This is a genomic window from Mesorhizobium sp. WSM4836 (assembly GCF_055811815.1).
This window is the reverse complement of sequence record NZ_JBVVQF010000031.1, coordinates 1-57,671: the sequence shown is the minus strand read 5'-3', so window position 1 is coordinate 57,671 and position 57,671 is coordinate 1. Positions and strand designations below refer to the sequence as shown.

The 57,671-nt window shown below is 59.4% G+C and carries 43 protein-coding genes and 7 pseudogenes (1 of these 50 running past the window's edge); 26 read left to right on the top strand and 24 right to left on the bottom strand.

Translation table 11 applies throughout. The features are described from left to right. Together AC0L2P_RS28290 and AC0L2P_RS28285 are read right to left on the bottom strand one after the other, a co-directional pair. Nucleotides 1–412 carry the 5' portion of a serine hydroxymethyltransferase gene (locus AC0L2P_RS28290; RefSeq protein ID WP_473506060.1) on the bottom strand. 926 nt of this gene lie to the left of the window's left edge, so 412 of the gene's 1,338 nt are visible here — the first part of the coding sequence; it begins with the start codon at nucleotides 410–412; the stop codon falls past the left edge of the window. A 38-nt stretch (nucleotides 413–450) separates the two neighbouring features. Then, the gene (locus AC0L2P_RS28285; RefSeq protein WP_473506058.1) at nucleotides 451–771 is read right to left on the bottom strand and encodes an ArsR/SmtB family transcription factor; all 321 of its coding nucleotides are present in this window, start codon (nucleotides 769–771) and stop codon (nucleotides 451–453) included. Between the two features lie 973 nt (nucleotides 772–1,744). Between AC0L2P_RS28285 and AC0L2P_RS28280 the strand changes: the two genes are divergently transcribed. From AC0L2P_RS28280 to AC0L2P_RS28265, 4 genes and pseudogenes are all read left to right on the top strand, one after another. Next, nucleotides 1,745–2,065 (top strand): HesB/IscA family protein, encoded by a 321-nt coding sequence (locus AC0L2P_RS28280; protein WP_473506034.1) that lies wholly within the window; start codon nucleotides 1,745–1,747, stop codon nucleotides 2,063–2,065. A gap of 488 nt (nucleotides 2,066–2,553) precedes the next feature. Next, entirely contained in the window at nucleotides 2,554–4,056 is a 1,503-nt protein-coding gene (locus AC0L2P_RS28275; RefSeq protein WP_473506032.1) for a M16 family metallopeptidase, read from the top strand. A 4-nt stretch (nucleotides 4,057–4,060) separates the two neighbouring features. Beyond that, complete coding sequence (locus AC0L2P_RS28270; protein WP_473506030.1) at nucleotides 4,061–5,449, top strand: M16 family metallopeptidase; 1,389 nt, start codon at nucleotides 4,061–4,063, stop codon at nucleotides 5,447–5,449. 106 nt (nucleotides 5,450–5,555) lie between these two features. Then, nucleotides 5,556–6,981 (top strand): annotated as a pseudogene (locus tag AC0L2P_RS28265) (type II toxin-antitoxin system HipA family toxin); the annotation flags it as partial. 851 nt (nucleotides 6,982–7,832) lie between these two features. On the opposite strand, the gene AC0L2P_RS28260 reads toward AC0L2P_RS28265, so the two are convergent. Then, nucleotides 7,833–9,188, bottom strand: coding sequence for an aspartate aminotransferase family protein (locus tag AC0L2P_RS28260; protein WP_473506029.1), 1,356 nt, complete (start codon nucleotides 9,186–9,188; stop codon nucleotides 7,833–7,835). Between the two features lie 1,035 nt (nucleotides 9,189–10,223). Between AC0L2P_RS28260 and AC0L2P_RS28255 the strand changes: the two genes are divergently transcribed. The 5 genes from AC0L2P_RS28255 to AC0L2P_RS28235 all read left to right on the top strand — a co-directional run bounded on the left by AC0L2P_RS28255 (nucleotide 10,224) and on the right by AC0L2P_RS28235 (nucleotide 13,336). After that, complete coding sequence (locus AC0L2P_RS28255; RefSeq protein ID WP_473506056.1) at nucleotides 10,224–10,436, top strand: TatD family hydrolase; 213 nt, start codon at nucleotides 10,224–10,226, stop codon at nucleotides 10,434–10,436. Continuing rightward, nucleotides 10,384–10,560: a TatD family hydrolase gene (locus AC0L2P_RS28250; RefSeq protein WP_473506027.1), complete on the top strand. Its 177-nt coding sequence runs from the start codon at nucleotides 10,384–10,386 to the stop codon at nucleotides 10,558–10,560. Before AC0L2P_RS28255 ends, AC0L2P_RS28250 begins: the two co-directional genes overlap by 53 nt. Before the next feature lie 73 nt (nucleotides 10,561–10,633). Next, nucleotides 10,634–10,969, top strand: coding sequence for a helix-turn-helix domain-containing protein (locus AC0L2P_RS28245; protein WP_126848722.1), 336 nt, complete (start codon nucleotides 10,634–10,636; stop codon nucleotides 10,967–10,969). Further along, nucleotides 10,962–12,215 carry a type II toxin-antitoxin system HipA family toxin gene (locus AC0L2P_RS28240; protein WP_473506025.1) on the top strand — a complete coding sequence of 418 codons (1,254 nt, stop codon included), beginning with the start codon at nucleotides 10,962–10,964 and terminating at the stop codon, nucleotides 12,213–12,215. Before AC0L2P_RS28245 ends, AC0L2P_RS28240 begins: the two co-directional genes overlap by 8 nt. Nucleotides 12,216–12,373: 158 nt before the next feature. Further along, a complete protein-coding gene (locus AC0L2P_RS28235) occupies nucleotides 12,374–13,336 on the top strand; it encodes a hypothetical protein (RefSeq protein ID WP_473506023.1) in 963 nt (320 codons plus the stop codon). Nucleotides 13,337–14,174: 838 nt separating this feature from the next. Here the strand turns inward: AC0L2P_RS28235 and AC0L2P_RS28230 are convergent. After that, nucleotides 14,175–15,032, bottom strand: a complete 858-nt coding sequence (locus AC0L2P_RS28230) for a hypothetical protein (protein ID WP_473506021.1) — start codon at nucleotides 15,030–15,032, stop codon at nucleotides 14,175–14,177. A 512-nt stretch (nucleotides 15,033–15,544) separates the two neighbouring features. On the opposite strand from AC0L2P_RS28230, the gene AC0L2P_RS28225 reads away from it, so the two are divergent. From AC0L2P_RS28225 to AC0L2P_RS28215, 3 genes are all read left to right on the top strand, one after another. Beyond that, nucleotides 15,545–17,020 carry an NAD-dependent succinate-semialdehyde dehydrogenase gene (locus tag AC0L2P_RS28225; RefSeq protein ID WP_473506019.1) on the top strand — a complete coding sequence of 492 codons (1,476 nt, stop codon included), beginning with the start codon at nucleotides 15,545–15,547 and terminating at the stop codon, nucleotides 17,018–17,020. 1,262 nt (nucleotides 17,021–18,282) lie between these two features. After that, on the top strand, nucleotides 18,283–19,056 hold the full coding sequence (locus AC0L2P_RS28220; RefSeq protein ID WP_473506017.1) for an HAD-IIA family hydrolase: 774 nt from the start codon (nucleotides 18,283–18,285) through the stop codon (nucleotides 19,054–19,056). Nucleotides 19,057–19,126: 70 nt separating this feature from the next. Continuing rightward, on the top strand, nucleotides 19,127–19,570 hold the full coding sequence (locus AC0L2P_RS28215) for an aminotransferase class V-fold PLP-dependent enzyme (protein ID WP_473506054.1): 444 nt from the start codon (nucleotides 19,127–19,129) through the stop codon (nucleotides 19,568–19,570). A gap of 633 nt (nucleotides 19,571–20,203) precedes the next feature. On the opposite strand, the gene AC0L2P_RS28210 is transcribed toward AC0L2P_RS28215, so the two are convergent. Both AC0L2P_RS28210 and AC0L2P_RS28205 read right to left on the bottom strand, forming a co-directional pair. Continuing rightward, complete coding sequence (locus tag AC0L2P_RS28210) at nucleotides 20,204–20,719, bottom strand: DUF2285 domain-containing protein (protein ID WP_473506015.1); 516 nt, start codon at nucleotides 20,717–20,719, stop codon at nucleotides 20,204–20,206. A 115-nt stretch (nucleotides 20,720–20,834) separates the two neighbouring features. Beyond that, nucleotides 20,835–20,996: pseudogene (locus tag AC0L2P_RS28205) on the bottom strand (transcriptional regulator domain-containing protein); the annotation flags it as partial. 1,370 nt (nucleotides 20,997–22,366) lie between these two features. Between AC0L2P_RS28205 and AC0L2P_RS28200 the strand changes: the two are divergent. The 4 genes and pseudogenes from AC0L2P_RS28200 (at nucleotide 22,367) to AC0L2P_RS28185 (ending at nucleotide 28,300) form a co-directional block, all read left to right on the top strand. Then, the gene (locus AC0L2P_RS28200) at nucleotides 22,367–24,457 is read left to right on the top strand and encodes a prolyl oligopeptidase family serine peptidase (protein ID WP_473506013.1); all 2,091 of its coding nucleotides are present in this window, start codon (nucleotides 22,367–22,369) and stop codon (nucleotides 24,455–24,457) included. 173 nt (nucleotides 24,458–24,630) lie between these two features. After that, a pseudogene (locus AC0L2P_RS28195) lies at nucleotides 24,631–25,349 on the top strand (OmpW/AlkL family protein). A 394-nt stretch (nucleotides 25,350–25,743) separates the two neighbouring features. Next, nucleotides 25,744–26,001: a hypothetical protein gene (locus AC0L2P_RS28190; RefSeq protein ID WP_473506011.1), complete on the top strand. Its 258-nt coding sequence runs from the start codon at nucleotides 25,744–25,746 to the stop codon at nucleotides 25,999–26,001. After that, a complete protein-coding gene (locus tag AC0L2P_RS28185; protein WP_473506009.1) occupies nucleotides 25,961–28,300 on the top strand; it encodes a S9 family peptidase in 2,340 nt (779 codons plus the stop codon). Before AC0L2P_RS28190 ends, AC0L2P_RS28185 begins: the two co-directional genes overlap by 41 nt. A gap of 559 nt (nucleotides 28,301–28,859) precedes the next feature. Here the strand turns inward: AC0L2P_RS28185 and AC0L2P_RS28180 are convergent. Beyond that, nucleotides 28,860–29,093 (bottom strand): helix-turn-helix domain-containing protein, encoded by a 234-nt coding sequence (locus tag AC0L2P_RS28180; RefSeq protein WP_473506008.1) that lies wholly within the window; start codon nucleotides 29,091–29,093, stop codon nucleotides 28,860–28,862. A 115-nt stretch (nucleotides 29,094–29,208) separates the two neighbouring features. On the opposite strand from AC0L2P_RS28180, the gene AC0L2P_RS28175 reads away from it, so the two are divergent. Next, nucleotides 29,209–29,490 (top strand): DNA -binding domain-containing protein, encoded by a 282-nt coding sequence (locus tag AC0L2P_RS28175; protein WP_473506006.1) that lies wholly within the window; start codon nucleotides 29,209–29,211, stop codon nucleotides 29,488–29,490. A 314-nt stretch (nucleotides 29,491–29,804) separates the two neighbouring features. On the opposite strand, the gene AC0L2P_RS28170 is transcribed toward AC0L2P_RS28175, so the two are convergent. The 9 genes from AC0L2P_RS28170 to AC0L2P_RS28130 all read right to left on the bottom strand — a co-directional run bounded on the left by AC0L2P_RS28170 (nucleotide 29,805) and on the right by AC0L2P_RS28130 (nucleotide 39,389). Then, nucleotides 29,805–30,533, bottom strand: a complete 729-nt coding sequence (locus AC0L2P_RS28170) for a LuxR family transcriptional regulator (RefSeq protein WP_473506004.1) — start codon at nucleotides 30,531–30,533, stop codon at nucleotides 29,805–29,807. A gap of 269 nt (nucleotides 30,534–30,802) precedes the next feature. Beyond that, the gene (locus tag AC0L2P_RS28165) at nucleotides 30,803–31,327 is read right to left on the bottom strand and encodes a Mov34/MPN/PAD-1 family protein (RefSeq protein ID WP_473506002.1); all 525 of its coding nucleotides are present in this window, start codon (nucleotides 31,325–31,327) and stop codon (nucleotides 30,803–30,805) included. Continuing rightward, nucleotides 31,315–33,093 (bottom strand): ThiF family adenylyltransferase, encoded by a 1,779-nt coding sequence (locus AC0L2P_RS28160; protein WP_473506000.1) that lies wholly within the window; start codon nucleotides 33,091–33,093, stop codon nucleotides 31,315–31,317. Before AC0L2P_RS28160 ends, AC0L2P_RS28165 begins: the two co-directional genes overlap by 13 nt. A 214-nt stretch (nucleotides 33,094–33,307) precedes the next feature. Next, complete coding sequence (purU, locus tag AC0L2P_RS28155; protein ID WP_473505998.1) at nucleotides 33,308–34,162, bottom strand: formyltetrahydrofolate deformylase; 855 nt, start codon at nucleotides 34,160–34,162, stop codon at nucleotides 33,308–33,310. Nucleotides 34,163–34,210: 48 nt separating this feature from the next. Further along, complete coding sequence (locus tag AC0L2P_RS28150; protein WP_473505996.1) at nucleotides 34,211–34,843, bottom strand: adenine nucleotide alpha hydrolase family protein; 633 nt, start codon at nucleotides 34,841–34,843, stop codon at nucleotides 34,211–34,213. A 99-nt stretch (nucleotides 34,844–34,942) separates the two neighbouring features. Beyond that, nucleotides 34,943–36,280 carry an NAD(P)/FAD-dependent oxidoreductase gene (locus AC0L2P_RS28145; protein WP_473505994.1) on the bottom strand — a complete coding sequence of 446 codons (1,338 nt, stop codon included), beginning with the start codon at nucleotides 36,278–36,280 and terminating at the stop codon, nucleotides 34,943–34,945. Beyond that, entirely contained in the window at nucleotides 36,280–37,167 is an 888-nt protein-coding gene (locus AC0L2P_RS28140; RefSeq protein ID WP_473505992.1) for a dihydrodipicolinate synthase family protein, read from the bottom strand. The genes AC0L2P_RS28145 and AC0L2P_RS28140 overlap by 1 nt, the downstream gene beginning before the upstream one ends. Before the next feature lies 1 nt (nucleotide 37,168). Beyond that, nucleotides 37,169–38,656, bottom strand: a complete 1,488-nt coding sequence (locus AC0L2P_RS28135; RefSeq protein WP_473505990.1) for an aldehyde dehydrogenase — start codon at nucleotides 38,654–38,656, stop codon at nucleotides 37,169–37,171. 28 nt (nucleotides 38,657–38,684) lie between these two features. Then, entirely contained in the window at nucleotides 38,685–39,389 is a 705-nt protein-coding gene (locus tag AC0L2P_RS28130) for a GntR family transcriptional regulator (RefSeq protein WP_473505988.1), read from the bottom strand. 227 nt (nucleotides 39,390–39,616) lie between these two features. Between AC0L2P_RS28130 and AC0L2P_RS28125 the strand changes: the two genes are divergently transcribed. The 7 genes from AC0L2P_RS28125 (at nucleotide 39,617) to AC0L2P_RS28095 (ending at nucleotide 48,266) form a co-directional block, all read left to right on the top strand. Next, entirely contained in the window at nucleotides 39,617–40,528 is a 912-nt protein-coding gene (locus tag AC0L2P_RS28125) for a GlxA family transcriptional regulator (RefSeq protein WP_473506052.1), read from the top strand. A 348-nt stretch (nucleotides 40,529–40,876) separates the two neighbouring features. Continuing rightward, nucleotides 40,877–41,881: a LysR substrate-binding domain-containing protein gene (locus tag AC0L2P_RS28120; protein WP_473505987.1), complete on the top strand. Its 1,005-nt coding sequence runs from the start codon at nucleotides 40,877–40,879 to the stop codon at nucleotides 41,879–41,881. A gap of 298 nt (nucleotides 41,882–42,179) precedes the next feature. Further along, entirely contained in the window at nucleotides 42,180–43,184 is a 1,005-nt protein-coding gene (locus tag AC0L2P_RS28115) for an ABC transporter permease (protein WP_473505985.1), read from the top strand. Further along, a complete protein-coding gene (gene proX, locus AC0L2P_RS28110; protein ID WP_473505983.1) occupies nucleotides 43,181–44,212 on the top strand; it encodes a glycine betaine/L-proline ABC transporter substrate-binding protein ProX in 1,032 nt (343 codons plus the stop codon). The genes AC0L2P_RS28115 and proX overlap by 4 nt, the downstream gene beginning before the upstream one ends. Before the next feature lie 77 nt (nucleotides 44,213–44,289). Next, nucleotides 44,290–45,342: a quaternary amine ABC transporter ATP-binding protein gene (locus AC0L2P_RS28105; protein WP_473506050.1), complete on the top strand. Its 1,053-nt coding sequence runs from the start codon at nucleotides 44,290–44,292 to the stop codon at nucleotides 45,340–45,342. A gap of 108 nt (nucleotides 45,343–45,450) precedes the next feature. Continuing rightward, complete coding sequence (locus tag AC0L2P_RS28100) at nucleotides 45,451–46,971, top strand: trimethylamine methyltransferase family protein (RefSeq protein ID WP_473505981.1); 1,521 nt, start codon at nucleotides 45,451–45,453, stop codon at nucleotides 46,969–46,971. Nucleotides 46,972–47,210: 239 nt separating this feature from the next. After that, nucleotides 47,211–48,266, top strand: a complete 1,056-nt coding sequence (locus AC0L2P_RS28095; RefSeq protein WP_473505979.1) for a GlxA family transcriptional regulator — start codon at nucleotides 47,211–47,213, stop codon at nucleotides 48,264–48,266. A gap of 657 nt (nucleotides 48,267–48,923) precedes the next feature. On the opposite strand, the pseudogene AC0L2P_RS28090 reads toward AC0L2P_RS28095, so the two are convergent. Continuing rightward, a pseudogene (locus AC0L2P_RS28090) lies at nucleotides 48,924–49,936 on the bottom strand (IS110 family RNA-guided transposase). A gap of 175 nt (nucleotides 49,937–50,111) precedes the next feature. Between AC0L2P_RS28090 and AC0L2P_RS28085 the strand changes: the two are divergent. After that, a pseudogene (locus tag AC0L2P_RS28085) lies at nucleotides 50,112–51,220 on the top strand (IS110 family RNA-guided transposase). A gap of 279 nt (nucleotides 51,221–51,499) precedes the next feature. Here the strand turns inward: AC0L2P_RS28085 and AC0L2P_RS28080 are convergent. Together AC0L2P_RS28080 and AC0L2P_RS28075 are read right to left on the bottom strand one after the other, a co-directional pair. Then, nucleotides 51,500–51,643, bottom strand: a pseudogene (locus tag AC0L2P_RS28080) (transposase domain-containing protein); the annotation flags it as partial. Between the two features lie 114 nt (nucleotides 51,644–51,757). Next, nucleotides 51,758–52,754 (bottom strand): annotated as a pseudogene (locus tag AC0L2P_RS28075) (tyrosine-type recombinase/integrase). Between the two features lie 141 nt (nucleotides 52,755–52,895). Between AC0L2P_RS28075 and AC0L2P_RS28070 the strand changes: the two are divergent. After that, nucleotides 52,896–53,054: a hypothetical protein gene (locus AC0L2P_RS28070; protein WP_473505977.1), complete on the top strand. Its 159-nt coding sequence runs from the start codon at nucleotides 52,896–52,898 to the stop codon at nucleotides 53,052–53,054. Between the two features lie 20 nt (nucleotides 53,055–53,074). Here the strand turns inward: AC0L2P_RS28070 and AC0L2P_RS28065 are convergent, their stop codons facing one another. The 5 genes from AC0L2P_RS28065 to AC0L2P_RS28045 all read right to left on the bottom strand — a co-directional run bounded on the left by AC0L2P_RS28065 (nucleotide 53,075) and on the right by AC0L2P_RS28045 (nucleotide 57,290). Beyond that, nucleotides 53,075–53,719, bottom strand: a complete 645-nt coding sequence (locus AC0L2P_RS28065) for a tyrosine-type recombinase/integrase (RefSeq protein WP_473505975.1) — start codon at nucleotides 53,717–53,719, stop codon at nucleotides 53,075–53,077. Further along, nucleotides 53,716–54,675 carry a site-specific integrase gene (locus AC0L2P_RS28060; protein ID WP_473505973.1) on the bottom strand — a complete coding sequence of 320 codons (960 nt, stop codon included), beginning with the start codon at nucleotides 54,673–54,675 and terminating at the stop codon, nucleotides 53,716–53,718. Before AC0L2P_RS28060 ends, AC0L2P_RS28065 begins: the two co-directional genes overlap by 4 nt. A gap of 516 nt (nucleotides 54,676–55,191) precedes the next feature. Further along, nucleotides 55,192–55,332 carry a hypothetical protein gene (locus AC0L2P_RS28055; protein ID WP_473505971.1) on the bottom strand — a complete coding sequence of 47 codons (141 nt, stop codon included), beginning with the start codon at nucleotides 55,330–55,332 and terminating at the stop codon, nucleotides 55,192–55,194. Between the two features lie 374 nt (nucleotides 55,333–55,706). Next, nucleotides 55,707–56,519 carry an SDR family NAD(P)-dependent oxidoreductase gene (locus tag AC0L2P_RS28050; protein ID WP_473505969.1) on the bottom strand — a complete coding sequence of 271 codons (813 nt, stop codon included), beginning with the start codon at nucleotides 56,517–56,519 and terminating at the stop codon, nucleotides 55,707–55,709. Nucleotides 56,520–56,528: 9 nt separating this feature from the next. Then, complete coding sequence (locus AC0L2P_RS28045; RefSeq protein ID WP_473505967.1) at nucleotides 56,529–57,290, bottom strand: SDR family NAD(P)-dependent oxidoreductase; 762 nt, start codon at nucleotides 57,288–57,290, stop codon at nucleotides 56,529–56,531. Nucleotides 57,291–57,671: the final 381 nt, after the last annotated feature.

Genomic DNA, 57,671 nt, shown 5'->3' with positions numbered 1-57,671 from the left:
GGCCGCCCTCGGAGAGAGGCAAGCCCATCACTTTGTCTCCCGGACTCAACAGTGCTCGATAGATGGCCTGATTGGCCGGCGAGCCGGAGTAAGGCTGGACGTTGGCGTGTTCACTGCCAAACAGCGATTTCAAGCGCCCTATCGCGAGGGTCTCAAGCTCATCGAGGATCTCGTTTCCCTCGTAATCGCGCTCACCCGGGTACCCCTGGGCGTACTTGTTCGTGAAGATCGAGCCGGTCGCTTCCAGCACGGCTGAGGAGGCAAAGTTCTCAGATGCGATGAGTTTGAGCGTCGTCCGCTCCTGCCGCCTCTGTCGTAGAAGCAGTTCGTGAACGTGACAATCGACGTGGACCAAGGAAGACGATCCGTATGCGCCGGGGTCTACGATGGCTGCGTCAGCGGAGTTCTTCATGGTAGTTTCGCGCTCCCATCTGGGCAGATCTTTCAAGATCAAGCAGCAGTCCCCTTCGCCCAGGCGTCTTGCACCGCCTCGAGCCGCTCCAGGTCCCGCTTATGATACCCATCGTCGTGGGGCAGGAGATCGACCAAGAATTGAACCAACCCTCCGTCCTTGCCCTCTGCATTGAGATGATATGAGGACCAAGGACGTTGTCCGTTGCCGCAAAGAAAGTCGGCTCTGGCGAGCATCCGGACGTGTCGCGCAACGCGCTCCCGACGAAGATCGAGAATCTCCGCTAGTTCGCAGACAGTCAGGTCGGCATGCGCGCAAAGGCCCAGGATCCGAAGGCGATCAAGGTGTGCTGCTGTCATTAGACGATCGACCAGTATCATCATTGGTCAGAACGACGCCAAATAGAAGAACCGAACCCTCGTCCTGCTGGCTTGATCATTTCGCGCTCTTCGCAAATGCTGTTCGGCAGCGGACCATAAAACGACACCAGATTTCTGCCGCCACTGAACTCGAAGTTGTGGTGAGCGTAGTACCATCGACAGCGATTTGCGGTCGCAAAGATCCCGTGAATTTCCTTGAAGGATCTGTTGCAACGCCTAAACAAGAACGCAACGAGATTGGCGAGGCTGGTAAGACGGCAAGCTGGCGAACTGCTTGGGCAAGAGGGGGCGATCGGCGGCACCTTTCCTAGGGGACAGTTCTAACCTGCATGGTGCACCTGATCCGCCGTTTACTTGATTCCGTGTCACGGAAGGACCGCAAAGCCGTCGTGCCGACGCTCAGCGCCAACGAGCTTGCGAAACAGGAGCCCCACCGCGTCAGATCGAGCGACGCGCTGTTCCATAGGCGGCGCGTTGGCCCACCTTCCTGGCTTCACGGCATCTACAATGCCTCAGTCGGCCCTCGCGAGGTGGCGGACCGCCCGGCAGGCCATGGGCCGAGCAGGCGAGTGGCGTTCGGCACCTACGAGCCGACGCAGAATCGACGGCACCTGCTTTGAGAAGGCGCGATCGATGCGGCTGTCGACCACGCGGTGTTCGCCCTCGCACCGTGTGGGGACGGCGGCGCGGCTTTTGGAGCGCAGCACGAGTTAAGTGTTCCGACCCTTACAGTGGTCAACATTCATATGACCGAAAACGCTGGCTCAGGCGACGACACCGGCGATTTGTCCGATGCCGCTTCTGTACGCAAGGTTTCACTCTGTCCGACATCCGACAATTGTTGGATGTCAGACTGGGGGCCAAATCCGCTAAACCGTTGTTTTATGGATTTGTCCTCTCTGGCACGTTCTGTGCAGCGTGGCTTGCGAACGCATCAGCAGAAAATAATCCCATGATCACACTCACTGAAGACGCCGTCGCCGCCATCAAGACCGCGCTTTCCCGCGCCGACGAACCGGCGGAAGGCTTTCGCATCATGGTCGAGGCGGGCGGCTGCGCCGGCTTCAAATACCTGATGGGGCTGGAAAGCGTCTTGCGCGAGGGGGATGCCGTCATGGAGACGGACGGGATCAAGGTGTTCGTCGACGCAAGCTCCCAGCCCCATCTCACCGGCACGACCGTTGACTTCGTCACGGACCTGAAGTCCTCGGGCTTTGTTTTCGACAATCCCAACGTGCGGCACAAATGCTCCTGCGGCAAGTCCTTCGGCTAGCCGCCATCAGAACAAAGATCGGCGCCATGCGGAACGACACCGACAAGGTCTACATCATCAGCGACAAGGTATATTGCATCAACGAAGTAGATCTATGGCGGTTGCTGCGGGTCCTGATTTGACCGCAGCAGCACATTCAGCTGGAAGGCGAAGCTGACAAAAGGGGGGGGCGTTTCTGCGCTTTCTCGCCGCAATTTCGCTCATGCTGCCGGCGGTCACCGCCCATCCGGCGATGACGGGGAAGATATCGTGTTAAGCGGCACGCGCTTCCCATTCGGCGATCTCCGATGTCCGACAATGTCGGATACGCAACATAGCAGACTGCGGATAATCACATTGCCGAGACGAGTTTCTCGTTTGGCACGGTATGTGCGCGATTCCGCAACGCCTCACAAACTAAGGAGAAGTCATCCGATGATCATCCACCAAAGAATGCCCCTCACCTTGATTCACTCAAAGATGACGCTCGAGTCAGGCCTCGCAACGTGATGGCTCATCTGGCTCGGGGCTGTCCACCGCCCCACTCTCTCCCACTACTAAGTGGGACGAGCACGCAGCACCCTCAACATAGGAGACAACTCACTTTGCCTCGAACTTTGCCCACCGCCCGATCACCACAAGCTAAGCCATCGCTGAACCTTCGGTCCGGCTGGCTGCGCGGGACGCTTTTTGCGACCGCGCTAACGTTTGTGAGCACCGCTCCGGTCCTAGCGACCACCGATGACATCAAGGCGACGACTTTCCTGCTCGACAACGGCATGGAAGTGGTCGTCATCCCCGATCACCGCGCGCCGATCGTCACCCATATGGTGTGGTACAAGATCGGCAGTGCCGACGAGCCGCCAGGCAAGTCCGGCATTGCCCATTTCTTCGAGCATCTGATGTTCAAGGCGACCAGCAACCATGCCGCCGGCGAGTTGAACCGCGCGGTGGCCGAGATCGGCGGCTCGCACAACGCCTTCACTTCCTATGACTTTACTGCCTACTACCAAAGAGTGGCGCCCTCGGCCCTGGAGCAGATGATGAGCTTCGAGGCTGACCGCATGCGCAATCTCACCCTCACGGATGATGTTATCAACACCGAGCGGGATGTGATCCTGGAGGAGCGCCGCTTGAGGATCGACAACGTTCCGGAATCGATTCTCGATGAGGAAGTCGCCACCGCATTGTGGCAGAACCAGCCCTACCGCATTCCGGTCATCGGCTGGATGCAGGAGATGGAGAAGCTGAACCGCACCGACGCGATAGCCTTCTACAACAAATATTATACGCCCAATAACGCCGTGCTGGTGGTGGCCGGCGATGTCGAACCGGAAACGGTCAAGGCGCTGGCCGAAAAGACCTATGGCAAGATCGCGCGCGGCCCGGATCTGCCGCCGCGCATCCGCCCCGTCGAGCCCGAGCAGAACACCAGGCGTACGGTGACGCTGACCGACGGGCGCGTCAGCGTGCCGAGCTTCACCACGCAATGGGTGGTTCCGTCCTATCACACGGCAAAGCCAGGCGAAGCCGAAGCGCTCGACGTGCTGTCCGAAATCCTCGGCGGCGGCAACCGCAGCCGGCTCTACCAGGAGCTTGTCGTCAGGCAAGGCATTGCCGCGGAAGCCGGCGCGTTCTTCCAGGGCACCATGCTCGACGACACCAATTTCACCGTCTATGGCGCGCCGCGCGGCGACGCCAAGTTTGCCGACGTCCAAGCAGCGGTCGACGCCGAGATCGCCCGCATCGCGAAAGAGGGCGTTACCAGCGACGAGCTGGAAAAAGCCAAGGACCGTTTCGTCCGCTCGATGATCTTTGCCCGCGACGAGCAGGAGGACATGGCCAGCATCTACGGCTCGACGCTCGCCACCGGCGGCAACGTCCAGGACGTTCAGCAATGGCCGGACCGCATCCGCAAGGTCACCGCCGACCAAGTCAAGGCGGTCGCTGCTCGCTATCTCAATCTCGACCATTCGACCACCGGCTATCTCTTGCCCAAGACGGAGAATTGATGTGATGACGAACCAACATCGCGGCGTCGTTGCACGCGCCCTATCCTCTCTCTTTGAAAAAGGGAGGGTCTCGCGCCTCGCTACTCTGCTTGCCATGCTTCCCCTTGCCATTTTCTTCCTCATGCAGCCGCCCATCGCCCGTGCGGCGATGACGATCCAGGAGGTGACGTCTGAAAAGGGCATCAACGCCTGGCTGGTGGAGGACCATACAGTGCCGATCATTTCCATCCGCTTCGTCTTCGATGGCGGCGCGACGCAGGATCCGCCCGGCAAGGAAGGGCTTGCCAATCTGATGAGCGGCCTGTTCGACGAAGGCGCCGGCGACCTCGACAGCGAGGCCTTCCAGATCAAGCTTGACGATGTCGGCGCCGAGATGAGCTTCGAGGCGCAGCGCGACGGCACCTATGGCTCGATGCGCATGCTGGCCGAGCAGCGCGACGGCGCCTTCGACCTGCTTCGCGTGGCGGTCAACCAGCCGCGCTTCGACCAGGCGCCGATCGACCGCATCCGCGCTCAGATCCTGTCCGGCATCATCGCCAACGAGCGCGATCCCGACACGCTCGCCCAACGCAAATGGCTGCGCGCGATCTATGGCTCGCATCCCTATTCGAGGCCGGGCGAAGGTACCAAAGAGAGCCTCGCTGGCATCACGCCGGCCGATCTCAGCGCCTTTCACAAGGGGAATTTCGCCCGCGACGGCCTGCATGTCGCGGTGGTCGGTGACATCGATGCGAAGACACTGAATGGAAAGCTCGACCAGCTGTTCGGCGATTTGCCTGAGAAGCAGACCCTCGCCCCAGTCGCCGATGTTAATCCCAAGCTCGGCCAGCAGGTAGAGGTGAACTATAACCTGCCGCAGACGTCGCTGCAGCTGGCCTGGCCTGGCGTCAAGCGCAGCGCGCCGGACTTCTACGCCGCGGTCTTGATGAACCAAATTCTCGGCGGCTCGCCCTTCACGTCGCGTCTGTGGGAGGAGGTGCGCGAAAAGCGCGGCCTCACCTACGGTGTCGACTCCGCTCTGGTCGACCACCAGCATTCCAACGCGCTCGTCGTCACTACGGCAACGCGCGCCGACAGGGCGGCCGAGACGCTCAGCCTGATGCGCAAGGTGGTGAAGCAAATGGCGGAAGAGGGTCCGACCGAGGCCGAGCTCGAGGCGAGCAAGAAAGATCTCACCGGCGCCTATGCCATAAACAATCTGGGTTCCTCCAGCTCGATTGCAGCCACGCTCGTCCAGTTGCAGCTCGACAAGCTCGGTATAGACTACATCGAGCGCCGCCCGGCCCTCATCGAGCAGGTGACACTCGAACAGGTCAGGGCAGCGGCGAAGAGGCTGCTTTCCGCCGAGCCCGCCATTATGAGCGTTGGCCCGCGGCTCACGGGCGTCCCGTGACGACGAATAATCTCGCGCTCAACAATAGCTGAAGGACTCCGCCGACCTACATGTGGCGGATCCGACTATGGTGTGGCAGAATGAACGCCTCGACTTCTGCCTGCTCGCCCTCGCAGAGACGATGCGCGAGGCAATTGCGAACCGCCTCATAGAAGAATACGGCGTCGCCCAAGGCGCTGCCGACGCAACATGGGCGCTTGCCCGCGCAAACCAGTGGTATCGCGAAGGCGAGCACGCGGAGCGCTTCCTCCTCCGCCGTCCACTGACGGCGGAGCCTGCGCGCAACGAAGCCGCGCTCGATCTGATAGTAGCGTGGCACGGCGCTCCACTCGGCAATCTTACACATGATGGTTTTGAGTGGCGCTGGAATCCAGACGATCAGGATGGCCCGCCACTTGTTCGCCAGACCACGCCGGGGAAGCTGCCTCCTTTCATCCTGTCGCTGTTGCCTGAAGGCTGGCTTGAATCAGTGTTGAACTACCGCGACGAGCGCGCGATGCTGCGCTCGGGCAAACGCTACATGTCGAACATCAACATCGTCGAGCATGCGAGCGATCTCTCCGCCCTGCCGCCCGACATCCTGCTAACCCGGCTCAATGGATTTACTAGGAACTCTGTCTTCACTGGCCAGTATGCAGGGCCGGGTCGCGGCGATTTAGAGCAGAGTTTCGAACGCAATCTGGCGCAGATTTTCGAGCGTACCGATACGCCCCGTTTATCGGGCATTCAGATCAAAGCGCCGATGTTCCTCAATACCGACGGTACTCTCTCCCCCAGTACCGGCAAACCGTTCACCCACATCATCAAGCCTGCCGGTACAGGTGGATTCGAGGGCCCTGCCAGTGATCGAATGGCAGTCGCTCGCTTTGGGCAGCGCGGCCGGTTTCAAGACGCCCGCGACAGCGCTCGTCCCCATGCCTGACGGGATGCCTCCGGCGCTCCTCGTCGAGCGGTTCGACATCAGAACGAGCCTTGACGACAAGCGTCTTTTGGCGCTTGAGGATTTTTGCTCAGTGCTCGGTGTGCCCACGGAAGCAAAATACGACGGCACAATGGAGCGAATCGCGCGGGCACTAAGACCGCTATCGACCTCCCCCGAAGACGACGTCCTGCTTGTCCTCAAGCGATCCTTATTCGCCTGGCTGATCGCCGATGGGGACATGCACCTGAAGAACATGGCACTGCTGAAAATCGCAGAGCCGGGCAACGCGCAGTTCAGCTCAGTCCGCATGGCTCCGCTCTACGACGCGGTCACGACTCGCGTGTTTCCGCATCTCGAAAAAGACCGGATGGCCCTCAAGCTGAATGGCAAAGACGATCGTCTGCGGCGCGCCGACTTCAAGGCTTTCGCGAGCACGGCTGGTCTTAAGGCAGCCGATGCGGATACCAGCATCGACGATCTTGTTGCAGCCCTCTCACGCGCTCTCAACCACCTCGAATTGCCGCCGCCTCTATCAGACGGCTCTCAAGGCGCGAAGATGGCAGAGCAAATGCGCGCGGTTGTCCACGAACGCATCGAAGAGTTTGCGTAGATGCTCGATCTACTGATACGCCGGTGTCCGCTCGCAGACCCAAACACCTTATTGGCTGAACCGCCTAGCCATATAGCGTTCGAGCTTGAGCTTGCGCTTTCCCCAATCCGGCCTCCCATCCGCGTCCAATTTTTTGACGCCTCATGGACTGTGAGACGGTCAGCGTTCGCCCGGGCGGAGCTGGTCAAGGTTGCGCAGCCCGGGCGGGCGCGGATCGCGCTTGGCAGCTAAAGGGTCATCAGGCGCGGTTCTTGAAACGCCAGGACTCGTGTGGTGACAAATCGTTGATGCTGCGGACTTGCATGTTTTTTCTGTCGTGAGAGGACAAGTTTGGTGCAGGAACCTAGCTCCCACCAAAAACAACTCACACTGGATAGAAGGACTCGGAAACGCCGCAACCAACCCTGCAAAATCTCAGAAAACGACAGGAATGCTGGAGGTTGGGTAAAAAACGAACGCAAACCTCTTCACTGCAGTCAAACCGCGAAGCCGATGGCGCGTCTTTGCGCGCGGCCCTCGTTGGCGCGTGTCCACGGGCAGGCAAGCTGACAATTACCGCTCGATCCCGGACCAGCCGCGGCAGGCGCTGGCATACTGCGGCACGCGCAATTAGCAGCTACCGGTCGAATCTAATTGTCGAACCGGGTGCGAGCGGCACCCATGACCGCCCCCTGGAATCGCAGCGTGTTCTCGACGTGGCGACGATCGTCGGTGGGCCGTTCGACGTTTTGTCGTGCATTCCTTTCCCGCTTCGCTCCCGATCACGTCGCGCTCGAATATCCAGTGACAGAAATCGGCGAAGCCGCCGACGCGAGCGCTGCCGCGAAACTGCGCTTTCCACCATTGCTCGATCAGTCCCACGGAGATTGTTTCCAAGTTTCATGAACGGCATCCACGAGCGCTGCGGCCAGATCATGGACATCGGTCTCGCTCATCGGGGTCGAGAGCGCGCCAGAGCAATTCGTCGTCATTAGAAAACGCCGTTCCAGCATTGCAAGGTGCACCTTTGCGAGCGCCGCCTTCTGCAACGCGCTCGGGAACGAGGTCCGGTAGTTTCGGATCACTTCAGTCTTCAGGTGGAGCCGAAAGAGGGAGCTCGCGCCGGTAACGTGCGCGGGGAGTTCGCGCCTTCTGAGTTGCTCCATGATTTCACTACGAAGCGTTTCGCCCATCTGGTTAAGACGGGCCACGGCATCCTGTGTGTATGATTGCAGTGCCACCAGCCCAGCTGTCATGCTGAGCGGGTTTGCGCTGAACGTGCCGCCGTGGGACACGGCTGGCTTGCCCCTGGTGTGATCGAAGACCGCCATGTACGACGCAGGCCCCGCTACGGCTCCAACGGGCAAACCTCCGCCGATGATCTTTCCCAAAGCGACCAGATCCGGCTGAAAGCCGAAGATGTCATGGGCGCCACGGAAACCGACGCGGTAAGAAACGACCTCGTCGACCACAAGCAGGATGCCGTAGCGGTTACAGCAATCCTGGATGACCTCCCGCAAATCTGCCTCTATCGGAACCATGCCCACGCGGGGAGCAACTGGATCGAGAAGGATCGCGGCGAGGCGCTCATGGTGTGCACGGATGAGCTTTCTGCACGACTTGGGCTCGTTGTAAGGAAGGACAAGGACATCCGCGGCGGTGGAGGCGGGAGTTCCAGTGGCATAGAGCACACTGTTAGGCGACGAATCGCCCCAGTTGTCTGGTGCAGAATCAAGGCTCACTTCCACATAGTCATAGGCGCCGTGATATGCGCCCTCGAACTTGGCAATCATCGGGCGCCCTGTAATAGCGCGAGCGGCCTTGACAGCGAACATAACAGCCTCGGTGCCGGAGCTTGTAAAGCGGACCTGCTCAAGCTTCGGCGAACGCGTCGTGATTGCTTCCGCGAGCCTGGTCTCGCTTGTGGTCGGAAGCCCGAATGCGGTGCCGTCGTCCAGGACCTTGTGCAGCGCCTCGATCACCGGCGGAAAGGCATGGCCGTGAATGAGCGAGAAGGAGTTGTTTGCGCAGTCGAAGACCTTGCTGCCGTCCACGTCAGTGATCCAGCTGCCCGCTCCTGCCACAGCATAGGGCGGGTGGGGAGCGAAGAACTGCGCAGCACGCATGCTGCCGCCGGGTGTGATCTTTAGCGCTCGTTGAAACTCCTCGAGAGATTTTGGCCCAACGACCTCTCCCCGGTTGTGGCCCAGCCCTGAAATGCGCTGCATGTCCGAACTCCTTGACTACCTTTGTCGAGATGGCGAGGCGCTACGAAACTTTGATGCCATTTTGGCGCGGGCAGCGAGTTCTGATGGAGACTTACACCATCAACACGGATCGAGAATGCTGCCTACTTTCGTGTCGGAATCGCAGCTCGCCGGCACTCTCGGTGCCGCAACGATCACGCGAACCTTCGGCGTCGGCACGCCGGCTTCGCGGGCTAGTCTCTTGGCGATGACCTTATCGAGCGCTAGCCCATGCCGGGGCGGGCCGGATTCGGTGTACGGGATGCCCGCCGGGCATGGCGGGAACGTGGGTGAGACCGCTTCTCGCCCTGAATCCCGTACGCATGTTGGAGGCGATTCCCGTGGGCCGTCCTGCGGATGGGCGGCATAAACCGCACTAGCGAAGCGAGCAGTTCTTTATCGCCGTCGCACCGCGGCGTCTGGTGGCCGCCCTCTCGCAGTACCGCCGTCATGTTTTCGACCTCGCCGGGTTGTCGACCTCCGGGCGCGGCTGTCCGAACCGATTGATCATGCCGGTGTGATCATGGATCTATACGACGACTACTCGCATCAGCTACTCCCTCAGTTTGCGCACCGTCACGTTCCGCGCGCAGTTGGTTGATCGAGAGGAACAACTCTCTGGGCCCCGGCGGTTAACTGTCACCGTGCAAGTGACGTGCCACCGACGAGCGCGATCAAAAGGAGAAAACCACGTTTCATGCCACGCGGGCGGGATGCCACCGCGTCAGTTGTGTCGGGTTAAGAACCTAAGACATCTTCAATCGGACCCGGCCGGATACAAGAACATGGAAGTCGTCTCCTGGTCTTCAAGGATGGAGGGCCGAGCTCGAGACAACCAAGAAACATGCGATCGGCGCCTATGCTATCTACAAACTGGATCCCTCCAGCTCGATTGCAGCCCCGCTCGTCGAATCGCAGCTCGAGAAGCTCGGCATCGACAACACTCAGCGATGCGCAGAAGCCGGTGCCAAGATTCTCACTGTCCAAAGTGTGAGGAGCGTTCCAGCGGTGCTCGAGATGATCGAACAATATCTCCCGGAGGATCGCGGCACCGTCGTGCTTCACTGGTTCACTGGAAGCAAAAGCGAGGCTCGACGTGCGGCGACGCTCGGCTGCTATTTCTCCGTCAATGCCGAGATGACCCGTTCGGATCGCGGCCGCCTCTCTCGTCTCCGACTTGCCCATCGATCGGGTACTGACGGAGACAGACGGCCCTTTCACTCAGGTTGACGGTCGTCCCAGCGAGCCCGCTGACGTGAAAACCACGGTCGCCGCGATCGCCGACGTCCGGAGGGTCCCGGTCGATGCCGTCACGACAGTGGTAAGATCGAACCTTCGTTCTCTACTGGGATGAGGCCCTAAAGGGCTAGATAAATTGTAATCTTGGTGCTACATAATCGGTCAATCTGTAGTGCGAAGGTGTCATAATGCCCACTCCACACAACCCTCCTGCTGCGGTGCGGCGCGCGCTGCGCAAGCTTGGGGCGGACATCCATGATGCCCGTCGACGCCGACGGCTGCCGATGGCGGTCGTGGCCGAGCGCGCCTTCACGTCTCGCTCGACGCTGCAAAGGGTCGAAGCCGGGGACACCAACGTCAGCGTCGGTATTTATGCCGGCGTCCTGCAGGCGCTCGGCCTCCTCGACGGCCTGAGCCAGGTCGCCGACATCAGCAACGACAGCGTCGGTCAGGCGCTCGCCAGCGCCGACCTGCCCAAGCATGTCCACCTCAAGCGGCCAACCGGATCGTCCCGCGATGGCTGACTTCGAGGTCCATATCGACCTGGACGGCCGCACACGCCCGATCGGACTGGCGAGGAGCAATCGCGTCCGGGGCACCGAGACCATCCTTTTCGAGTATGACGGCGCATGGCTTGAGGATCCGGACCGCTTCTCGCTGGAGCCAGCTCTTGCTCTGACCCGCGGAGCCTTCGCCCCTCCTGCCGGTCTTGCGACTTTCGGCTCCATTGGCGACTCAGCGCCGGATACCTGGGGCCGGCGCCTCATGCAGCGCGCCGAACGCCGTCTCGCCGATCGAGAAGGCCGCGCGGTTCGCACGCTTGTAGAAAGCGACTACCTGCTCGGCGTCGCCGACGAGACGCGGCTTGGCGCGCTCCGCTTCCGCTGGGTCGGCGAAGAGATTTTCCAAGCGCCGATCCGCGCGGGCGTTCCTGCCCTAATCGAGCTTGGCCGGTTGCTCCAGATCACCGAACGGATTCTCCGGGACGAGGAAACGGATGAAGACCTGCAGCTCATCTTTGCCCCAGGCTCCTCCCTTGGCGGTACCCGACCGAAGGCGTCCGTCATCGACCAACATGGTCACCTCTCCATAGCGAAATTCGCGAAGGAGACCGACGACTACAGTATGGAGACCTGGGAAGAGATCGCGCTGCGGCTAGCCGGCCAGGCAGGTATTGCCACGCCTCAACACGAGCTGATCGACGTCGCCGGCAAGGCGGTCATGTTGTCGCGACGCTTCGATCGTGACGGTGCGATCCGCATCCCGTTCCTGTCGGCGATGGCGATGATGGGCGCCAAGGACGGCGAGCGCGGCAGCTATCCGGAGATCGTCGATGCCCTTGCTCAACACGGCGCTCAGGGAAAGACGGACGCCCATGCCCTCTATCGGCGGGTCGTCTTCAATGTGCTGATTTCCAATGTCGACGACCACCTCCGCAATCACGGTTTCCTGTGGCTGGGAAAGGCGGGTTGGTCTCTCTCGCCGGCATACGACCTCAATCCCGTTCCGACCGATCTCAAGGCCCGGGTGCTGACGACGAACATCGATCTCGATGAGGGCACCTGTTCGCTCGATCTGCTGGAAGCCGCGTCGGAGTTTTTCGCGCTCACCCTGGCGCAGGCCCGCGCGATTATCAAAGAGGTCGCGACCGTGACCGCGACCTGGCGCGATACAGCCAGGGCGGTCGGCGCTCGACCGGCGGAGATCAGCCGCATGGCCAGCGCTTTCGAGCATGAGGATCTCAGGCGGGCGCGGGCGCTGGCGCTATGACGAGGACCTTCCTCCACAGTTTCGATCCGCCAGCATTCAGCCCTGTCACGGGCGCGACCGTCGACCTCGACGTCTCGGAGATCGAGGACGCCGGGATTCGCGAAGTGTTGCAGACGCCAGGGGCTGGATATGGCGCGTGGTCCATCCTGGATGCGCTGTTGACGCCAACCGGCGCGGGTACGCCCTTCATCTTCCGGGAACCACTTGGACAAGCCCGCGAGGTGAAGGTCGCGCTATCTGGCTTGTTCGGCCGCTTCGTTGCCCGCGCCTATCTGGAACGCCACTTCAACCTTTCGATCTTCGCGCATCTCGGCAGCCGCATCATCGACCTCGATCGCCGCCGGCAGGTCAAAGTCACGCGCTTGTCCCGCGGCGATCTGCCCGACTGGATCGCCTGCGCGTCCGACCTGTCCTCCTTGACCGTGGCCGAAGCGAAGGGTTGCCATGATAATGGCGGCCCGGCCAAAGCATTGAACCGCGCCTGGGCTCAGGCCGGACGGATAGATATTACCGCCGGAGGCCGCAAGGTCACAGTGAAGCGCATTGCCATCGCGACCCGCTGGGGGATGGCGGCGCCAAATCCGACGGACGCCCACCTCTCAGTCCGCGATCCGATCGATGAAGGCGAACCGATCAAGCCGGAGGAGAAAGACGCGCTCTTCATCGGGCTTCTCCGCCTCCATATCGCCAATCTCATCAAGTCGCTCGGGCACGCTGAGCTAGCCAGTGCGCTTCGCGGCCTCACCCACGTGCCCTTCGCGCGAAGACTCCAAGGGAATCTCCAACGCGCCCGAGCGCTGCTGGATGCCACGTTGGTGAGAGAGGTGGAAAAGGCCACCGCCATGGGCGGACTGATCGGAGGGATCGTCACCCGTGCCGGACCTGTCGCTGACACCGACGTTGCGCCCGCCGATCAGGAGGCGCTCGCTCGCCTCAATCTCCGGCCGGTCTTCGTCGGCATCGAGCGCGATCTCATCCGTGCCGCTATCGACGCGGAGCTGCAAACCGTTCGCATCCGCCTGACGAAGATAGTGGGTCCGGATGATTTTGCTCGGCCGGATCGCGCCGGCGGCTGGATCATCCCGGTCGGTGAGGAGCGACGCATCAGAGGAGGCACCTGATCCGGTGACCGCCGAACACAAGCATCATGGGGAAACGGCCGGCGACAGGAGACACGGCACGATTACGGGGCAGAAAGATGGGAACGCAGGAGACCGATCTCTCGAATGAGGCAGCGGCGCTGGATTACATCCAGCGGCGCCCGGCCCTCATCGAGGAGGTGACGATCGACCCAGGTCAGGGCGGCGGCGAAGAAGCTGCTTTCGGCCGAGCCCGCCATTATGGGCGTTGGCCCGCGGCTTGCCGGTGTCCCGTGACGAAGAACAGTCCCGCGCTCTAGAATAGTTGCTGAACGACTCCTGCTGCGTAGAGGTGTACAGAGTACAATTGGGCCCGACGCTGGCGTCGACATCGTCAACAATAGCTGGGGGGATCGGCCTCTCGTTGGCCGTCATCTACCGCGAGGCCCGTTCGCAATTCCGGGACCGAGGCGATACGCGTGATCCTGGCGGCGCCATCAAGGCGACGCGCAGCGGCATCATCCTTGAGTCCTCGGCTGGCAACGACAGCTGGATGGCAATAGCAGGGCTTGCTAGCTTCTATGCACGATCCGTCGGATCGGCCCCGTGCGACGCAAAGACCTTTAGCAGTCGCGAAAGCGCCTCGCAAAATGATTCGCTCCCGCGGCAGAACGATGTGATGTGGCCAGAAGCAGCGCCTCGGTCAAGGCAATGCGGACGTACTCTCAGAGAACGATCTGCACCAATTAAGTGAGGTCCTCCGCCAAGCTCAAACCTTCGCGTCCAGAGGGTCCGGGCAATGGCTAGTCAGGCGTCGGCCACCGAAGCAGCAATCATTGCCGTCGACTCGGTGAACGTCGGATTTCGCCGGGCGGATCTGTTAGGTCCGCTTCAGCGGTGCCTGATAGTGTCGGATGTCGTGTTGTCTTAGGAGTGCCGCGATCTCGCCTGGGAGCTTCAACTCAGTGACCAGAATAGCCTCAATCGGCATGTTGGTGCGAACGTCCATGGCCGCCTTAACAGCTCGATATTTGATGCATTGGTAGGCTCCCCGTCGCAGATCGACCAGATTCGAGATACGCGACTTAACCTCCAAGACGACCGTCCTCTCGGGCAGATGGTACACGGCATCGATTCGGTCGCCTGAATCCAAACAGAACTCTGTGTCAGCGCGAGCCCGAGCGAAGGCGTTTCTGATCATGTGCGGGTTGGCTGTGACCCAGAGGCGAAGGGACTTGTGATGCGCACTCTCTCCGCCAGCACCGTACTTCCCCTTGCCTGAACCGAAGTCATCTTCATTCCCATCCTGGCGCTTCTCACGCTCGAATTCGATTTTGTTGATCGAAAGATCACTTCCGAAGACCCGCCGGTAGAGATGCGCCCATTGCTCTGGCTCGTATGAGTAAACTTCGGCGGCAGCGCGCTCGAAATAGGACTGCCAATTGGTTGGATGCCGTTGCTTGTAGCTTTCGGACCTCAGGCGAGGATTGCCAAATCGACTTGCCATAAAGGCGCCAGCGCCCTTGCTCGGTTGCCTGTCCGCTTGATTGACGACGAGGACGTTCAGGAGAGGTGCATCAGGCTCAACCTGCTGGATCTTATTCATCATCTCGCCGGCAACAAGTCCGATCCTTGTTGCGAAAATGGTTGACAAACTCACTTCACGCTCTCGCCGTTGCTTCACCTCACCATACGTCATAGTCGAACCGTCCAACGCCGTCGCGATTAGCCATTTCATGGTTGGCGCAAGGGCATGCTGGATTAGGTTGTGGTTCGTGGCAGCGTACTGCGCAGACATCTTAGTCAACTTTACCCCCGCTCAGAATTGTGGCTTTCTAGACCGCGAATGTTTGTCCCGCGGTCTCTCTCTCCTGATGGAGCTTGCCTCATTTCAGCGCGTATAGCTACGCCGCCGTAATCCGAAGAAGTCGGTGTTTCCCAACTACGTCCTGCCCTGGAAGATGGCCGCAAGTTCACACTCACGAAGAGACTACCGGCGCAAGTGGAACGTCCCCAAGGGCGGTGATCGCTGAGGAGTACCCGCGGTTGGGAGGCCGATGTCTATTGTTCAGTTTGCACATGGTGAGAACCGCAAGCCATCGACCAGAAGAGTTCAATTCTCCCTTTCAAGCTGAGTGAAATGGTCTACCAGCCGTCTGGTCGAGGCCCTATAAGGAACCCGCAGGTGCGGAGTACGCACCGACGCCCTGTCGACATACATATCGGCCGCGTATGAGAAGGAATCCGGTATTGCCCCTGTGCCTGCCGCTGATCCGCCACCTGAAATCCTCGGACCTGTTTGGCGCCATCGATCGCCTGCCGGGGCTCGGCACGCCGGTTGGTGAGCGGACATTCGAGGTCCTCAACCCATCGAGCGGCGAAGTGCTGGCAGTAGTTCCCGATATGGGTGCGGCGGAGACACGCGCTGCGATCGATAAGGCCTACGTAGCGCAGCCTGGATGGGCGGCGCTGACCGCCCGAGAACGCAGTGACGTTCTGTGGCGATGGCATCAGCTGATCATTGACCACGCCAGTGATCTTGCCGCCATACTCACTGCCGAGATGGGCAAGCCGTTTGCCGAAGCCAAGTCGGAGGTTTCGCATGCGGCCGCGTATCTGCAATGGTACGCCGAAGAAGCCAATCGCATCTATGGCGAGACGATCCCCGCACCCTCGACAGACCGTCGAATGCTGGTGATCAAGCAGCCGATCGGTGTCGTCGGCACGATTACGCCATGGAATTTCCCAGCGTCGATGGTGGCGCGGAAGATCTCGCCGGCCTTGGCGGCGGGCTGCGCGATCGTGCTGAAACCTGCTGAACAGACGCCGCTCGTGGCAGGTGCAATGTTTGCCCTCGCGCATCAAGCCGGCTTTCCCGACGGCGTCGTCAACCTAGTCTATGCGTCCGAAGGTGGTGGCGTTGGACGCGAACTCTGCTCCAACCCCAAGGTCCGAAAGATCAGCTTCACAGGCTCGACCGAGGTTGGCCGACTGCTCATGCGGCAGTGCTCGGACCAGATCAAGAAGGTCAGCCTCGAGCTCGGCGGCAATGCCCCTTTCATTGTCTTTGATGACGCCGATATCGACGCTGCGGTTGACGGCGCGATCCAGGCGAAATTCCGCAACGCCGGCCAGACTTGCGTTTCAGCGAACCGCCTTTACGTCCAATCGAGCGTTCACGATGAGTTCGTCGAGAAGTTCGTGGAGAAAGTCCGGTACTTGTCGGTTGGCGACGGCTTCGCCCCCGGAGTGGACGTCGGACCGCTCATCGACTTGCATGCTTTGGCCAAGATCGAGTTCCACATCGCAGACGCCGTTTCCAAGGGTGGGACAATTCGATGCGGGGCCGAACGTATCGGCAAGGCTGGCACCTTCTTCAAACCCACAGTCCTCACTGAAATCTCGAGCATCATGGCGGTTGCGCAAGAGGAGACTTTCGGGCCGCTGGCGCCGATCATTCGCTTCCACGAGGCGGATCAGGTTGTGCGTGAGGCCAACGACACGATCTACGGCCTCGCCGCCTATTTCTATGCCTCGAACCTGAAGCGTGTCTGGCGCGTGGCCGAGGCATTGGAATATGGCATGGTTGGCATCAACACGGGGCGTATGTCTTCGGAAGCGGCGCCCTTTGGCGGGATGAAGCAGTCCGGCATCGGGCGGGAGGGTTCCCGCCACGGGCTCGAAGACTACCTCGAAATGAAATATCTCTGCATAGGCGGAATCTGATCTCTATGTGGATGGACGCCTCAGGCGCAGAATGAACCAAAGGGATGATTGAGCGCTTTGGCGAACCTTCTTGCGGCTGATTCTGGTCGTCTATCGCGACCCCGGCCTGCGCCCCTTAAGGTGCATCTAAGCGTCCAGCTACGTTGAACCGCCTCTACGGCGACCAGCCAAGCGCCGGTACCGGACGGTACGTTGCTCATCCTGTCCAAGCTCGGCAAGCATCTCATCTGTGCGGGGCGACAGCATCGAGAAGTGCTCGGAGATCCACGCCGCCGACAGCTCACCCCCTTACATGGATATCTATGATAGGTTCGGCCGCGATCGCTCGTTTGGGCCTGATAAATTGTGCACTCGTAAACGACGTATAGCTTCTTCGGAACGGGCAGGTCCCGATCGCCGTTCGGCGCCCCAACGCCTCATTTAGCAATTTTGTCCGATCACTTTCAGGTAGGTTGAGTGGCATTTTCCAACCCACTTTTTCGGCTCGCTGTCGTGAAATTCAAACACGGGATGAGCGCCCTTTCCGACGTGATTGAATCGATGCGTAGCGCCGCCCTGTTGCCTTTCCCTTCTTTGCAACGCCGGCCGCTGCCATTTTTTTATCTTCGCTCCTCAATACCCAACCGCCGCCCCAAAACGAAGTGTCTTCGGGCTCTGCCTTCCTGTTGCCGCGGCCCAAGCTCGGCGACTAGCAGCTTTGAACAGGTCAGGCTCTTTCGCGAAGGGACATCGCAGGGGCCTGACCCTGACTTGTTGGAAACGCGAAAACAAATGAACGGGTAAACCACTCGGTCGGCGTCAAGAGTCGGTACTGAATTCCACCTTGGGCGCGGGAGCGACTCCCGAAATCGTTCGATGCTGTCCGATTATTGGGAAGTTCGCCAAGGCACCGGCGTGTTTGCGTCCGCGCCGCGAGACAATGCTGGGGTTCCATCACTGTGATGCCGCCAATTACGAGGGTTCTGCAGAGAAAACGTCTCGCCAAGCTAGTGGTTCACGCGAACCAGAACGCGATCACCCATCAGATACGGTGACACAGCGAATGTCGTCAACCCGACGGTGCAGGGCGTCGCACGGCGAGCGGATGACGCCACCGACACTTTTTACGCCGCAACGTCCTTATTGCCGCACAAGCAATTGAGCGCCCTTCGCGCATCGCTCTGAATCAGTACAGTCGCCGGCATTCTCGCCTGGAGAAGATACAGCGACACAAGACCTGCCCTGGACGTGCATCCACGAAAGACATTGAGGGTTGATATCCAATGATTATAGCGCATCTGCTCGACATGGACGGGGTTTTGGTCCGCGGCGGCCAACCGATTGCTGGCTCTGTGGACTATGTCGCCGGGCTAATCGCCAAGGGTGAGCCGTTTCAGATCTTCACCAATAACTCGCGCTTCACGCCCGAAGATCATGCCGAGCGTCTAAGAGCGGTTGGCTTCGCGGTGCAGCCAGAGCACATCTACACATCGGCGCTCGCCACTGCGCGGCTCATGGAACTGCAAAAGCACGGATCATCTGCCTATGTCATCGGCGACCACGGTCTGGTCGAGGCCCTGCGGCAGGCAGGCTGCCGGATAACGGAGTTTGCCCCCGAGTTCGTGGTCCTCGGGGACACCACTTCGTACCACTACGAGCAGATCGCAATTGGCGCCGAGCTTGTGGCGAAGGGCGCGCGCTTTCTGGCCACCAATCCGGATGCGACTGGCCCGACCGAGCGGGGCTCCCATCCGGCATGCGGTGCAGTCGCGGCACTGATCGAGAAGGCCACCGGCCGTCAGCCCTATTTCGTCGGGAAGCCGAACCCGTTCATGATGCGCAACGCGCTCGACCGGCTCGGAGTGCGAGCTGTCGATACCATCATGGTCGGTGACCGCATGGACACCGACGTGCTCGCCGGGCTGGAATCGGGCCTCAAGACAGCCCTTGTGCTTACTGGGGTGACCAAACTGGCTGACATAGAGCGGTTTCCATTCAGACCGGACAACGTGGTCGAGTGCCTTGCCGACCTGGGCCAGATCATAGCGAACCAATAAGCCGAACGCATCCCTCCACGAAGACCAGACGCTCCCTTTACGTTCCTTATGGCGGCCGTCAAACGGGGCAATTGTCAGGAGGAACGCTGGCCGATTCCAAGGCCCGAAAGGCGTGGGCGCGCTGCACCTTAGGGAGGGGTTGCGCCTCGAACCGCTTTTTTATGGTGAACAGGAGGACGGGCGACAGGGCGGGACGCTGAACAGCGCAGCAGCCGCCGGACTGGCCGTTGCCGCGGAACAGGCGGCTCGGCGGCTGCGTGTAGCGAGTGGCATCGAAGCCCGTCGAAACAACTTTAGACGGGGCTTGGCAATCCGCCTGCCGCAAGTACGCTTTAATGGGATTCAAGCACCGCGCCTTCCAAATACGTGCTCTTTGATCATCACGTGGTGTGAGGCCGATGCGATTGTCGAGCGCCTGGCGATGCGCGGAATCTGTCTGTCCACCGGTTCCCGCCTGCCGCGCTGGCTTCACCGCTCCGTCGCATGTGCTAACGACGATGGGGATCAGCTATGAAGATGCCAGGCTAAGCTGCGAGCGAACCTTTCCACATTGTCCAAAGCGGATCTCGAGTTGGGAATGGCCGAAATAGTCGCTGCCGTGAATACGGAGCCACAACGACCGCGCTCGAAGTCTGACAATTCTTTAGCCCTTGCGCTTCGTTCACGTAATCATGGCAGACGCAGCGGCAAGTTCCGCCTCCTCGACTACCTTTCGGCACCAGTCCGCATAGCCGGATGCGAAACATTGCGCCTCTAATTGAAGTTCTAAACGCGAGTGCGTCTGAACACGCATGCCCGGCAGGAGACTGAGCTCGCTGCCGGGCCGGGTACGCCTTGGGAGGTGGCGTAATTCAGCGACTCTCGTGGGGGTGGAACCACTCAGTCCGCGGGTTTTGCTGAATAGCGAGCATATACCATGCCAAGTTAAAAAGCGTTTAAAAACACCCGAGAGTCAGGTTCCTGTACGTTGCGTACTCGACATTGTCCGCTATCGGACAATGCGAACGTGCCTCTTGGCATCGATCGATGCCTCAACCAGAGCGCCCCGCGAAGGCCGTTGGCTGCCATGTCGACCAGGCCAATCGGTGGTGAACGGGTTTTAGCTCCGAACTATTTGCCGGCTGACGCACAGGGCGGACTGTCACTTTTAAAGAAGGAAATCTCTGTACCCCCCATTCATGAGGGCGCGGCCACGAGAGACCGCGCGGCGAATGCGGTCGCGCAGATGATCGCGAGGATCCCTCCAGTCGGCATGGACGCGCCGTTGACCAACCAGCGCTTCGGCGAGCTCGCGATGTGACGCTCCGGCAAGCGAACCGTCGAGCGCACGAAGAACGAGGGTCAAACGGGGACCGCGTTTTTCCGGCGGAAACAAGCGGGCAGGCAGGTGTTGACCCAGAGTTAGAGCGTTGAGGCACTCGAGCGCCCTGAGACGGGGCTTCGAAAGCATCGCTGGCCAGATCGCCTCGGTGCGGAGGCAAACAGGGCGCAAGATATCCGCGCCACAGACTGCGAGCTGGAGCGTATGTTCCGCATTGCGAAGAAGAACATGCTGGCCCTTGTCGGGCGCCAGCAGGACCGTCGCACGACATGGCAATTCCGAGAGCTCGAACGGCAATGTCGCCGAGGATGCGGACAGCTGTTCTGCAATGACCGGCAGCACATGGACGCACCAGAGGGGAGACCAGAATACGAGCGAATTTCGACAATAAGACTCGGCGAAACAGGACACCCCAGCATGACAGGTCACCGGCCGACGCGACCACGTCGCGATAGGGGCGGTAGGCCAAAATATTGGTCTGCTGGCTTGCAGCGGTCACCTCACGCTGGAATGCTGGGTTGCGGCGTAAGAACTCCCAGGCCCACTCGCGCGGCGTCAAACCAGTGGTGTAATCGTATGATCTTTCATCGCGCCAATCAGCCTCGTCCGCGCCAGTCACGAGAACTGTAGGCACGACCGTGCCCCCTCGCCCGCCCCTATCGATGTTGAAGCATCATGCCACTTGGCAAAGCGCCGGCGCCGAAGGCACCAGACCTCGATGGAGGCATTTCGTCGAAGCGTGTACCATCGGCACTGTCGAGGGCAGAAGACGCGCGCAAACAGCGAGCAGACGGTCCAACCCGCGCGTCGACAGCCATGTCGGCCGGAGCACGCCAAGGGAGTCGGTTTGATTGCGGTGATCGGCTCCTGCGTGGCGTTCCAGACGTTCCTTGAAGGCGCAGTGGCGTGGCGGTGGATTGCACGCTCATTGTGGGCAAGTTGTCGTAGCGCCGGCGCTAGAAACTCAGTCATGACAGGTCTCCTAAGGGGAAATTTCCGCCATTGGAGGCCAAGTTTCAGGGTATGGCAGCCTGTATAGGTGTACAGGTTGAGCCGACTGTTCAGTGGGCGCGCCAAACGATCCGGCAAGGCGCGCAATTGCTTTTGGGGTGGTGCTCACGCCCGGGTTTTGCGAGCGGCATGGAGATGGAGTGCGGCCGGGGGCCACTTGCGCCTGCTGCAGCCGTTTTCCAGGCAGACTTGTCCCAGGCTGCCTTTGGTGCGGGCGTACAACTCGCAGCGCCAGCCAAAGACCGCCGATCATTGGCCGTCTCGCCGAGATAGGATGCCGAGCCGGAGCTTCCCTGTTCCTGACCCTCTACCTTGCATATTGAACGACGCTCGCCAGCAGCTGACTGTAGCTCGCGACCACTCCCATGTGTTCGTTCGAACGCAGCTTGCTGGCGCGAACGGCAGACTTAAAAATGCAATCAAGCGGACGGTTCAGGCCAAGCTTGCTGGCAGGGTTGGATAACCATCAGCTCGGCCAAGCGGCGCTCCATCCCTTCCTCGGATCTCCGATTCTTTGCCGCTGGTGGCCTCTAGAGAGCAACAGAGGCAGCCGGCTGGTCGCTCACGGCGGCCATCGCCTCATGATGTCTGCCATTGAATCCCTGTGCGAGAAGCCTTCCGGAGCGAAGATGTCAGGGGCCAACCAAGTTCATTGTGAGCTTCCCTGCTTGAGCTCTCCGCGGCGTCACCGAACTCCCCGCAGGAGGTCGATCGGGTGATTGCGCGGTGCGCTCGTTGTCGGATTCTCGACAATGTCGGACATGTGACACAACGCTCCAGAGAGATCGCATTGTTCCGTAACGATTTTCCCAGTTGGCACGACGGTTGCAGTCCTATGCGCAAAAGAACTGCGACGCCGCCGACTGAGAAGAACCCACTGATGATCACAGTTTTCCCACATGCGGGCGCCCCCGCAAGCACTCAGCGTACCCGAGCAGATGGAAGCCATTGCGCTTTCATTCGTCCGGTTGTCCGGACATGAGCGAATTCGATTTCCGGCCAACGCTGAATGCGCCTGACGATGACCCCCATCTTTGGCTTGAGGATGTAGAAGGCGAACGGGCACTTGCGTGGACGGCCGGCCAGTCGGCAAAGGCCCTGAAGCACTTCGGTGGAACGCAGTTCGAGCGCGACGGTGCGGCGCTTACAGTGATTTTCGATCGCCCCGACCGGATTCCCCTGGTCACGCGCCGCGGTCAATACCTCTACAATTTCTGGCAAGATGCTGACAATCCGCGAGGACTGTGGCGCCGGACCACTCTTGCCCTCTACATGAAGGCGGATCCCCAATGGGAGCTACTGCTCGATCTGGATGCCCTCGCGGCTAGCGACGGAGAGGACTGGATCTGGAGTGGTGCTTCGATCGAGCCGGAGAGACGGGAAAGAGCCGTTCTGCGCCTGTCGCGCGGCGGCAGCGATGCGGTCGTGCATCGCGAATTCGACCTGAGCTCTCTCAGCTTTGTCGCCGACGGTTTCAATCTCCCCGAGGCCAAGGGCGGGATAAGTTGGCTCGACCCTGACACGCTTCTGCTTTCCAGTGCGCTTGGTCGGGGCATGGCCACCCGCTCAGGTTACGCCCGCACCGTGCGACTGTGGAAGCGTGGCGCGGATCCCCTCACCGCGCCGGTGATCTTCGAGACCGGTTCCGAAACCCTCGGCGTGTCTGGCCATCTGGACCGTACCGCCGAGAGCGAGTGCCTGTGGTTCGTTGAGCAGCTGGCCGGGTTAGAGCAGATAGTCCGCATTGGCGATCGAAGCGGGCCGAAAATTGAGATCGACCTTCCCAAGGACGCCAGGTGGGATACCTTCGGCGATTGGCTGGCGGTAAAGCCCCGCAAAGCATGGACGGTTGGCGGGACGACCTATTGCGCCGACGCGCTGATCGGCATCTCGCTTTCCTCTTTCATCGCTGGCGAGCGTCGTTTTAGTACCCTGTTTGAACCGGCCGAGAGGCGCTCCCTGCAGTCATACTTCTGGAATGACGGGAAGCTCATTATCGCCTACCTGGCGAACCTCGTTCCGAGATTCGCGGTGTTCACCCCGGGCCCGCAGGAATGGACGCGCCGAGACCTGGACGCCGTGCCGGCGCAAGGGGCTGTTCACCTCTGGTCACTCGACGCGGAAGATCACGAGACCAATGGAGAGGTCCTGGTTTGCGCGCAGGATCCGATCACGCCGCTGCAGCTTTTCCTATTCGATCTCAATGCCGCGCCGCCTCTCAGCGCTTCAGTAATCCTGAAGCGCAGTCCAGAGAATTTCGACGCATCCGGACTGGTGGTAACGCGCCACGAGGCAGTCTCGATCGATGGTGAGATGATCCCTTATACGCAGGTCGGACCGGCGGAGGGGAACGGAGATGCCCCGGTTCACCTTTCCGGCTACGGCGGGTTCGGCATATCGCTCCTGCCCTCCTACAACTCCTGGCTCGGCAAGCTGTGGCTCGAGCGCGGGGGCACGTGTGTGGAGGCGAACATCCGTGGGGGCGGCGAGTTCGGCACCCGCTGGCACGATGCCGGGCGGAGGGAGGGCAAGCGTCTCGCCCATGACGATTTCGCCGCCGTTGCCGCCGACCTCGTGCGAAGGGGCATCACGCTGCCGAGGCGGATTGCCGCCGAGGGCGGCTCAAATGGCGGCCTGCTGATCGCCAACATGCTTACCCGCTATCCTGAGCATTTCGGCGCGCTGTTCTGCACGGTTCCGCTTGTCGACATGCGCCGCTACACCAAGCTCTTGGCGGGCGCGAGCTGGATCGACGAATATGGCGATCCCGACAAGACTGACGATTGGGCTTTCCTGAAGGAAATCTCCGCCTATCACACTGCCACGCCGGGACAGCCCTATCCGCCTATCCTGCTCGCCACCATGAGACGTGACGACCGCGTCCACCCAGGCCATGCGCGTAAGATGGCGGCAAAACTGCAGGCTCTTGGCTATCCCGCTTACTTCTACGAGCCCAGCGCGGGTGGGCACGGCTACGGCAAGGACAATCGGGAGCGCGCTGCATTCACTAGTCTTGGCATCAATTTCCTTCGCAGCGCGATCGGCTGGCACGCCGATATCGTTCATTGACGCCCGAGAGCCCGACAAAACTACAAGTGAGTGAGTACAGGTCCATGGCTGCAACAAAGGTGAAAATAATGCGGGCACTGCTTGCGCAAAATGCGCCAGCGCTCTGTCGATCTCAACCAATAGAGCCGGACACTCAGTTCAGTCTACTTTTCTGAAGAGCAAGGAGAAATACCATGGCAACAAAGCGAATGAACTTGGCGCGGGGAGTAGCAGCAGCCGTCGTCCTGATGCTGCTGGCACAGCAGTCTGTAGCGGCGGACAATCCACCAATCCCGTGGTGCGTCGCTCCGCCTCCGCCTCCCCCTCCCCCTTACCCGTGCCACGTCTACAACACCAACCTAAGCGCCAAGCTCTTGCAGATCCGCCTGCGCTCATCGGGGAAATATTCGGGCTACGTTAACGCGGTGCCCGGCTCGGTCTTTCGTATTCCAACAGCGTGACGCCGGAACTCGATATTTCGTATTTCTTCACGGACAACGTCGCAGCCGAGCTTATCCTCGGCACCACTTATGCCAACATCACAGGCCAGGGCTCGATCGGCGGGCTGGGCAAGGTCGGCAAGGTCTGGCTGCTGCCGCCCACGCTCACATTGCAGTATCATTTTACCGATTTCGGCGCCTTCAAGCCCTATATCGGCGCCGGCGTGAACTATACGATCTGCTATCATCAGCAAGCCGGCAGCGCCGATGATCTCAAGGTCAAGAACACTTTCGGCGCCGCCCTGCAGGTCGGATTCGACTTCATGGTGGACCAGCGCTGGGGCGTCAACTTCGACGTGAAGAAGCTTTTCCTGAAGCCAGACTTCGATGTCACTGTCGCCGGCGCTAAGCTCACAGGCAAGGCGACGCTCGATCCCTGGTTGATAGGCGCAGGTGTCACTTACCGCTTCTGACAACGGCAGGCGAAGGCGGCTTAGGCACAGCCGAGTCGATTGAAGGGCGCCTCGTGCGCCCTTTTTCCGTCGGCCCGACGGTCCACTCTTGTCAACCCGACATACACCCAAGGTCAATGTGACTTGCGGTTGTTCGAGCTGTCGATATGCGACGTTAATGTCGGTCGTCCGACACAGCCGGTCCGATCGATCGCCTTGATTTAAAGGCATTTTCCTTTGGCGCACATATTGCATCCTTCATCCGGACAGGGATCAACGGACTGACGCCGGCCATGCAGAGAATGTCCCTAGCCACGCTTTGTGCCGGGCCCAATTCCGGCCGTTTCTGGCGCAGGAACAGCAAGGGAGTGTGGTTGCAAGCGTCATCTTTCGTTGAAGATTCCATCATGTGGACATGGAAAATACCCTGCTGGCTCGGATGCCAACTCTTCAGTCTGGTTCACCCGGCCAGTTTCTGGATATCGGCGTAGGGCGCACGGGTCATGTTGACTGCCGTCTCGGCCGCACCCCCGTGCTGACTCCTTCGAGCAACGCTCAACGCTGCTGCACACCGGCGATGAAAAGCCAGATCCAACAACATGTCTTCCGAAAACCGAAAGAGGTGAACAGATATGGTCAAGATCAGCGCTTTGGCGCCCGCGTTATTAATTGAAGGGGCATCGGGATCGGCAACCGCTCGGGCGCTGGCCAACGGTTCAAACGGTACACATCCACCGCTAGCGCTGAGCGACTTGGAGCGGGCATTGACGATCAACCATCGCTATCGCGGACTCACCGTGAATGTCCCCGAGCGGCCGTTCTGGCTGACTGGAGGCAACGCGTTCGCATACCGCCGGACTACCCATGGCGAGCGGCAGTTCATGCTGGTCGATGTCGCCACGGGCGTGAAGCGGCCGCCCTTCGATCAGGCCCGTCTGGCGGCGGCACTAAACGGGGCGAGCCATAAGCGGTATCAGGCCGACGATCTTCCCTTTGAGCGTTTCGAACTGACCGAGGATGGTCGCAGGCTCGACTTCCTGATTGAGCAGGTCCGGTGGAGCTGCGACGTTGCAAGCTATGCCTGCACCAGCACAAAATTGGATGTGGACGCGCCGAAGTTTCAGCTCCGCCACCACGACACGCCACCGGCTGAGAATAAACCCGACCAGAGGAGTGTCTCGCCGGACGGCAAATGGATCGTCTATATAAAGAACTACAATGTTTTCCTGCGCTGCAAGGACGGATTGCAGGATGTTGCGCTGAGCCGGGATGGATCCGAGGGCAATTACTATGTCTTTTCGACACTGAGCTGGTCGCCGGACTCGCGCCACCTTGCGACTTACCGTGTTCGCCCCGGCTTCAACCGGAAGGTCCACTACCTCGATTCGTCGACGGACCAGTTGCAGCGCGAATATTCGACAGTGGTCTATTCCAAGCCGGGCGATGTCCTTCCGCTGCCCCAGCCGGTCCTGTTCGACATTGCCGGCCGCCGCCAGGTCGTGATCGACAACGCCCTGTTCTCCAACCCCTTCGAACTTTCCGCTCTCCAATGGTGGGCGGACGGTCGCGGGTTTACTTTCGAATATAATCAGCGCGGGCATCAGCTCTATCGGCTGGTCGAGATAGACGCCGCCACGGCCCGTGCGCGCTCGCTGATCGACGAGACCAGCACGACATTTGTTGATTACCGGCCTCTAGTGATGGATCAGCACGGTACCGGGAAAATCTTTCGTTACGACGTCGATGACGGGAAGGAGATCATCTGGGCATCCGAGCGCGACGGGCACGAGCACCTGTATCTGTTCGACGGCCGGACCGGCGCGCTCAAGAACCAGATCACCAGCGGTGAGTGGGTCGTGCGGGGGGTCAACCATGTCGATCCGGTCAAGCGCCAGATCTGGTTCGAGGCGAGCGGGATGCATCCGGGGGAGGACCCTTATTTCGTCCATGCGTACCGCATCGGCTTCAACGGCGAGGGGCTGACTGAGCTAACGCCCGAGCCGGCCAACCACCATGTCAAGTTCTCTCCCGACGGCCGCTACTATGTCGATCTGTGGTCACGCATCGATCTGCCGCCCCGCATGACGCTCCACCGCGCCAGCGACGATGTCAAACTCATGCAGGTGGAGACCGCCGACATATCCGAGCTCGTGGCCGCCGGCTGGCAGCCGCCACTCAGCTTCCACGCCAAGGGGCGCGACGGCAAGACTGATATCTGGGGCGTGATCCACCTGCCCGCCAATTTCGATCCGAAGAAGAAGTACCCGGTGGTGGAGAATATCTATGCCGGGCCCCACGGCTCCTTCGTCCCAAAATCCTTCTCAAGCCGGACAGAGCCGCTCACGCAGCTGGGCTTCCTCGTTGTGCAGATCGATGGCATGGGTACCAACAACCGCTCACGCGCCTTTCATGACGTTGCCTGGAAAAATCTGAAGGACGCAGGCTTTCCCGATCGCATTCGATGGCACAAGGCGGCCGCCGCGAGGTATCCGTGGTACGATATCTCCAACGTCGGCATTTTCGGCGGGTCCGCAGGCGGCCAGAGCGCGGTGAGCGCGCTGCTCTTTCATCCCGAATTCTATAAGGTCGCGGTCGCCAACAGCGGCTGCTACGACAACCGGATAGACAAGATCCGGTGGAACGAACAGTGGATGGGGTGGCCAGTCGGCATTGAATATTCCCAATCCTCCGCCATCGACAATGCTTACAGGCTGCGGGGCAAGCTGATGATCGTCGTCGGCGAAATGGACCACAATGTCGACCCGTCCTCCTCGCTCCAGCTTGCCGACCGACTCATCAAGGCGGGAAAAGATTTCGACATGTTCTATGTGCCTGGTGCCGATCACAACGCGCCAGGCATCTACACTGAGCGCAAACTCCTGGACTTCTTCGTTCGCAACATTCTCGATCAGACCCCACCCGACTGGAACGCTGAACGAACCGAGCTGCAAAAAAGCAAATCGTCACGATGATGGCTTCGGCAGCTTCTGCCTATGGCAATCCTCGCGCCCATTTGTTAGCTGTGATCGAGGCGGCAAGCGAGCGGAGAACCGCTCGGACGAGGGCCTGCGCCGATTCCTGCGCAACGGGCCTAAGCAAGACGGAAACAGGAACGATTCGACGCTCGACGGCGCAAGGCGGGGGTTGAGGACATGGCGCCCGGCCTCTGCCTTCGATGACGGTACGCTTCTGTCCTGCATGCTTCGTTTTGCCTCCGCTCGCCAATCGCGGCTTTCCCGGAAGCGGGACGGAAGCGGGGGTGGGCGGCGAGTTGCGACCGGAAGGGCCGCCGTCCAGGCGGACCGCATCCGAAGGACCGAAACGAAGAGAAGGACCCGAAGCGAGAGCGAGGGGTTGCGGGACGTCGCGGCGGGCCTAGAAGGGAGTGCCGCCTGCCCTGCTCCGCCGGGAAAGGCGAGCTGCCCGAGTCTGACGACCCGCGCCAGGGCGGGAGCCGAATGGCTGAGGGGCCTGAGCTTTGCCCAGAAAAGCGGGCTCATTCGCCGGCTGCGCGGCGAGGCGCGACGCTAGCTATGACCGCAGGCTCAATAGAATCTCGCAAGGATCAGCCTCAAGCACCGCAGTCACGTCGAGAAACTCAATGATATCGAGACGCCGCTCTCCACCCTCATACTTGGCCACGAAGGATTGCGGCCGGCCAAGCTTCTCGGCCACCTGCGCCTGAGTCATGCCTTTGGCCTTGCGCAGCGATATCAACTGGGCCAGAAACCGCTGGTGGCGGGCAGATCGAAGTGATTTGGGCATGTAGGCGAACCGGTCAGGTAAAGACCGGCTCAGCCACTAATCCCGGTTCCGGATTATCCCATTTTGGGATATGCTGTCTTGAATCCAGCTATCAACTGCGAGGTTCGCGGCAGAGATGAATCGATCGACGGGAACAGATGGGACTGAAAGCTCGACATTGCTCGATGAGGTCCCCTGGTCAGACAGCATCACGGGCTACGACAGGCAGCATTCCACCATTTACCTGCGCATCCTCGACGCCTGCGCCGACAATGCCAGCGTAGAGGAAATGGCCGAACTCATTCTCGGCATCGACCCCGTCGTTGAACCGGTGCGCGCCCGCAAGGCTGTTCGCAGCCATATCGACCGGGCGAACTGGATGGTGACGACCGGCTACAAGGAACTGTTCGGCGGCTGACGCACGGCTGGAACTGTCACGTTTCCAGGCGAGGAACTCACGACGGTCCCCATTCCTGAGGGCAGGGCTCGAGAAACGGGCGCCGAATGCGGTTGCGGAGGCAATCGCCAGGTTCCGTCCAGTCGGCGTAGACGCGCCTTCCCGATCAGCACTACAACGATCTCGCGATATGAAGGTCCGGCGAGCGATCCTCGAGCCCCGCAGAACTTCGTTCAATCGGGCCCGCTTTTCCGGCGGAAACAAGCGGGCAGGCAATTCGCAGTACACAAAAGACGCCCCACAGGCTACGCTTCAACGCCGCCGCGCACGTGAAGCTAACCTGTCAGTGAACCGAAAAAAAAGGAACGGGCCAGGCGCCCAATTGCCTGTTTGGTGGTCGTCACCCCAAGCTTCCGGCGAGCGTTGCCCAGATGAAAGGCGGCCGTTCGCTGCGTGATCCCCAGGATGCAGCCGATCTCCCAATCAGACTTGCCTTGTTCTGCCCACTGCAGGCACTCGTATTCGCGCGGCGTCAGCAAGACACCATCGATCATTCGATCGGCGGACAGTTTGCAGCGAACGAACATATGAAAACAGGTCGCGATATACCGGAGACCTTCTTCGTGGCGTTCTGCGGCGCGGAAAACTGCATTGTCGGGCTTGTCTGCGGCAAAGGTTATCGCAGCAAAATTTCCTCTGCGGTCGATAATCGGGAACGTAATGCCGCAGCAGATGCCAAACTGCGCCGCTTCTTCGAAAACCTGAACCGCTGCCGCCGCCTCGCCGCTCAGATCGGATCCCCAACGAAACGGGCATCCGCCACCGCGTGCGCGCACAATAACGGGGTCAACACTCTGATACCGGTTCTCAAGATAACGTGCTGTCCAGGGCGCCGGATAATTCGAGATCAGCGTGGGTTTGCCATCAGACCGCGGTGGCAAGGAGAGATAGGCAAAAGTGAGCAGATCGAGTCCAGAGGCGGTATCGGCCAGGGCACCGCGGAGATCAGCCTCATCGACGCTTTCTGAAAGCCGTTCCAAAAATCTCTCGAAGACAGCCTGCATGTATCTGGCCCCTGCTTAAACTCACCCCCGTTCCACAGCTGCGAAGCGCTGGGCGTGCCGCACACGGACTGGAGATTGTTTTGCAATGGACTGATGTCGTTGCCCGTGCCGGTAGCTGCTCAAATTTCTCAAATCAGGCAATCGGGCGATCGCGCCCGATGTGATTGTGATCCCGCCAATCTGGCCACGACGACACTGCCGCAGATCGTAGTGCCTGAGATTCATTTTACCCCTCATTCTGCTGTCCGGATTAAAACAGTAGAATCTGATCAATGCGTCGCTATTCCTCGACTCGAACCGCGCTTCGCGTAGATTAAAACGGTTGCCTCTTTCTCGTCTAATACTTCAAAGAGAAATAACCTGGTCCGCGGTTGGCAGAGCCATGTATGCAACAACCATTCGTTTGGTTTGCCGCACATGAGTACCATGATGGGCTTCTGATTGCGCGCTGCCGGTGTCCTGATGATCGTCTTCAGGCATGCTCGATCCGTCCAGCTCAGGCGGTTCGAAACGGCATCCGGGTGGGTGTGCCAGTCCCCGAGATATGTGTCCAACCTCCCGGAACGTTCGTAGTGCTTTGCGATTTCCGCCTGCTGCCAGCTTTGATCAGGGACAAAGCTGCTTCGTTCGTGAGATGCGTGCGGCCCGGCCGGAATCATTGCTGTTACGACGGCAGCGTTGTTTTCGGCCCAGTATCCCATGAAGGTCCCACCCGTTTCCCGATCATACCAGAGGTCGGCGTCGGTTTGCATGTCCTGCACGATCGCTTGAGGCAGCCAGACTACCGGTTGCATCCGCATTCCTTCATCGGAGGCAAGCGATCGACCCGCCAAGACGGCGGCACCCGCCTGATGCCGTCATGTAAGGTGACAGTGTGAACCAAGGACTCCTTGAAGTCGTCTGGTTGGGAAAGAATGTCCACGGCCAGCCGGACAGCCTCCAAAGATAATTCATGGAGGTCGAATGATGCCCCAGTGAAGGTCAGCTCCGCGCATCCAGCCGGCTGATTCAGGCCGGAGGTTTCTCCTGATCCAGGAGCTTTCTCGATCAAACCTTTCGCATAGGCGAATTCGCGGCAGGTTGGACAGCCGGATTTCGGGTGGTAGGCCGCAACAACACCTCCCTTCAATGACAGCGTTCCGAAAAGAGAGAGCATCGGTTTGCCTGCGGACTTGCAGTGATCGGCCAACAAACGTGAGATTCCGGACGAGGCCGTTGCGTCGATGACGATATCGGCCTTCGCGAAGATCGTCGGCAGAACTGAACGGTCTCCTCCGTTTCCGTCGGCCGCCGTGGCTACCCCCACGGTGTGATGGATCGCCTCGACTTCGACCCCCGGGTATTCGGATCCCACATGCTGCTTCACGGCTGCGGTCTTTCGCATCCCCCAGGCCGTCGCACCAAGTGGCCATCGGATGGAGTTTCCTGGTTCGACCATGTCATGGTCGATGACAGTAAGATGAGAACAGCCGTTACGGGCAAGCTCGATCGCAACTGGAGCCCCGATAGCTCCCATTCCGAAGATGGCAATTACCTTGTCCTTCAAGATGCCCACCGACGGAACTCTGGCACCGATGTCTGAGGCGCCTGCGCGGAGCGTGGGCACGATGATCATCGAGGGGCTGGTACCTCTCTGCCCCTGCTTCACAGGCCGGAACGACTTTGCTGGTCCGTAAAACAGTGGAAATAACCAAGTGTCGCCCTCCGTACCGTGGCTGAGTTCCGTCGATTGGACGGTGGCAGACATCGAAATGGCCGGCGAGCCAGTAGTAACCGGACGCCTTCCGAACGTAATCTGGTCCTGCACCCTTTGATCGCGCCAGCCCTCGCGCGATGGCGGCGCGAAACGACTTACGCGCCTCCATGGAAATATGCCGGTGACCTTCTTCAATTCAAGCCCGCGGGGAAGAGGATAGGTCCGAGCAGCTAGGACGGATCCGTCCTTCGCCTTGATTTCCTCGACCGCACCTTGGAATCGAATTTTGTTGTCCATCTTCTGCAGGAAGTAAGAGACCCGCAGTGTCCCATCTGTTTGACCTGCTAGGTTCCAGGCAGTGTCGATCAACATATAGCTTCCGTCGACATAGCCATCGAATGCCGGGGCGATGCCGTTCCACCAGACTTCCATCGGCTCGCCCTGTGGATCCTCCACACCCGTGCCATTTAGAGCGTTGGCGAGTTGTTTCTCCAGAAGTGTCGCCAACGTCCACTTTATGGACCAGAGTCCCGTGTCACGCCCCAAGAGGCAAAGGTTACCGTCAGTTGGTGAGCAATGCTTATGCGGAAACGTTTCCGGGTTGCCTCGAAGGGCGACATACGGGCGGACGAAAGGATAGCTGTCGGGGAACACAGCGCGGAGCTCGCAGCCTTCCCCGGATGGCAATGGCCATTCGAACTCGACGCTGAGCACACCTTTTTTTAATTGCTCTTCGTCGATTCGCAGCGAGTCTCCGGCGAAGAAAGCGAGGTCGCGGAGTTCGAAATCAAATCTCCCTATGCAGGTATGCTCCCAGTGGGGGAGCATACCTGCTTTCAGATCGCCGTAGCCTATCCAGTTCATCCTACATCCCTACAGGGCGATCCGGCGGCTGGGGTGGGTCCTTGGGGCCAGGCGGAACTCCGGGCGGGCGACCCGGAACGCCATCTGGTGGGCCTGGGACCCAGTCGGGCGGGCCAGGCGGGTTGTGGCCTGGATTGCCGGGAATTGGGGGGCGTGCCATGTTGATTCTCCATTTTGCTTGGTGGAAGATTCAGTCAGATCGCGGCGTTCTCAGTTAAGCTGAGAATACGATCGTTTTGTTCCCGTTGAGCATAATCCGCCTCTCCAGATGCAGCTTGACGGCCCGTGCGAGGACCCGGCTTTCGATATCGCGGCCAGTCGCGAGGAAATCTTCCGCGCTCATTGCGTGCGTTACGCGCTCAGTCTCCTGATCTATGATTGGACCTTCATCGAGGTCGGGCGTCACGTAGTGGGCTGTCGCGCCGATAAGTTTCACTCCGCGCTCGTACGCCTGATGATAGGGCTTTGCGCCCTTAAAGGAGGGTAGGAAGGAATGATGGATGTTGATCATCTTGCCGAACAGGCAAGTTGACACGTCGTCAGACAGGACTTGCATGTACCGGGCCAAGATCACGAGGTCCGCGCCAGTTTCGCTTACGAGACACAGGAGCTTTTGTTCCTGCTCGGCCTTGTTTTTCGTGTGTACCGGCCAGTAGTGATAGGCGAATCCCTCCCGCTCCGCGATCCCACGGCTGTCTTCGTGGTTAGAGACGATCGCCACCACATCTGCGTTCAGCCATCCGACCTTGATTTGGTAAAGCAGATGAAGCATCGCGTGGTCGAATTTCGACACCATTACGACGATCTTCGGCCTTCGGCGCGCATCTATAATGTCAACAGATAAACCGAAGCGGTCAATTGCCGGTTTGAGCGCATGTTCGATTGACACGGTCGAAAGCGACTCGTGTCCTTCAACGGCCAGACGCATGAAGAAGCGATTGCCGGTACGGTCCCAGAACTGGCTGCTCTCAGCAAGGTTGGCACCGAGCGCAGCCAGTCCGGTTGCGACGGCCGCGACGATGCCAGGACGGTCTTCGCAGGTTAGAGTAAGAATCTGGACTTGGGACATTGTACTTTCCGGTCAAATCAAGCTGGAGAGCTCGGGCAAAAAGGTGGCCTACGAGGCCGTAGGCAGCGAACTCGGAGATTGGACCTCCTGGCAAGGTTCAGCTTCGGAGAGCTTCTTTTGGATGAAAATGGAAAGCCTCGGGTGGGCTGCCGCCGAGATATTCTCGACGGCAGCCGCATTGCCTTGGGAGGCGCTTGGATGCGAAGCGGTACGCACGGTGATCAGCTTGTTGGCGTCGGTCGACCGCGCCGGGATCGCGTTACCGGCATAGCTCGGCCCTTTGAAGGTGTCCGGCAAGATGACTTCGATGATCTCGCAAGTCTGCGCGACATCGATCCGTGCGCGCGGCACCATATTCTTCCCAGACGAGGTCGTACCAGACGAGGTCGCTGGCGCGATGGACGAGGTCGCTGACGCGATCATAGTGTCATACGAATTAGCGAAGGAGCCAACGAGTGCCGTCTGCGCTTCGGCGAGGCCCTCAATGGGTTCGTCGGATTCGGCGAGCAGCATCTTGCTCACGCCCTTTAGCTTGGCGGCAGCATTGACAAGGCCCTCGGCGCTCTTGCAAGCGGCCAGCGCATGCAGGTCCGAACCGATCTGCAGCGCCGCTGAAAACGCCTCGGCGGTCTGGTGGGAAAGCGTCGCGTTGTTGTGTTCTGCAATCAGAAGAATAGCCATGTTCTTGTGTTCGTTTCGATCGCTTACAGCACGCCGGCTGCTCTTCCCGTTGAAATACGGCCCCAGTCTTTGGATCCCGAAGCGAACTGCTGAGGAACCCTATTCGCGTCCCGCGCGCCATTCTCTGAATGCGAGGTTGAGGCGTGCACCCACGTTCCTGAACGGTCGCGGAGGCAATGCCTGGGGCCTCTCAAACAAGCGAAATATTTCGCCGAGCTGGGAGCGATGCCCCACCACGAGTTCCGCGGTTGCGATGCCCGCGGCAGTGGCCTTAGTTGCCCCTATGCCGTTGCACGCGCATGCCGCGAAGATGCGATCTTCCACTTGGCCAAACAGTGGCACGGAATTCCAAGTAAGCGCCATTGCGCCAGCCCAACGATACTGCATCTTCAAGTGGTGATGATCGGGGAAGCGATCCGCGAACTTACGGTCATGGAGATCGCTCGCACTCTTGATTGAGCCGATTTCAACTTCGATCTTAGGGTTATAGGTGTAGCGCGACCGGATGAGGATTCGGTCGCCGTCGGCGCAGTTAATACGTCGCACGGTCGTGCCCATCGGCGCCGCCGGCGTCGCTCCCCATTTCCGCGATCCAGCAAGCGTGGAGGGATCGAACGGTTGGGTCAGCGAGGCGTAAGTGAAGACATGGAGAAGTTCACCTCTCCCGAACCCGAAGCTCTCCGCATGGCCGTTTGTCGCCAGGATCACCTGGGCGGCCCAGACCTCGCCTTTGGGTGTCTTCACCGCGCAACCGTTCGGCGAGGTTGCGATGGACAGGGCGGGCGTTCGCTCGAATATTTTGACGGGCTCTTGAAACAGATCTGCAATCGCCCTCACCAGCGCGGCTGGTTGGACCATGACCGCACCCGGCGTAAAAAGTCCCGACTTGAAAGATCGCGTGCCCGTGACTTCCTCGACCTCTTCGGCATCAAGAAGCTGGTGCGGTTCGCCCAATGAATTGAGCTTGGACGAGTACGTCGCAAGGTGCTGCGTGCCAGAGTCGGTCATGGCCACGCTGTATTTGCCACTACGATCGAACACGTCCTTGTCCCAGCCATTTTCCTCCGCCAATCGGGCGTAATGTTGAATAGCCGTCCGCGCGACCGCTATCTCGTTGCGGCTCTTGGTGACAGCGTCCATCCCGAAATTGCCTGACGAAATGTCGTGAGGCAGATCAATTAGAAATCCGGAGTTCCGGCCACTGGCCCCATTCCCGACCACGTCGGCATCGAGAAGGGCGACGGAAAGTCTTGGGTCGAGATCGGCCAGTCTCACAGCGGCGCCCAACCCGGCGAAGCCTGCACCAATGATGACGACATCGGCAGTGATGGCCCGTTCGAGCTCAGGCCTTGGCGCCCTCGGAGGAAGCATTGCCGTCCAGCCGGATTCCACGCCATGGGCGGGAAGGCGACGCGCACGAAAGGTCTTGCTGGTCATCATACCGCTTCTTGTGCGACCAGTGCGCCAAGCGCCATTCGAAGCGCCGCGATGCGGTCGGGCGTAAGGGGACGGAACGGCTTTCTCGCGTTGCCGCAGCCATATCCAGTGAGTTCGGCGGCCGCATACACACTTGGGACATAGTCGCCGTCCCAAAGAAGGGACATAATTGGCTCCAGTTGCCGCCAGAGCGACTGTACGCTGTCCCATTTCTTTTCCCGGGCGGCCCTGACGATCGCCACGCAGGTGCGTGGCGCAATGTTCGCGCCGCCCCAGATCAGACCAGAGCAACCCGCAAAAAGGGAGAACGGGACGAGCGGATCGGCCCCGTTGATAACATCCAAACCGGTGCGGATTAGCCTGACCTGCCCGATCAAGTCTCCACTGCTGTCCTTGACTGCAAGGAATTCGGGCAATTCGCAGAGTCTGCGGAGCAAGTCCGGCGTTATGCGTACACCGACGGCTTGGGGCACATTGTATCCAATGATAGGCAACCCGACCTTAGCAACTTCAGCGTAAAAGTCGAAGACGCTATTGTCGTCCGACGGACCTTCGAAGAAGGGCGGGAGGACCATGACACCGTCCGCACCGGAGTTCTTTGCGAACTGCGTTCGCTCGACGACGTCGGCCGTGAGCAATGCCGAGGCCTGGGCAATCACCTTGGCCCGCCCGGCGACGATACGCGCACCGCGTTCTATGAGGGACTTTGATTCATCGGGCGTCAGATAGACATGCATGCCTGTTCCCGAGCTGAAAACGAAACCATCGACACCCGCAGCCAGATGCCGCTCGATCAATTCCTGGAAACGATCGAAATCGATACGTCCGTCTGAGTTGAACGGGGCCGTGATCGCGAGATTAAGACCGGCGAACGCAAATGACGACATTTCAGAAGCCCTCGTTTGAGTTGCTCAAATCGATCCAAAGGGTCTTGGTCTGGCAATACTGATCGTGCGCATGGAGGGACTTGTCCCGGCCGCCGAAGCCCGATTGCTTGTAGCCGCCAAACGGGGTGGCAGCGTCGCCCTCGCCGTAACAGTTCACGGTCACGGTGCCCGCCTTGATCGCCCGTGCGGCCCGAAGCGCCTTCGTCCCGTCTGCGGTGAAAACCGAGGCCGCCAGGCCATATTCTGTCTGGTTGGCGAGTGAGACCGCCTCCGCGAGAGAATTCACCCCAATCACGGAAACTATCGGGCCGAAAATCTCCTCCCGCACGTGCTTGCTGTTGTGATGGTCGAATTCAATGATCGTGGGCTCGATCGTGGTCCCGTTGAACACCCTTCCGCCTGCCACCACCCTGCCATCGCCTCGAAGATAGGCGCTAACCTTCTCGAAATGCGTGGCAGAGATCAGCGGACCGATGCGGGTCTCTGGATCAAGCGGGTCGCCCACGGTCCAGGTGTTGGCCACTTCCGTCAGTTTTTCGAGGAGACGGTCCTTCACGTCGTTGTGGACGAAAACTCGCGAGATGGCCGAGCAGTTCTGCCCCATGTTCCAGAACGCGCCGTTGCCAATGTGGGAGGCCACGGCGCCAAGATCGGGAACATCGTCCATCACGATGCAAGGGTTCTTACCACCCATCTCAAGAACCACTTCTTTCAAATTGCTTTCCGAAGAGTACTTCAGGAAGCGGCGGCCGGTGTCGGTAGAGCCCGTGAACGAAACGGCGTCGACGTCAGGGTGGCGGCCGATCGGCTCGCCAACCTCGGGACCGTCACCGGTCAGGACGTTGAATACGCCAGCTGGCAGCCCGGCATCGAGAGCGAGCTCTGCGATCCGCAATGTGGTGAGCGAAGTCTCTTCAGCGGGCTTGACGACGATCGTGCACCCCGCCGCAAGAGCAGGGCCAATCTTCCACGCGAGCATGAGAAGAGGGAAGTTCCACGGAAGGACGAGGCCGACGACGCCGATCGGCTCGCGCACGATGAGCCCGAGAGAAGCATCGTTCGCAGGTGAAACCTGATCGTATATCTTGTCGACAGCTTCGGCATGCCACTTGAGGCTGTTGATAGCCTCGGGCACATCAATGTTGATGCAGTCGCTAATGGTTTTGCCGCTGTCCAAGCTCTCCATCAGCGCCAGCTCAAGCGAGTTTTCCTCGATGATGGCAGCTAATTTGAGAAGCACCTGCTTCCGGTTGGCCGGGGTCAGCTTCGACCACCGCCCGTCCTCAAACGCATGCCGGGCGGCAGCGACGGCCCTGTCGACATCGGCCGCCGAAGCCGCCGGAAGCTCCGCCAGAACCTCCCCCGTTGCCGGGTTAAGGGTTGGAAATGTTTTGCCCGACAGGGCGGCAACCCACCTCCCATCCACGATCATCTTGCTCGGCAGCTTGAGTGATCTCGCCTGCGTCGTGTAGTCGCCTTTATTGAGCATTCTGTTCTCCCTCGTTCCGCGACAATGATTATCGTTCGAGTTCGCCTTGCATGCCGCTCGGCACGGCGTACAGCGCCACATCGCTTCGGAAGACTTCGAGATGGGCGCGCACCACGTCGCCCGCCCGCTCTGGATCACGAGCTTCGATGGCCTGGATCATCTGATCGTGTTGCCGAGCAGCGGTTTCCTGGCCCTTTTGTATCCGCGGATCGCCGTTTTGGCGGTAAAAGATCTTCCCGATCCGTGCGTGGTCGATGAGAAGCTTCTTGAGACTGGGAAGCAGATACTGGTTGTGCGCCATCTTCCCGATGTTCAGATGGAACTGGTGATTGAAGATCACCCTGTTCTCGACGTGTCCATCAGCAATGGCCTGCCGGAACTTCTGCTGAGTCTGCTTGAGAATTTCGAGGTCCCCAGCGTTGTGGTTGATGGCCGCGAGCTTTGTCGTTCCGACGTAAATCATCGGAGCGACGATCAGGAAATCCCGAAGCGTCCGGTAGGACATTAGGGATACGCGCGCGGCGCGGTTGGCCTCAAGATCGACGTAGCCCTCGCCCGCCATCTGCCTCATGAGTTCGCGGACAGGCGGACGGGAAAGGCCGAATTCCTCACTGAGAGCGACCTCGTCGAGAACCGCCCCCGGCTCGAGCTGCATCGTCAAAATACGATGCACCAATGTGTCAGCAAGAATGCCTTTTCGGTCCGTCGGGGCGGCGGGCTCATTCACGGTCATAACTGCTCCTAATGCCAGAGATAGACATATTGTAGACAAAGATCATGAGTCAAGATAGGTGAATAATAATTGCGGCGCCGTGACAGGGTACGGCAGCTCCCACAGCGTTCCATCAAGGGAGGGCAAGAGCGGTGTTTCATTCGTCACCACGGCACAGGCAGGCACGGTCGGTTCGGCTGAAGGTCGGGTTCATCCTGGCCCGCTCCTTCACGTTGACTGCCTTCGCAATGTTTATTGACACACTGAGACTCGCCAGCGATGAATTCGACAGGTCAGGTCGGATCAATGCGGACTGGGAGGTGCTGTCGAACACCCGGCATCTCGTTACGTCGAGCTGCGGCGTCCAGGTCTCGCCGACGTCTTTATTCCTCGACCCGATGGAATTTGACTACATTGTCGTCGTAGGGGGCCGATTGACCGACGGTCAGGCGGTCGACAACGAAACCCTGAGGTATCTTCGGGATGCCGCGTCCGACGGGGCGCGATTGATCGGAATTTGCACCGGAACTTTTATTTTGGCTGAGGCAGGCCTTATGGGCGCCCACGAAACCTGCGTCAGCTGGCTTCACTACGCCGACTTCCGGGAGCGATTTCCTGATTTACAGGTTCGGGCGGACAGAATTTATAACTTGGATATGACGCGGGGATCATGCGCGGGCGGCAGCAGCACTGCCGACCTCGCAGCAGAATTGGTACGACGGCACATTGGGAACGCGGCCGAGCGAAACGCGCTTGAAGTGCTGCAGATCGACAAGGTTCGGACCGCGGAGTGGGTGCAACCGCGTCGCCCATTGACAATCGAGACGCAGGATCCGAGGCTCCGCGCTGCGCTAATTCTGATGGAGCAGAACACAGAGAACACTTTGTCAGTTCCCCGCCTGGCCGCAGGGTTGGGAATTTCCCGACGGCAACTCGAGCGGCTGTTTTTCAAGGAGGTGAACAGTTCTCCTGCGCTCGTCTACCGGCGCGTGCGGCTGGAGCGCGCCAAGCAACTTCTCAGGAAAAGCGACACTCCTTTGATTGAGGTCGCTATTGGAGCCGGTTTCGAAAACGCCTCTCACTTCGCGAGGGTCTTCCGGAGGGCTTACGGTCAATCACCCACGGTCTGGAGGCGTTCGGAGTTTACTTCGCACAGTTGAGCTTTGAAGCATATTGTCCCACTCGGGCCGATACGCTTGAAATAACACTGTGATGGATAGCCGCTTTCCCGTCCGCCTCCTTGGTCCAGTCATCGCGGCGATTGCGGGTGCGGCGGGTGTTGGGGCGTCAGCACCGCGCATTCGGTTCTCAGCAAGAGAGACAGGGTCGGGGCCTTCGCAGGCTGTCCACCAGTGTTGGGCACTGACAAATAGCGTGGCGCGCTCATTTTTTGGCTTTGCTCGTTCACGAGGCGAATTTTTTCCTAGATGCGGGAGCGCGTGGTTGAACATACGGTTCGGGTGCGCACACGGGCTTTACTTCTTCTCTGGCTGGAGTAACGATAACTCATGTCAAATTATCGACGGCTTCCCTTAAGCGCGCTGCGCGCATTTGAAGCTGCCGCACGGCACTTGAGCTTTACCAAGGCTGCCAATGAGCTTTCGGTCACTCAGGCGGCAGTGAGCCGCCATATTTTGACCTTGGAGGACCACCTCGACACTCAGCTTTTCAACCGCGGAAACCAGAAGGTGTCATTGTCTCCCGCCGGCGAGGAGTTGTTTGAAGCTGCGACCCTCAGTCTGGCGCATATTGCAGCGGCTTTTGACAGTGTGAAGAGACGGGAAAAAGCCCGACGGTTGACGGTCGGCATGCCGATGTCGTTCGCAACGCTTTTTATGAGCCATCGGATTGGAGATTTCGTTGCGAAAAACCCAAACGTCGACCTGCACTTGGTCTCCCTCGAACGCAGCCCGGCGCCGGCGACGGATGGGTTTGATGTGTCGGTGGTCATGGGGTATCTGGCGCGCCCGGGATTCACAGCCACCGAGCTCTTCGGCGAGGAAGTATTTCCGGTTTGCAGTAAATCGTATCTGCCCCACTCGCCGCGTAGTCTTACTCCGGAGGATCTGGTAAACGAGGTACTCTTGGTTATGGACGATCAGCATTGGTCCGCCTACCCTTGGTCACCTTTCGACTGGGTACACTGGCTTGGCCACTTCGGAGTCTCGTCCGACTTCAAACGCGTCATTACGTTCAATAATTACCCTACGATGATGCAGTCGGTGATTAGAGGCTATGGCATCGGGCTGGGCTGGCGTCATTTGGTAAGCGATTACCTTAATGAAGGCACCTTGATAAGGCCTCTAGGTGAAAGTTATCTCACTGGCAGGAAACATCACTTGGTAATTCCGGATACCGCAATTGAGCGAGACGATGTACAGCTATTCCGCAATTGGTTGATGACACAGGTCGCAGATCTCAATCCGGTCCCGCCAGTTGCGGAGAACATCAAGGCAGCACTAGTTGCACACAGCGATACATCAGCTGCCCATCCCGGTCCGCCACTCGCCTGATAACATTTAGTCCTGCTGTACATGACTTTTTATACGGTTGTTTTGCGGCCCCCGCGCCGCTAGCGTTTCGAGATCGATCAGAGGCGACAGCTCCTCAAGCCGTACTGAAATCCCCGTCAGAGGGGAGAGTCTAATTCCGCAAAGCAGAATTCTTGGGTGATGTATGCGGGCAGCTGACCTATGACAAGGCGGCGACAGCTGACTTATGACACTCGTCTGGACTGGACTGACATTCCGCACCGCGGCGCTTCGAGTTCGAGGGTGCGCTCAATTAGGGTCCTGACTGAAAGGAAGCTTTGTGAAGCTCGAAGACGTTTTAGACCCCTTCAAAAGCTGGCACATACCGTTTGGTGATTGGGTTGATTTTGGGTTGGGGTGGATTGTACAACAATACCGCCCGTTGTTTCAGAGCTTGAAATGGCCAGTCGACCAGCTCCTGAAGGCATTTGATCTCGCGCTGAATGGCATCCCACCGGTCGTTATAATTTTATGCTTCGGATTGATAGCTTGGCAGATCGCCGGGTGGCGACTGGCGGCTCAAGTAGCTGGTCTGCTGGTGATTATCGGTTTTCTTGGCATTTGGGGTGAAACGATGACAACGCTGTCTCTCGTTTTCACCGCCGTTCTTTTCTGCACGGTTGTTGGTATTCCGATGGGAGTGATTGCCGCTCGAAGTGCCAGGGCGGCTGCCATCTGCCGGCCAATCCTTGACACGATGCAGACCATTCCATCGTTCGTCTATCTTGTTCCCGTGGTCATGTTGTTCGGTATTGGCAACGTACCTGGCGTTATTGTGACAATTATCTTTGCGATTCCGCCCATCATCAGGCTGACAACGTTGGGCATTCACCAGGTGTCTGAAGAAGTGGTTGAGGCCATGCGGGCCTTCGGAGCTACGAACAGCCAGATCTTGTTCAAGGCTCAGCTGCCGCTGGCTCTTCCGAGCATAGTGGCTGGGATAAACCAAACGTTGATGATGTCATTGTCCATGGTTGTTGTTGCTTCCATGATCGCCGTTGGAGGTCTCGGCCAAATGGTATTGCGGGGCATCGGCCGTCTAGACATCGGTCAGGCTGCAACGGGCGGAATTGGCATTGTTTTTCTCGCAATCATTCTGGATCGCCTGACACAATCTGCGTTTTCTCAGCGCCAACGCTACGCCGATACGGCTTGGTACAAGCGGGGTCCCGCTGCGCTCTTCACGGGTGTCGTCAAGACCTTCCAAGCCTCTCCTGCCGGGCGTGGAGGATTGGAAAGTGGCGGCAACAGATTTCTGGCTAACAAAGAACGGGAGCAATTATGACCTATCGGTGTAAAATAGAATGGCGTTCTAGGCGGTTTGTCGCTGCTGTCACGGTGCTTAGCACTTTAGCCCTGTCTCCTGGATATGGGTCAGCGGAGGACCTTCCGGGAAAAGGCGTGACCGTTCGACCCCTCTATGACGGCATTGCCGAAGAGGTATTCGAAGCCTATGTCGTGAAGATAGGGCTCGAGGATCTCGGCTATGCGGTTGAAGAGCCTGCTCAAGCGCAGATCCCCCTCGCCCATTTAGCGGTGGGAACGGGTGATGCGGATTACTACACGCCGCACTGGTATCCATTGCATATTGCTTTTGCTGAGAAGGCTGGTGGTGATGCCAAGGCTCGTCGCGTCGGCACGCTCGCAAAGAACTCAATCCAGGGATACTCCATCGACAAGGCCACAGCCGCCAAGTATGGCATTAGGTCGATCGATCAGTTGAAGGATCCGAAGATCGCCACACTGTTCGATGTCGATGGAGACGGTAAAGCCGACCTTTATGGGTGTGAAGCTGGCTGGGGATGCGAACGCATCATTGAACACAACCTTGATGCATACGGCCTTAGGGGCACCGTCACCCATAAGCAGGGTGAGTATTTCGTTCTGATTGCTGACGTGATCGCGCGAATAGAGTCTGGCAAACCCACTTTGTACTATGGGTGGACCCCAACCTGGATAAACGGAATTCTTCGCCACGGCAAAGAGGTTTCGTGGCTGACCGTCCCGTTCACGGCATTGCCCGACGAACAGGCTGGTGCAGTCACGACGGTTGCAGGTATTGGAAACCTTGGATTTTCGGTGAACACTCATCACGTGTTCGCTAACACGGCCTTCCTTGAGAAAAACCACGTCGCAAAAAAGTGGTTCGAGCAAGTACAGATCCCAGTTGAAGATATCGACGCGGAGAATCTTCTTATTCATAACGGTGAAAAGTCCAACGATGCCATTCTCGGTCATGCTGAGGCCTGGAAGGAGGCCCACCTCGATCAGTGGAATACGTGGATAGCCCAAGCAAAGCAGGCAGCCAAGTAAGCTGGACTGCCGGAAAGCATGCTCGCCCGGTAAGCTTTGCGCTGCCGGGCAACGCCTCTCAACCTTGGAGCTTACCTTTGGAAGCGCACGCCATTGAGTTCAAGGATGTTTGGAAGGTTTTCGGGACGAGTTCGAAGTTCGACCTTGCCAGTATCCAACGTGCTGATCTTTCGAAGGCCGCACTCCTCGATAAACATGGCTGCGTGATAGCAGTCGCCGGCGTATCCTTTGCAGTTCCAGCCGGGGAAATCTTCTGTGTCATGGGACTGTCCGGGAGCGGAAAGTCAACACTGGTCCGACATGTGAATCGTTTGATCAAACCCAGCGCCGGCCAGATCATTGTTGGCGGCGAAGACATCAATCTGAAGTCTGAAAGCGAGATGCGCCAACTCCGCGCCCGATCAATGGGTATGGTTTTTCAAAATGTGGCGCTTCTCCCTCACCGCACGGTCCGTGATAATGTGGCCTTGAGTTTGGAGCTACGAAAAGTCAGCGCCCGACAACGGTATGAGATTGCCGAGGAAAAGCTGGAGCTAGTGCAGCTGGCGGGCTGGGGAGACCGTTACCCGGACGAGCTGTCCGGAGGAATGAAGCAAAGAATTGGACTTGCCCGGGCCCTAGCGGCTGATCCTGCCATATTGCTGATGGATGAGCCATTTTCGGCACTTGATCCGCTCATCCGACGAGAGTTGCAAGACCAATTCAGTGAGCTATCGACGAAGTTGGGCAAGACAACACTTTTCATCACACATGACTTGGACGAAGCAGTGCGCTTGGGACACCAAATCGGTGTCATGAAAGACGGCAGGATGCTTCAAATCGGGTCGGCGGAGGACATCCTTGGGAATCCGCAGGATCCGTACGTTGAAAGATTTGTCCAGGGAAGCAGCCGGCTGAAGCTCTTGAAAGCCAAGTCGGTAATATTGCCCCTCCGCGAATATATGAGCGTTGGTGGGAGCGTCGCCCTGGTCGACGCGCCACGAGTCAAGCCGGATGTCGCCATCAAAGAACTGCTCGACTTGTCAAATCGCCACGACCATAGGCCACTGGTCGTCAGCGATGAAGCGGGCGTTGACATAGGTATTATCACTGCCTCATCTCTTTTGCGCGGAATACAAGGCAGGCTTTAGATAATCAAAATATCGCACATAACCTGACTTCATAAACTCCATGACTTTTTGTTGTTAGATACATGACAATTTTTGTCGTATCTTCTGACATCAATCAGGGTTTATATCATGTCTGCAAGATCAGGAGGCCGAGACGCTCGGCAGAAGCTGCGATCTGATAGGTCGGTAACGTTTATGCCACCAATGGATCGTGGCCTGCCGTATATGGATTTGTTGAGTGAAGATGAATTGATTCGGCTGCACGATAACTCTATGCAAATTCTGGAAGAAATTGGCATCGAATTTCGTGATGACGAGGCGATTGCGCTTTGGCGATCAGCCGGCGCTGAGATAGCCGGTCAGCGGGTTAGAATCGACAGGAACCTGCTGATGGAGCTGGTGGCGAAGGCTCCAGAGTACATCACAATTCATGCTCGAAACCCCTCCAGGACAGTCACTATCGGCGGCCGAAAGACAATCTTTACGCCTGCTTACGGTTCGCCGAACGTACTTGATCTGGAGGGGAAGCGGCGGAACGCGACAATTGCGGACTTCGTGAATTTTGCGAAGCTCGCCTATCAGGCCCCCGCAATGCATATGACGGGCGGCGTTCTTTGTGAGCCCATGGACATTGCGGTCCCGAAGCGCCACCTGCACATGAATTACAGTTTGATACGGTACTCCGATAAGCCATTCATGGGAGCGGTGACCTCGCGCGAGAGGGCAGAAGACACGATCGCAATGGCTAAAATTGTCTTCGGGGACGAATTTATTCACAACAACACAGTGATGGTATCGATTGCCAACTGTAATTCGCCACTTGTCTGGGATGCGACGATGCTGGATGCGGTCAAGGTTTACGCCGCGAGTAATCAGGCCATCCTTTTCACCCCATTTGTCCTTGCCGGAGCCAGCACCCCAGCGAGTACATTGGCCGCCGTTGCGCAGCTTAATGCCGAAGCACTGGCTGGCATTGCCTTCGCGGAGCTCGTTCGGCCCGGCGCACCCGCTATTTATGGGCAGTGGTTGGCGACCGTTTCAATGAAAAGCGGCGCGCCAATGGCGGGAACACCTGAGATTTGCCACATGAACATGCTGGTGGGTCAACTCGCCAGACACTACAAACTTCCTTGGCGCTGCAGTGGTATGTGCACAAGCTCAAAGCTCGTCGATGCCCAAGCAGGCTATGAAGCAGCGCGTAATATGTACGGGGTACTTATTGCCGGGGCGAACTTCGTCCTTTCATCAACCGGGTACCTAGAAGCAGCTCTGACCCAGAGCTATAGCAAGTTCATGCTCGATGCTGAGCAGATGGTAATGTTTCATAAATTTGGTCAGGGCCTGGTGAAGAGCGAGCTGGATGAAACGGTCGACGCGATTCGGCAAAGTGAACCGGGGAGCCATTATCTGGGAACCGAACATACTCTGAAGAATTTCGAAAAGGCGTTCTTCGTGCCCGATTTGATGAACCACGATAGCTATGAGCAATGGAACTTTGCTGGCGCCAAGGACGCCGACACGCGGGGACGCGATGCAGCTGAACGCGCCCTGAGGGAATATCAAGCACCGCCGCTCGACGAAGCAATCGACGAGGAGCTTCTTGACTTTATGAAACGTAGGGAACTCGCAATCGGTGAAGCTGTCCTTTAGGGGCAGGAAAATACCAAGGGCTGTGTGGAGGAGCGGCATCCACAGAGCCAGCGTCGAAGTGGAGAACTGGACGGCACTCTCGCTTAGATCGCGTCGGCCAAGCTCTATGCAGGCCGGATAGATCTGCCTGTTGCTTCGCCACGACCACTCGCCCAGCTATAGCCGAAATCGCCTCAGGCTTTTCCGGCTTCGACAACAGCTCGGTCAGCAGCCCTTGCGAAATGTACGGACGAATCTTGATGAACGCACCTCCCAATATCAATGCGATGAAGTCATTGACCACGTCGGACGATCTGGCAAAGGGCGGCCGACCAATAGAGCTGGCCGTTCTGGTATTGCCAGGGTTTTCGCACCTGGCGCTTCACGCCTTCATCGAACCGTTCTGCATCGCCAATGCAGTAGCCAAGCAGACTGTGTTCCGGTGGCGGATCGCGGGAACCGACGCTCGATCTATCGAGGGCGCGAGCGGCCTTTCAGTTGCGGTTGACGTAACGATAGACGAACTGAATACCTGTCTAGGCAGCCGGGGGCTACATCATCTCGCAATCATCGCGGGCGAGCCGGTGGGCCGGCGGCTGACGCCACAATTTTATAATTTCTTGCGCACGATCGCGCGCCGCGGGATTCGAATTTCAGCTGTTGGAACAGCGACATGGCTGCTCGCGCAGACCGGTCTTCTGGCAGGCACTCGCTGCACAATTCACTGGTCGCGGCTGGCTGCCTTCTCGGAAGTGTTCACCCAGCCGCAGATCCGCGACGCTCTCTTTGTCAAGGATGGGCAGTTCTCAACGTGCGCGGGGGAACTAGCAGCCTTCGACCTAGCGGTCGATCTAATCGCCAGCCATGTCGGCGGGTTTACCGCACAGGAGGTTTGCCGCTACGCGACCGTCGACGGTCAGCGCTCAGGTTCCAACCGGCAGACTGGGCCATCGGGTCTCGCCTTTGCGGGTGTAAGCGATAAGCTGCTGATGGCTATGAGGCTCATGGAGGAAAATATTGAGTACCCCCTGACCATGAGCGAGGTCGCGCAACGGGCCGGCGTGTCACGGCGCCAACTGGAACGCTTGTTTGCAGCACACGTGCACATGCCGCCGGTACGCCACTACCTCCGGATCCGTGTCGCGCATGCCAAACGCCTGATTGAAGGCACAAGCATGCCCATTATCGATATTGCAGTGGCCTGCGGATTTTTGTCGCCTTCACACTTCGCAAAGTGCTTCAGAACTTTCAACGGCCTCTCGCCGCAGCAGTGTCGTGCAACGACGCCGGCATGGGTCGGACCCGGCCTCGGCTAGACAACACGAAACCGCAGGATCGCTGCGATCCAGTTCGCCTAGCTTTTAGTGGACGTGCCCAGCCGACCAAGAAGGGCCAGCCTCCCCGCGGTCCACCGTACGCATCGGTGAACACCGCAGACGTGCGTATCTGGTGGCCATGAGCACCTGAGCACCGCGGTGCTGGGTCAAGGTTTCGATGGGGAGACGCGATGATATTGTTCGAGGAGGAGTTTGACCTCCTCGAAGCCCTCAATTGGTGAAGGGCAAGATCCCGCCGTTATCGTTGGCGCCGTACACCCAAATCACGGCGTACTCGGGCTCGAGACCGAGGGTCAGTTCCTAGATGAGCGCTTCGCTGACGCCGAGGTCCCTGGCGACACGTTCGACGGTGTAAAGATCGTTGTGATGCGACCGGCACTGCAACCCTCGCGAACTCACCTCATTCACCGTCCCGCGAAGCACGCTCTTTCCACCGGCTGGTGGAACCTTATGGGGTGATCCTTGTCACGCTCGCTCTGCGATCATGTTTCGTCTCGGTGTTCGACCGTCCCGACCTGGTTTCGGTTCGGCCGGCGCGCGCAGTGGCCGGTCAAGGGTGGCCGAAGGTCAGCGCGCCGCGACTTGCCTTGACGGGCCCCTGCACGCGCCAGCAGGCTGCAATGGTCGGGCGCACGATCAGGCGGCCTTCGGCATGATGTCTTGTCGCGTCCAACGAAACTCTGTGCCGTCGCGCCACATGCGATGCATGATCACCGCCAGTCGGCGAGCCAATGCGACAATGGCATTCTGTCGGCCGCGCCGCCTGGCAACATTCATCGCCCACGCCCCTCAGCCACGACCATTTCGTCACGCGCGTTAGCAGTGTCTGCGCGGCTTCGTAAAGCAGTGTTCGCATCATGCCGTCGCCGCAGCGGGATATCCGGCCGATGCGGCGGCTTTCGCCCGACTCATGGAGCACCGGCGTCAGCCCCAAGATCGGTCCGGAATGTCGATGGTCGCCGAATGGGCCAGCGCCACCACCGGACCGACGCCCGGTATAGTCGTCAGCCGCCGGCAGACCGCATCATCGCGGACGATGGCCAGAAGTTTGCGGTGAAGCGCGGCAAACGTCTCGCGCAGCTTGCTGCGCGCCTCGAGCAGCGGTTCGACGATTTCGGCCAGATCGGGCATGCTTTCGGTGAGCTCGCGGATGCGGGGCTCGAACTTGACGGCGACGACTATCCCAACCTTGAGACCGAAGTTGCGCAACAGCCCGCGGATGTCGTTTTCGATGGCGATTGCCTTATCCGGCAAAGGTTGCGCGCCATCAGCAGGGCCCGGCGCTTTTGGCTCGTCAGCGTCTTGACATGGACCGGGCGAAACAGGTTGGCCCGCATCATCTGGGCAATACCTCGGGCGTCAATGCGGTCGGATTTGTTCGATTGCGCCTCCAGGAAGGCCTTAGTGTGGCGGGTTTCGATGCACACCACCGGCAGGCCGGCTTCGGCCAGGCCGCTGAACAGCCATTGCGACAATGGCCCGGCTTCAAGCCCGATCCGCTCGAAGGTCCAGGCAGCATCCGAGAGCACCCGCACAAGATACTCGGGATGGCTCTCCACTTTCATCTCCCGGCAGATCTTGCCGGTTTCGTCGACGATGCAAATCGCGGTCTCTTTTACCGCGACGTCCAACCCGACATAATGTTTCATACTGCGCTTCTCCTTCGATGCTTGCGGCTGCGGGTATGCAGACCACGTCTAACCATCAGCTCGAAGGGCAGCACCTTCAACCTATCCACCATGCATTGTCGCCCGAAGATAAGGCTCAAGCTGAATACCCCATCTCGGGCGGGCCGAGCCGATCCTCATCACAGGAGGACGAGCCGTGGCAGATTATAGGGAAGCATTTGTCGGAATCGATGTTGCGAAGCTGAAGAACGCCATTGCGATTGCGGAGGCAGGCCGGGAAGGAGAGGTTCGGTTTTTATGTGAGGTCGACGCGTCGGCGACCAGCATGCGGCGGGTCATAGGCCGGATCGCCAGCCGCTTTGATTACGTGCATTTCTGTTATGAGGCTGGGCCGACCGGGTACGGCCTTTATCGCCTGATCCGGTCGCTCGGGCACGAGTGCACCGTGGTTGCACCATCATTGATACCGAGGAAGCCCGGCGATCGGGTGAAGACGAACCGTCGAGACGCCATTTCCCTTCCCCGGCTATTGCGCGCGGCGAGCTGACCTCGATGTGGGTTCCCGATAAAGGGCACGAGTCCATACGGGATCTTGTTCGCGCGCGGGCGGCCGCGGTCGAGACGCTGCGGGTCCATCGCCAGCAGGTGGGCGCTTTCATGCTCAAGCATGGTCGTGCCTATCCGCGCACGAAGAACTGGACCATGCGCTACCTGCGTTGGTTGCAGGAGCAGCGGTTCGATTATCCTGCACATCAGATCGCGCTCCAGGAGATGGTCGAAGCGGTGCGCGTCTCAAAAGAGCGTGTGGAACGGCTTGAGCGCGTGATCGAAGAGTTCATCCCGAACTGGTCGCTGGCGCCGATCGTGCGAGCGCTCCAGACATTGCGTGGGGTCGATCTGATCGTCGCCGTGACGTTCGCTACCGAGGTCGGCGACGTAAGCCGTTTTGAGAGCCCTCGCCAGCTTATGGGCTATCTCGGCCTCGTTCCCGGCGAGCGATCGACTGGAGAGGCAATCAGGCGTGGCGGCATCACCAAGGCAGGTAATGGCCGCGTTCGCCACCTGCTGGTCGAGAGCGCCTGGACGTATCGACATCCTCCCCGGATCGGCAAGGCGAAGCTGTACCGGTTGGAGCAGGCACCGCCGAAAGTCCGTGAGATCGCATGGAAGGCTCAGGCCCGCCTGACGACCCGCTATCGAAAGTTGGTCGCGCGGGGCAAGCGAACGACGGTGGTCTGCACGGCGATCGCCCGCGAACTGGTCGGCTTCATGTGGGCCGTCGCCAGGGAGGCACGCCTTACCTGATCGCTCGCCGCGGCAGTGTACACCTCGCGCATGGGCGGAGGCGGGACCACGGCAGGGGAATGCCCGTCACACGCTTTGTGGCCGGACAAGGCAGTAAGATAGGAACAGCCCCGGACGCACAATCGGGAATGCGGTAGCCAACCCGCGCATCAGAGCTTGATCACCGACGTCCTTCAGTTCCGCCTCCTCCCATACGCGATCATCAGCACGACAGCCGCTCCCCGGATCGGATGATTTTGTGCGCCCACAGCGTTGACAGCGGACATCAGAGCGGTGTTCTCAGGCCACGGCCTTGAGCTCGAGCTTGTTGATGTAGACCCAAGGCAGGAGATCGTCGATCTGGCTGTTGGGGTGGCCGTTGACGATCCTGGTGAGGACATCGGCGAGATAGCCCAGCGGCCCAACGCCGTTGACCTTGCAGGTTTATGCCGACTGGCGAACTATGCCGAGCGCCTCGTCCGATCATGGCGGTATGAAGCGCTTTGCCAGCCATTTCGACCAAGAACCTGTCGTTGACACTCGGCATAGTTCTCATGCTCAAAGGGCGTTCAGGAACTCAAGAAGCCGGTCGTTTGGTCGAAATCGTTCGGCCTTTGCGTGTTCGTATGGCTTCAGCTTGGCAAGTGCGGATTCCTTCAGCTCAAGATGTGCGTGAAGATAGGTCAGCGTCGTTTCCATCGCCTCATGGCCCAGCCATAGGGCGATGACCGAACAATCGACGCCCGCCTGCAGCAGCTCCATGGCAGCGCTGTGCCTCAAAACATGGGGCGACACCCGCTTCGAGCGGAGGGGGACGCAGTGTTCGCGAGCCTTGGCGAAATATTTGTTCAGCAGCGCCTGCACGCCGTCGGCGCTCAGCTTGCCGCCGTGCGTGTTCGGAAGAGAGCCGTTGCGGCCCGCTTCCTGGGCTCGTTGAGCAAGCCCCGAAGAGCTTGCTGTGCAACCTTGGTGAGCGGCGTACTTCGATCCTTGCGGCCCTTGCCAAGGCATCGCACGTGGGCACCGTGCCCCAGCATCACCGAGTCCCGGTCGAGATCGATGATCTCCGAGACCCGCAACCCCGTTTGCGCGGCCAGCAACAGCAGAGTGTAATCACGCCGCCCGGCCATGTGCTGCGATCCGGACAGGCTAGGATCGCTTCAATCTCGGGCCTGGTGAGAAACTGAAGCTGTCGCTTGTCGCATCGCTTGCTCGGGATCGCGAGCACGCGTTGAATCTGGGCGCTATGGGTCGGCTCCTCGAACGATGCATATCTGAAGAAAGACCGAATGGCCGTGCGGAGGTTCCGGGTTCTCACCGAGGCGGATCGCAGGGTCTCGAGGTCCTCCAGGAATGCGCCGATGAAAGGCGTGTCCAAATCCCGAAGTGTCAACTGCGACGGAGACCTGCCAAGGCGTGTCTGCGCGAATGTAAACAGGAGCCGGAAGGTGTCGCGATAGGAGGCGATGGTGTTGGAGCTTACGCCTCGATGTCGCATGAGCCGATCGGTGAACCATCGCTCGATCAGCACGGCCAGATCGTTCGAGGCACTCATGAGCGAACCTCCCACCGCTCATCCAGCAGTCGCGCGGCATGGGTCATTAGCTCCGGCGCGGCGGATACCTACCAGTAGGGCGCGCCCCTAGAGTACAGGCGGTGCTCGCCGCTGCGATGGATCGGTATCGCGAACATTGGCGTGGCCGAGAAAGGTCGAGAGGACCGGCAGTTCCCGCTCGACATCTTCGCCCGCACGATACCAGTTGGTCAGGGCCTGGACGGCGAAACGGTGACGAAGATCGTGAATCCGCGGACCATTGCGCTGCCCCCGCTGCCGCAGACCGATCTGTCGCGATAGCTGCCAGAACACCCGGTGCACTATTGGTGCAGCAATCTGCCGCCCTGTTCGGCGACAAAGAAATAGGGGCTACGAGGCGCGACGAGATGCGCGTCGCGTCGCGCGGCATAGTCCGACAGCACCGCGACCGTCGTGGCATGGAGCGGGACCAGCCGCGACTTGCCGAACTTCGTCTCCCGAATGGTGAGGATACCTTGGTCGAGATCGACGTCGTCTCGGCGCAGGTCGAGCGCTTCGGAATGGCGTAGCCCGGCGACCGCTATCAATCCGAACAGACAATGATATGTCCAGCGACGGAGTGCGTTGGCGGGCGGCAGCGACAGTGCCGTCGCCAGAAGCGCCGTGATCTCAGCATCGGTATAAATGTAGGGCTTTGCCCGCCGCGCCGGCGGCACAGCGTCTTGAGGTGGCACTTCCGTCATGGGGTCGAAATGAGCGAGGTGCTGAGCGAAGCAGCGCACATCGGTTAGGCGGATGGACCAACTCGGTTGTCGGCCGATCAACGTCACCCACTTCATTGCCAACGCCGTGGTGACGGTCTCGGCGCCGCGAGCCTCCATGAAGGTGACGAAATCCGACAATCGTCGAGCGGGGCCATGATACTTGTATCCCAATCCCAGGCGCATGCCCACATAGCGCCGGAGCGCTGTTCGAAGACGGCTCATTGGACACCTCCCGGCCAGGGCAGGCTCAGTTCGCGCAGCTTCTCGATGTCGAGCTTGGCATAGATCCTCGTGCTGTCGATGCTCCGGTGACGAAGCAACTGGCCGATCTCGGCAAAGCTGGCCCCCGAACGCAGCAGGTCGGTCGCAAGGCTGTGGCGGAAGAGGTGCGCGCCGTGGTGCGCATAGCCGTGAATACCCGCCCGCTCGAGGGCCTCCTTCGCGATCATCGTGATGGCGCAGCCTGAGGCAAAGCCGACGTGCGGAGCAAGCATTCGCAGAAATAACCGGCGACACGGTGAAGCCGGTCGCCCATGCCGGATGTAGGCGACGATAGCCGCACCGACGTCGTGGCGTAGCGGCATCATCGCTTGGCGCCGCCCCTTGCCATGGACGAGGACACTGCCCGACTGCCAATCGATATCGTCAAGACTGAGCGCGGCAACCTCGCTGGCGCGCAAGCCCAGCTTGGCCAGCGCCATCAAAACCGCATAGTCGCGAAGTCCCATTGCCGTGGTCCGATCGCAGGCATCGAGAACCACCTGAACCTTCTGTGGTGGCAGGAAGGTTGGTAGGCCAGCAAGCCGCCAGCGACGGATCGACGGCACACAATCGGCCAACCCCACCGAAATGAAGCCCTTCAGATGCAAATAGCGCAGGAAGGCACGCACCACCCCGCACATCGCCTTGCCGCTGTCGGCGGAGCCATCGAGTGCATGTCGCTCGACATAACAGATGACGATCTCCCGGGTGAGCGCTGCAAACCCATCTGCGCCAGCCGGACAGACCTCCTGTAGAAATCGGCGCGAGAGCAGCTTGTGACTTTCTACCGTCGAGGCGGCGAGCCCTCTCTCATTCGTGAGGTAAGCCGCGAACACATCAACAATCTGCTCGTGCTCCGTGCGCTCAATCGGAAGGGCGGTTGGTATCAAACCTTCTTGCCGTAACGCGGCAAGCAAGCGCCGGAGCGTCGATCGGTCGCCCGAATCGATGCTCCAGTGTTTGGAACGGTGCTCCAGAAACCGCTCGACATGAGCTTCGCCTTAAATCCTGGAGATCGTGCCCGTTGCCGAGATGCCAGTCTCTCAGCTCACGAAATAGGCTTAGCGATCGCCAGGTGCATTGCCGACCGAAGCCTTCGTCCGACAATCTGCCCGCATAAACGCGTGCAAACTCGCCATATGGCCCTGGATCAGCTTCCGATACAAGAGTGCTGCGTTGCAGATAGTCACTTGCGTTCATGTGTCCTCTCCTTCGCGTCAATTGCGACGGAGAGAGCCTAAGCTATGCCGATCCAGCTACCGCTACGTTGAGGAAAGTGCTGGTAAAAACTTGCTAACTCGGCATAGTTCGCCGGTCGGCATAAACATGCAAGCTCAATGGCGTCGAGCCTCACAAACTACCCACCCTCGCTGACGTGATCGCCCGGATAATCGCCGGCAACAAAGCCAGATCGACGATCTGCTAGCTTGGGCCTACAGACCTATACCGCTCAAGGCGTCCGTCGCGGGCAAGGCCGCCTCGGCAAAGCCGGTCATCACCAGTGCGGCGCGGCCGCCATGGCCCTCGACCAGCGCATTGGGCGCAGAGTCGTCGACATCGGGACAGTTTGACATCGGTCGGATCGGTACCGGCGCTCTGCAAAACCGCGTCGACGGCGCCGGCCATACCAACGGCGAGTTCATGCCTCGTCGTGCGCTTTGGCCTTGGCCAGGACCTTGCCCTTGCTGCCCCTGCTTGGGGCACTCGGTCTCAGACCACAGCACGGCATCAGTGTACGTGCCGACAGTGTCGATGCCGAGGAACAGCGGCTTAGCCTTGGTCTTGGTCCTCACGACCGATAGCCATTCGGCTGGGATCCGTCGGTCTCACGTCTCAGTTCGGGCGCAACAAATTCGCAGTTTTCCATAACGCAATGGTGGCCATCGATAAGTCCCTCAGCGAGCCGGACGACCGACCGTAGCCTTTTCCAACATGCACCCGCTCACCGCTATGCTTGCGCTTTTGTCAGCTTGGCCCGATACTCTTCATCCAAGATGGCGGGCAAAGAAATTTTCCTGGTGCGCGCACCGTCGACGGAGATCATTTCGCCGCTCACAAAACTGGAATCGTCACTGGCCAACCACAGAACTGCGTTGGCTATCTCTTTTGGAGCACCGATTCTGCCCACCGGGTGAAGCTGTCCCAATTCCCGCTCAATCAAGTTTCGATCGGGGTGCATCTCCACGTAGGCACGATTTAGATCGGTGTCGATCCAGCCCGGGCAGACGGTGTTGCAACGTATGCCATCAGGCCCGAGATCCACGGACAGCCCGAGCGTCAATCCATGAACGCCGGCCTTCGAGGCCGCGTAGGCGGTATGCCATGGGTTGACAATAAACCCTTCGACCGAGCCGATGTTGACGATAGTGCCTGCCCCCTGCCGCCTCATTTCAGGGACCACATACTTTGCCATCAGAAAGGGCCCACGGACGTTGACCGCCATGAGCCGATCCCACTCTTCGGCTGTCTGTTCATCAATGGACTTGTGCATGACCAGGCCCGCATTGTTAACCAGAATGTCGATCCTCCCGCATCTCTGCAGGACGTCATCGACGAACTTGCGGATCGAAACCTCCTTCGTGACGTCGAGAGGAAGGGACGTAATCCCACCTGCGCCACAGGACCCGGAACCACGGTCGTCTCGCACATCGCCGACGATAACGATGGCGCCTTCGTCAGCAAGCGTCTCCGCGATCGCACGCCCGATGCCCTGGTTGCCGCCGGTAACGATTGCCACCTTGCCTGATACTCGATTACCCAAAACGTCCTCCTATCCTGCCGTGAAACCGCCATCTATCGGAATAGCCACCCCCGTAATGTGCCTGGCGGCCTCGCTCGCGAGGAACACCGTCAAGCTCGCAATTTCCTTGGCAGTCGCCACGCGACCCTGGGGTATGGAGTCGACATTTCTCTGCAAGATTTCTGCGGCGGTAACCGGCTTGTTGTGGGCCGAGATCAGCATCGGTGTATCAACCGCCCCGGGGCAGACAGCGTTGATGGTGATTTGCTCTTTGGCGTGATCAAGAGCCATTGCCTGCGTCATCAGAACGACGGCCCCTTTGGACGCACAGTAGGCGACCAGCCCAGGGCAGCCGACCAAACCTACATTCGAGGCAATGTTAACGATGGAACCGCCGCCGGTCGTCCTCATGGATTTCACCGCAGAGCGGCTGAAATAGAACACCCCGTTCACATTCGCGTCGAACGTCTGGCGCCAGTCCTCATCCGTAGTTTCGATCGCATTTCCACGCCGAATGATGCCGGCACTATTGACCAAGACGTCGACTTTCCCGAACTTCTCGACTGTGGATGTAATCACCTGGTCGGCAAAGGCGGGGTCTGCGACATCGCCCAACATCAATTGTGCCGTGCAAACCGATTCTTTAATGGCTTCCAGGGCCTGCTGACCCCGGTCACGATCGCGACCGACCAGCACCAGCGTCGCCCCTGCAGTCGCAAACGCTTCTGAAACGGCCCCGCCTATACCCGATGTTGCACCTGTAACGATAACAATCTTTTGGAAATGTGTCATACAGCAGCTGTCCAGTGAAAATGTATTGGGCCTAACGGCAGTGCCGTCGGCAGAGCTCGTGAGCTAGGGCGGCATACTGGTACTTCGCAAGCATCCAAATAGTCATGAGACACACAACCTGAAGTCATACGCTCGACCGAGCGGGCGGTCATGACTCCTGGTTATTCTGGGCGGCAGTAATACTCATTTGAATGGAGGTCCGCTTCTGCTTATAGCTCGCAATCGTGGCGTTATCGGGGCCGCGCGTGCTGCTTGGCGCTTCGATCGGTGACGCCGGCCCTCATAAACGACGACCAACCCCAACGAAGGAACGCGTTATGCCGGTTATCCATGTCGAGACATTCAAAGCAGACGACGATAAGAAAGCTGAAATTGCGGCCG

Excerpts from the sequence above, each read along its gene's own strand:
- AC0L2P_RS28285 (WP_473506058.1), bottom strand. The coding sequence starts at position 771 with ATGACAGCAGCACACCTTGATCGCCTTCGGATCCTGGGCCTTTGCGCG.
- AC0L2P_RS28280 (WP_473506034.1), top strand. The coding sequence starts at position 1,745 with ATGATCACACTCACTGAAGACGCCGTCGCCGCCATCAAGACCGCGCTT.
- AC0L2P_RS28275 (WP_473506032.1), top strand. The coding sequence starts at position 2,554 with ATGGCTCATCTGGCTCGGGGCTGTCCACCGCCCCACTCTCTCCCACTA.
- AC0L2P_RS28270 (WP_473506030.1), top strand. The coding sequence starts at position 4,061 with ATGACGAACCAACATCGCGGCGTCGTTGCACGCGCCCTATCCTCTCTC.
- AC0L2P_RS28260 (WP_473506029.1), bottom strand. The coding sequence starts at position 9,188 with ATGCAGCGCATTTCAGGGCTGGGCCACAACCGGGGAGAGGTCGTTGGG.
- AC0L2P_RS28255 (WP_473506056.1), top strand. The coding sequence starts at position 10,224 with ATGATCGAACAATATCTCCCGGAGGATCGCGGCACCGTCGTGCTTCAC.
- AC0L2P_RS28245 (WP_126848722.1), top strand. The coding sequence starts at position 10,634 with ATGCCCACTCCACACAACCCTCCTGCTGCGGTGCGGCGCGCGCTGCGC.
- AC0L2P_RS28240 (WP_473506025.1), top strand. The coding sequence starts at position 10,962 with ATGGCTGACTTCGAGGTCCATATCGACCTGGACGGCCGCACACGCCCG.
- AC0L2P_RS28230 (WP_473506021.1), bottom strand. The coding sequence starts at position 15,032 with ATGAAATGGCTAATCGCGACGGCGTTGGACGGTTCGACTATGACGTAT.
- AC0L2P_RS28220 (WP_473506017.1), top strand. The coding sequence starts at position 18,283 with ATGATTATAGCGCATCTGCTCGACATGGACGGGGTTTTGGTCCGCGGC.
- AC0L2P_RS28200 (WP_473506013.1), top strand. The coding sequence starts at position 22,367 with ATGAGCGAATTCGATTTCCGGCCAACGCTGAATGCGCCTGACGATGAC.
- AC0L2P_RS28190 (WP_473506011.1), top strand. The coding sequence starts at position 25,744 with ATGGAAAATACCCTGCTGGCTCGGATGCCAACTCTTCAGTCTGGTTCA.
- AC0L2P_RS28185 (WP_473506009.1), top strand. The coding sequence starts at position 25,961 with ATGGTCAAGATCAGCGCTTTGGCGCCCGCGTTATTAATTGAAGGGGCA.
- AC0L2P_RS28180 (WP_473506008.1), bottom strand. The coding sequence starts at position 29,093 with ATGCCCAAATCACTTCGATCTGCCCGCCACCAGCGGTTTCTGGCCCAG.
- AC0L2P_RS28175 (WP_473506006.1), top strand. The coding sequence starts at position 29,209 with ATGAATCGATCGACGGGAACAGATGGGACTGAAAGCTCGACATTGCTC.
- AC0L2P_RS28170 (WP_473506004.1), bottom strand. The coding sequence starts at position 30,533 with ATGCAGGCTGTCTTCGAGAGATTTTTGGAACGGCTTTCAGAAAGCGTC.
- AC0L2P_RS28165 (WP_473506002.1), bottom strand. The coding sequence starts at position 31,327 with ATGCAACCGGTAGTCTGGCTGCCTCAAGCGATCGTGCAGGACATGCAA.
- AC0L2P_RS28160 (WP_473506000.1), bottom strand. The coding sequence starts at position 33,093 with ATGAACTGGATAGGCTACGGCGATCTGAAAGCAGGTATGCTCCCCCAC.
- purU (WP_473505998.1), bottom strand. The coding sequence starts at position 34,162 with ATGTCCCAAGTCCAGATTCTTACTCTAACCTGCGAAGACCGTCCTGGC.
- AC0L2P_RS28150 (WP_473505996.1), bottom strand. The coding sequence starts at position 34,843 with ATGGCTATTCTTCTGATTGCAGAACACAACAACGCGACGCTTTCCCAC.
- AC0L2P_RS28145 (WP_473505994.1), bottom strand. The coding sequence starts at position 36,280 with ATGACCAGCAAGACCTTTCGTGCGCGTCGCCTTCCCGCCCATGGCGTG.
- AC0L2P_RS28140 (WP_473505992.1), bottom strand. The coding sequence starts at position 37,167 with ATGTCGTCATTTGCGTTCGCCGGTCTTAATCTCGCGATCACGGCCCCG.
- AC0L2P_RS28135 (WP_473505990.1), bottom strand. The coding sequence starts at position 38,656 with ATGCTCAATAAAGGCGACTACACGACGCAGGCGAGATCACTCAAGCTG.
- AC0L2P_RS28130 (WP_473505988.1), bottom strand. The coding sequence starts at position 39,389 with ATGACCGTGAATGAGCCCGCCGCCCCGACGGACCGAAAAGGCATTCTT.
- AC0L2P_RS28125 (WP_473506052.1), top strand. The coding sequence starts at position 39,617 with ATGTTTATTGACACACTGAGACTCGCCAGCGATGAATTCGACAGGTCA.
- AC0L2P_RS28120 (WP_473505987.1), top strand. The coding sequence starts at position 40,877 with ATGTCAAATTATCGACGGCTTCCCTTAAGCGCGCTGCGCGCATTTGAA.
- proX (WP_473505983.1), top strand. The coding sequence starts at position 43,181 with ATGACCTATCGGTGTAAAATAGAATGGCGTTCTAGGCGGTTTGTCGCT.
- AC0L2P_RS28100 (WP_473505981.1), top strand. The coding sequence starts at position 45,451 with ATGTCTGCAAGATCAGGAGGCCGAGACGCTCGGCAGAAGCTGCGATCT.
- AC0L2P_RS28095 (WP_473505979.1), top strand. The coding sequence starts at position 47,211 with ATGAACGCACCTCCCAATATCAATGCGATGAAGTCATTGACCACGTCG.
- AC0L2P_RS28065 (WP_473505975.1), bottom strand. The coding sequence starts at position 53,719 with ATGAGCCGTCTTCGAACAGCGCTCCGGCGCTATGTGGGCATGCGCCTG.
- AC0L2P_RS28055 (WP_473505971.1), bottom strand. The coding sequence starts at position 55,332 with ATGTCAAACTGTCCCGATGTCGACGACTCTGCGCCCAATGCGCTGGTC.
- AC0L2P_RS28045 (WP_473505967.1), bottom strand. The coding sequence starts at position 57,290 with ATGACACATTTCCAAAAGATTGTTATCGTTACAGGTGCAACATCGGGT.